52 protein-coding genes and 1 pseudogene (1 of these 53 running past the window's edge) are annotated in these 57,671 nt (G+C 55.6%); 37 read left to right on the forward strand and 16 right to left on the reverse strand.

The window, feature by feature from the left end:
- Positions 1 to 50: 50 nt before the first annotated feature.
- Positions 51 to 878 carry a glyoxylate bypass operon transcriptional repressor IclR gene (iclR, locus tag CKK19_RS06525; RefSeq protein ID WP_022646720.1) on the reverse strand — a complete coding sequence of 276 codons (828 nt, stop codon included), beginning with the start codon at positions 876 to 878 and terminating at the stop codon, positions 51 to 53.
- A 193-nt stretch (positions 879 to 1,071) separates the two neighbouring features.
- Between iclR and metH the strand changes: the two genes are divergently transcribed.
- From metH to rluF, 5 genes and pseudogenes are all read left to right on the forward strand, one after another.
- A complete protein-coding gene (gene metH, locus CKK19_RS06530; RefSeq protein WP_022646721.1) occupies positions 1,072 to 4,755 on the forward strand; it encodes a methionine synthase in 3,684 nt (1,227 codons plus the stop codon).
- Positions 4,756 to 4,871: 116 nt separating this feature from the next.
- A complete protein-coding gene (locus tag CKK19_RS06535; protein WP_022646722.1) occupies positions 4,872 to 6,503 on the forward strand; it encodes a Na/Pi cotransporter family protein in 1,632 nt (543 codons plus the stop codon).
- Positions 6,504 to 6,598: 95 nt separating this feature from the next.
- Positions 6,599 to 6,893, forward strand: a pseudogene (locus tag CKK19_RS06540) (type II toxin-antitoxin system CcdA family antitoxin).
- The gene (locus tag CKK19_RS06545; RefSeq protein ID WP_022646724.1) at positions 6,893 to 7,066 is read left to right on the forward strand and encodes a CcdB family protein; all 174 of its coding nucleotides are present in this window, start codon (positions 6,893 to 6,895) and stop codon (positions 7,064 to 7,066) included. The pseudogene CKK19_RS06540 and the gene CKK19_RS06545 overlap by 1 nt, the downstream one beginning before the upstream one ends.
- Before the next feature lie 54 nt (positions 7,067 to 7,120).
- A complete protein-coding gene (rluF, locus tag CKK19_RS06550) occupies positions 7,121 to 7,993 on the forward strand; it encodes a 23S rRNA pseudouridine(2604) synthase RluF (protein ID WP_022646725.1) in 873 nt (290 codons plus the stop codon).
- Here the strand turns inward: rluF and CKK19_RS06555 are convergent, their stop codons facing one another.
- The 3 genes from CKK19_RS06555 to lysC all read right to left on the reverse strand — a co-directional run bounded on the left by CKK19_RS06555 (position 7,994) and on the right by lysC (position 10,704).
- The gene (locus CKK19_RS06555) at positions 7,994 to 8,266 is read right to left on the reverse strand and encodes a DUF3811 domain-containing protein (protein WP_017382612.1); all 273 of its coding nucleotides are present in this window, start codon (positions 8,264 to 8,266) and stop codon (positions 7,994 to 7,996) included. It lies immediately after the preceding gene.
- 50 nt (positions 8,267 to 8,316) lie between these two features.
- Positions 8,317 to 9,261, reverse strand: coding sequence for a ketopantoate/pantoate/pantothenate transporter PanS (gene panS / locus CKK19_RS06560; RefSeq protein WP_023295757.1), 945 nt, complete (start codon positions 9,259 to 9,261; stop codon positions 8,317 to 8,319).
- Positions 9,262 to 9,354: 93 nt separating this feature from the next.
- Positions 9,355 to 10,704: a lysine-sensitive aspartokinase 3 gene (gene lysC, locus CKK19_RS06565; RefSeq protein WP_022646727.1), complete on the reverse strand. Its 1,350-nt coding sequence runs from the start codon at positions 10,702 to 10,704 to the stop codon at positions 9,355 to 9,357.
- 374 nt (positions 10,705 to 11,078) lie between these two features.
- Between lysC and pgi the strand changes: the two genes are divergently transcribed.
- The 6 genes from pgi to psiE all read left to right on the forward strand — a co-directional run bounded on the left by pgi (position 11,079) and on the right by psiE (position 17,458).
- Positions 11,079 to 12,728 (forward strand): glucose-6-phosphate isomerase, encoded by a 1,650-nt coding sequence (gene pgi / locus CKK19_RS06570; protein WP_022646728.1) that lies wholly within the window; start codon positions 11,079 to 11,081, stop codon positions 12,726 to 12,728.
- A 366-nt stretch (positions 12,729 to 13,094) separates the two neighbouring features.
- Positions 13,095 to 13,337, forward strand: coding sequence for an exopolysaccharide production protein YjbE (yjbE, locus tag CKK19_RS06575; protein ID WP_003860341.1), 243 nt, complete (start codon positions 13,095 to 13,097; stop codon positions 13,335 to 13,337).
- 63 nt (positions 13,338 to 13,400) lie between these two features.
- Positions 13,401 to 14,039 carry a YjbF family lipoprotein gene (locus CKK19_RS06580; protein WP_003860339.1) on the forward strand — a complete coding sequence of 213 codons (639 nt, stop codon included), beginning with the start codon at positions 13,401 to 13,403 and terminating at the stop codon, positions 14,037 to 14,039.
- The gene (locus tag CKK19_RS06585) at positions 14,036 to 14,773 is read left to right on the forward strand and encodes a capsule biosynthesis GfcC D2 domain-containing protein (RefSeq protein WP_063854122.1); all 738 of its coding nucleotides are present in this window, start codon (positions 14,036 to 14,038) and stop codon (positions 14,771 to 14,773) included. Before CKK19_RS06580 ends, CKK19_RS06585 begins: the two co-directional genes overlap by 4 nt.
- On the forward strand, positions 14,773 to 16,869 hold the full coding sequence (locus CKK19_RS06590; RefSeq protein WP_063854123.1) for a YjbH domain-containing protein: 2,097 nt from the start codon (positions 14,773 to 14,775) through the stop codon (positions 16,867 to 16,869). The genes CKK19_RS06585 and CKK19_RS06590 overlap by 1 nt, the downstream gene beginning before the upstream one ends.
- 178 nt (positions 16,870 to 17,047) lie before the next feature.
- Positions 17,048 to 17,458 carry a phosphate-starvation-inducible protein PsiE gene (gene psiE, locus CKK19_RS06595; RefSeq protein WP_000202963.1) on the forward strand — a complete coding sequence of 137 codons (411 nt, stop codon included), beginning with the start codon at positions 17,048 to 17,050 and terminating at the stop codon, positions 17,456 to 17,458.
- A 96-nt stretch (positions 17,459 to 17,554) separates the two neighbouring features.
- Here psiE and malG read toward each other — a convergent pair whose 3' ends face one another.
- The 3 genes from malG to malE form a co-directional block, all read right to left on the reverse strand.
- Complete coding sequence (gene malG / locus CKK19_RS06600; protein WP_003860332.1) at positions 17,555 to 18,445, reverse strand: maltose ABC transporter permease MalG; 891 nt, start codon at positions 18,443 to 18,445, stop codon at positions 17,555 to 17,557.
- Positions 18,446 to 18,459: 14 nt separating this feature from the next.
- Positions 18,460 to 20,004 (reverse strand): maltose ABC transporter permease MalF, encoded by a 1,545-nt coding sequence (gene malF, locus CKK19_RS06605; protein WP_023299085.1) that lies wholly within the window; start codon positions 20,002 to 20,004, stop codon positions 18,460 to 18,462.
- Positions 20,005 to 20,125: 121 nt separating this feature from the next.
- Entirely contained in the window at positions 20,126 to 21,316 is a 1,191-nt protein-coding gene (malE, locus tag CKK19_RS06610; protein ID WP_022646733.1) for a maltose/maltodextrin ABC transporter substrate-binding protein MalE, read from the reverse strand.
- Positions 21,317 to 21,687: 371 nt separating this feature from the next.
- On the opposite strand from malE, the gene malK reads away from it, so the two are divergent.
- From malK to ubiA, 5 genes are all read left to right on the forward strand, one after another.
- A complete protein-coding gene (gene malK / locus CKK19_RS06615; RefSeq protein ID WP_063854125.1) occupies positions 21,688 to 22,797 on the forward strand; it encodes a maltose/maltodextrin ABC transporter ATP-binding protein MalK in 1,110 nt (369 codons plus the stop codon).
- 42 nt (positions 22,798 to 22,839) lie between these two features.
- Entirely contained in the window at positions 22,840 to 24,207 is a 1,368-nt protein-coding gene (locus CKK19_RS06620) for a maltoporin (RefSeq protein WP_032621777.1), read from the forward strand.
- Between the two features lie 111 nt (positions 24,208 to 24,318).
- Entirely contained in the window at positions 24,319 to 25,257 is a 939-nt protein-coding gene (gene malM / locus CKK19_RS06625) for a maltose operon protein MalM (protein WP_058677315.1), read from the forward strand.
- Positions 25,258 to 25,429: 172 nt separating this feature from the next.
- Positions 25,430 to 25,927, forward strand: coding sequence for a chorismate lyase (ubiC, locus tag CKK19_RS06630; protein WP_022646736.1), 498 nt, complete (start codon positions 25,430 to 25,432; stop codon positions 25,925 to 25,927).
- A 12-nt stretch (positions 25,928 to 25,939) separates the two neighbouring features.
- On the forward strand, positions 25,940 to 26,809 hold the full coding sequence (ubiA, locus tag CKK19_RS06635; RefSeq protein WP_022646737.1) for a 4-hydroxybenzoate octaprenyltransferase: 870 nt from the start codon (positions 25,940 to 25,942) through the stop codon (positions 26,807 to 26,809).
- A gap of 89 nt (positions 26,810 to 26,898) precedes the next feature.
- Here ubiA and plsB read toward each other — a convergent pair whose 3' ends face one another.
- Positions 26,899 to 29,319, reverse strand: a complete 2,421-nt coding sequence (gene plsB / locus CKK19_RS06640) for a glycerol-3-phosphate 1-O-acyltransferase PlsB (protein WP_063854126.1) — start codon at positions 29,317 to 29,319, stop codon at positions 26,899 to 26,901.
- Between the two features lie 154 nt (positions 29,320 to 29,473).
- Between plsB and CKK19_RS06645 the strand changes: the two genes are divergently transcribed.
- The 4 genes from CKK19_RS06645 to CKK19_RS06660 all read left to right on the forward strand — a co-directional run bounded on the left by CKK19_RS06645 (position 29,474) and on the right by CKK19_RS06660 (position 32,289).
- Entirely contained in the window at positions 29,474 to 29,842 is a 369-nt protein-coding gene (locus CKK19_RS06645; protein ID WP_006810487.1) for a diacylglycerol kinase, read from the forward strand.
- Between the two features lie 108 nt (positions 29,843 to 29,950).
- Positions 29,951 to 30,559: a transcriptional repressor LexA gene (gene lexA / locus CKK19_RS06650; RefSeq protein ID WP_003860318.1), complete on the forward strand. Its 609-nt coding sequence runs from the start codon at positions 29,951 to 29,953 to the stop codon at positions 30,557 to 30,559.
- Positions 30,560 to 30,622: 63 nt separating this feature from the next.
- On the forward strand, positions 30,623 to 31,960 hold the full coding sequence (gene dinF / locus CKK19_RS06655) for an MATE family efflux transporter DinF (protein ID WP_046618218.1): 1,338 nt from the start codon (positions 30,623 to 30,625) through the stop codon (positions 31,958 to 31,960).
- 119 nt (positions 31,961 to 32,079) lie between these two features.
- Positions 32,080 to 32,289 carry a CsbD family protein gene (locus tag CKK19_RS06660; protein ID WP_003860314.1) on the forward strand — a complete coding sequence of 70 codons (210 nt, stop codon included), beginning with the start codon at positions 32,080 to 32,082 and terminating at the stop codon, positions 32,287 to 32,289.
- Between the two features lie 47 nt (positions 32,290 to 32,336).
- On the opposite strand, the gene zur is transcribed toward CKK19_RS06660, so the two are convergent.
- On the reverse strand, positions 32,337 to 32,849 hold the full coding sequence (gene zur / locus CKK19_RS06665) for a zinc uptake transcriptional repressor Zur (protein ID WP_006810484.1): 513 nt from the start codon (positions 32,847 to 32,849) through the stop codon (positions 32,337 to 32,339).
- 117 nt (positions 32,850 to 32,966) lie between these two features.
- Between zur and CKK19_RS06670 the strand changes: the two genes are divergently transcribed.
- Entirely contained in the window at positions 32,967 to 33,455 is a 489-nt protein-coding gene (locus CKK19_RS06670) for a cupin domain-containing protein (RefSeq protein ID WP_022646741.1), read from the forward strand.
- A 192-nt stretch (positions 33,456 to 33,647) separates the two neighbouring features.
- Complete coding sequence (gene traF / locus CKK19_RS06675; RefSeq protein WP_152811457.1) at positions 33,648 to 34,934, forward strand: conjugal transfer protein TraF; 1,287 nt, start codon at positions 33,648 to 33,650, stop codon at positions 34,932 to 34,934.
- Positions 34,935 to 34,966: 32 nt separating this feature from the next.
- On the opposite strand, the gene CKK19_RS06680 is transcribed toward traF, so the two are convergent.
- Together CKK19_RS06680 and CKK19_RS06685 are read right to left on the reverse strand one after the other, a co-directional pair.
- Entirely contained in the window at positions 34,967 to 35,302 is a 336-nt protein-coding gene (locus CKK19_RS06680) for a type II toxin-antitoxin system HicB family antitoxin (protein WP_202816193.1), read from the reverse strand.
- Positions 35,299 to 35,493: a type II toxin-antitoxin system HicA family toxin gene (locus tag CKK19_RS06685; RefSeq protein WP_225455082.1), complete on the reverse strand. Its 195-nt coding sequence runs from the start codon at positions 35,491 to 35,493 to the stop codon at positions 35,299 to 35,301. Before CKK19_RS06685 ends, CKK19_RS06680 begins: the two co-directional genes overlap by 4 nt.
- A gap of 205 nt (positions 35,494 to 35,698) precedes the next feature.
- On the opposite strand from CKK19_RS06685, the gene dusA reads away from it, so the two are divergent.
- Positions 35,699 to 36,694, forward strand: a complete 996-nt coding sequence (gene dusA, locus CKK19_RS06690; RefSeq protein WP_003860304.1) for a tRNA dihydrouridine(20/20a) synthase DusA — start codon at positions 35,699 to 35,701, stop codon at positions 36,692 to 36,694.
- A gap of 136 nt (positions 36,695 to 36,830) precedes the next feature.
- Positions 36,831 to 37,073: an envelope stress response protein PspG gene (gene pspG / locus CKK19_RS06695; protein WP_017382623.1), complete on the forward strand. Its 243-nt coding sequence runs from the start codon at positions 36,831 to 36,833 to the stop codon at positions 37,071 to 37,073.
- Positions 37,074 to 37,257: 184 nt separating this feature from the next.
- Here pspG and CKK19_RS06700 read toward each other — a convergent pair whose 3' ends face one another.
- Complete coding sequence (locus tag CKK19_RS06700) at positions 37,258 to 38,241, reverse strand: quinone oxidoreductase (RefSeq protein ID WP_063854127.1); 984 nt, start codon at positions 38,239 to 38,241, stop codon at positions 37,258 to 37,260.
- Positions 38,242 to 38,301: 60 nt separating this feature from the next.
- Between CKK19_RS06700 and dnaB the strand changes: the two genes are divergently transcribed.
- The 6 genes from dnaB (at position 38,302) to CKK19_RS06730 (ending at position 43,979) form a co-directional block, all read left to right on the forward strand.
- Entirely contained in the window at positions 38,302 to 39,714 is a 1,413-nt protein-coding gene (dnaB, locus tag CKK19_RS06705) for a replicative DNA helicase (protein WP_003860298.1), read from the forward strand.
- Between the two features lie 16 nt (positions 39,715 to 39,730).
- Entirely contained in the window at positions 39,731 to 40,810 is a 1,080-nt protein-coding gene (gene alr, locus CKK19_RS06710; protein ID WP_063854128.1) for an alanine racemase, read from the forward strand.
- 109 nt (positions 40,811 to 40,919) lie between these two features.
- Entirely contained in the window at positions 40,920 to 42,113 is a 1,194-nt protein-coding gene (gene tyrB / locus CKK19_RS06715) for an aromatic amino acid transaminase (protein ID WP_023305262.1), read from the forward strand.
- Positions 42,114 to 42,381: 268 nt separating this feature from the next.
- A complete protein-coding gene (gene aphA / locus CKK19_RS06720) occupies positions 42,382 to 43,095 on the forward strand; it encodes an acid phosphatase AphA (protein ID WP_003860292.1) in 714 nt (237 codons plus the stop codon).
- Between the two features lie 111 nt (positions 43,096 to 43,206).
- Positions 43,207 to 43,623 (forward strand): secondary thiamine-phosphate synthase enzyme YjbQ, encoded by a 417-nt coding sequence (locus tag CKK19_RS06725; RefSeq protein ID WP_023305263.1) that lies wholly within the window; start codon positions 43,207 to 43,209, stop codon positions 43,621 to 43,623.
- A gap of 2 nt (positions 43,624 to 43,625) precedes the next feature.
- Positions 43,626 to 43,979: an MmcQ/YjbR family DNA-binding protein gene (locus CKK19_RS06730; RefSeq protein WP_006810472.1), complete on the forward strand. Its 354-nt coding sequence runs from the start codon at positions 43,626 to 43,628 to the stop codon at positions 43,977 to 43,979.
- A gap of 3 nt (positions 43,980 to 43,982) precedes the next feature.
- Here the strand turns inward: CKK19_RS06730 and uvrA are convergent, their stop codons facing one another.
- Positions 43,983 to 46,805 carry an excinuclease ABC subunit UvrA gene (uvrA, locus tag CKK19_RS06735; RefSeq protein WP_003860287.1) on the reverse strand — a complete coding sequence of 941 codons (2,823 nt, stop codon included), beginning with the start codon at positions 46,803 to 46,805 and terminating at the stop codon, positions 43,983 to 43,985.
- A gap of 251 nt (positions 46,806 to 47,056) precedes the next feature.
- Between uvrA and ssb1 the strand changes: the two genes are divergently transcribed.
- Positions 47,057 to 47,581, forward strand: a complete 525-nt coding sequence (gene ssb1, locus CKK19_RS06740; RefSeq protein ID WP_045620928.1) for a single-stranded DNA-binding protein SSB1 — start codon at positions 47,057 to 47,059, stop codon at positions 47,579 to 47,581.
- Between the two features lie 61 nt (positions 47,582 to 47,642).
- Here the strand turns inward: ssb1 and CKK19_RS06745 are convergent, their stop codons facing one another.
- A complete protein-coding gene (locus CKK19_RS06745) occupies positions 47,643 to 47,924 on the reverse strand; it encodes a YjcB family protein (RefSeq protein ID WP_022646751.1) in 282 nt (93 codons plus the stop codon).
- 440 nt (positions 47,925 to 48,364) lie between these two features.
- Between CKK19_RS06745 and CKK19_RS06750 the strand changes: the two genes are divergently transcribed.
- Positions 48,365 to 49,765, forward strand: a complete 1,401-nt coding sequence (locus CKK19_RS06750) for a sensor domain-containing diguanylate cyclase (protein ID WP_063854130.1) — start codon at positions 48,365 to 48,367, stop codon at positions 49,763 to 49,765.
- A gap of 265 nt (positions 49,766 to 50,030) precedes the next feature.
- Positions 50,031 to 51,596, forward strand: a complete 1,566-nt coding sequence (locus CKK19_RS06755) for an EAL domain-containing protein (RefSeq protein ID WP_225455079.1) — start codon at positions 50,031 to 50,033, stop codon at positions 51,594 to 51,596.
- Positions 51,597 to 51,602: 6 nt separating this feature from the next.
- Here CKK19_RS06755 and soxS read toward each other — a convergent pair whose 3' ends face one another.
- Positions 51,603 to 51,929 carry a superoxide response transcriptional regulator SoxS gene (soxS, locus tag CKK19_RS06760; protein WP_003860277.1) on the reverse strand — a complete coding sequence of 109 codons (327 nt, stop codon included), beginning with the start codon at positions 51,927 to 51,929 and terminating at the stop codon, positions 51,603 to 51,605.
- Positions 51,930 to 52,027: 98 nt separating this feature from the next.
- Between soxS and soxR the strand changes: the two genes are divergently transcribed.
- From soxR to CKK19_RS06780, 4 genes are all read left to right on the forward strand, one after another.
- Positions 52,028 to 52,486 carry a redox-sensitive transcriptional activator SoxR gene (soxR, locus tag CKK19_RS06765; protein WP_003860275.1) on the forward strand — a complete coding sequence of 153 codons (459 nt, stop codon included), beginning with the start codon at positions 52,028 to 52,030 and terminating at the stop codon, positions 52,484 to 52,486.
- 310 nt (positions 52,487 to 52,796) lie between these two features.
- A complete protein-coding gene (locus CKK19_RS06770; RefSeq protein WP_022646756.1) occupies positions 52,797 to 53,468 on the forward strand; it encodes a glutathione S-transferase family protein in 672 nt (223 codons plus the stop codon).
- A gap of 297 nt (positions 53,469 to 53,765) precedes the next feature.
- A complete protein-coding gene (gene ghxP / locus CKK19_RS06775; RefSeq protein WP_022646757.1) occupies positions 53,766 to 55,115 on the forward strand; it encodes a guanine/hypoxanthine transporter GhxP in 1,350 nt (449 codons plus the stop codon).
- A 153-nt stretch (positions 55,116 to 55,268) separates the two neighbouring features.
- On the forward strand, positions 55,269 to 56,915 hold the full coding sequence (locus CKK19_RS06780; protein WP_022646758.1) for a Na+/H+ antiporter: 1,647 nt from the start codon (positions 55,269 to 55,271) through the stop codon (positions 56,913 to 56,915).
- 345 nt (positions 56,916 to 57,260) lie between these two features.
- Here CKK19_RS06780 and CKK19_RS06785 read toward each other — a convergent pair whose 3' ends face one another.
- Positions 57,261 to 57,671, reverse strand: partial view of a LysR family transcriptional regulator gene (locus CKK19_RS06785; protein ID WP_225455080.1) — the end only. Its footprint extends 471 nt past the window's final position; 411 of the gene's 882 nt are visible here — the last part of the coding sequence; the start codon falls outside the window, past its right edge — the gene reads right to left on this strand; it ends in the stop codon at positions 57,261 to 57,263.

Genomic DNA, 57,671 nt, shown 5'->3' on the forward strand with positions numbered 1-57,671 from the left:
TCAGCCCACAGGGAGAGGGCCGGGGTGAGGGCACCAGACCGCCCTCAATCCTAGCGAATCCCACCATACGCCAGCGTCACCTCTTTCGCGGCCTTAATCACCAGCGCACCCAGCTCGGTGACGCGGTCGTCGGTCATACGTGAAATCGGCCCGGAGATGGAGATGGCGGCAAACGGCTCGCGGTGTTCGTCGAAAATACAGGACGCGAGGCAGCGCAGCCCGAGGGCATGTTCTTCGTCATCAAACGAATAGCCGCGCTTGCGGGTCAGAGCCAGATCTTCTTTCAGATGCACCGGCGACACCAGGGTGGCGTGGGTGTAGGCGTGCAGACCTTTACGGTGCAGCAGACCCGTCACCTGCTCTTCGCTAAGCTGCGAGAGAAACGCTTTCCCTGCGCCAGAGGCATGCATCGGCAGCTTGCCGCCAATCGGTGCAGACATGCGCATCAGCTGCGTACACTGCACCTGGTCGATGATAATCGCCTGATGATCGCTCTGATCCAGCACGGCCAGGTTTACCGTCTCGCCGGACTCCTCCATCAGCTTGCGCAGAATCGGGTGGACAATCGCCAGCAGGTTGCGGCTTTGCAGGAAGCTGCTGCCGACGATAAAGGCATGCGCGCCAACCGCCCAGTGACCCAGCTCGCCCACCTGACGCACGAAGCCCAGCTGCTGCATGGTGGTTAACAGGCGGTGAGTGGTGGAGTTCGGCAGTCCCGCCTGCTGCGCCAGCTCCGTCAGGGCCACGCTACCATGCGATTCGGCTATCCATTCCAGCAGCTTCAGGCCGCGCGTCAGGGATTGAACCTGTCCGCCAGGTTGTGCAGCGGTGGTTGCAGCAGGTTTTCTGCCGCGTTTAGCGGGAACGGTCGTAACCATGACGAACTCCTTTTTCTGTATCGTGGAAATCATTTTCGTTTTATTTGGTGGTTTTGCAACCGCTTTCCTGACTGATCGGAGGAGTGATAGTGAACATGTCTCATGTTACCGCTGTGTGACTTTTCGACCCTTAGAGATTATGCCAGTATGGAACGCAGCCTTTTGGCCATGTTGAACGTTGTCGGGAGCAAGTGTGAGCAGCAAAGTAGAGCAACTGCGTGCGCAGTTAAATGAACGAATTCTGGTGCTGGACGGCGGCATGGGCACCATGATCCAGGGCTATCGTCTGAGTGAAGACGATTTCCGTGGAGAGCGCTTTGCCGACTGGCCTTGTGACCTGAAAGGAAACAATGACCTGCTGGTGTTGAGCAAACCCTCTGTCATCAGGGATATCCACAACGCCTACTTCGAAGCGGGTGCGGATATTGTAGAAACCAACACCTTCAACTCGACAACCATCGCCATGGCGGATTACCAGATGGAATCCCTGTCGGCGGAGATCAACTTTGAAGCGGCGAAACTCGCCCGCGCCTGCGCCGACGAGTGGACGGCCCGCACGCCGGACAAGCCGCGCTATGTTGCCGGGGTGCTGGGCCCGACCAACCGCACCGCGTCGATTTCTCCGGACGTGAACGATCCAGCCTTCCGCAATATCACCTTTGACCAACTGGTGGCCGCGTATCGTGAGTCCACTAAAGCGCTGGTGGAAGGCGGTTCCGACCTGATCCTGATTGAAACCGTATTCGACACCCTCAACGCCAAAGCCGCAATTTACGCGGTGAAAGAGGAGTTCGAGGCGCTGGGCGTTGACCTGCCGATCATGATTTCCGGCACCATCACCGATGCCTCGGGGCGCACGCTTTCCGGCCAGACAACCGAAGCGTTTTATAACTCTCTGCGCCATGCCGAAGCGCTCTCCTTCGGCCTGAACTGCGCGCTGGGGCCGGACGAGCTGCGCCAGTACGTGCAGGAGCTTTCGCGCATCGCAGAGTGCTACGTCACCGCCCACCCGAACGCCGGTCTGCCGAACGCGTTCGGTGAGTATGATCTGGATGCCGATACCATGGCGGCGCAAATCCGCGAGTGGGCCGAATCTGGCTTCCTCAACATCGTCGGCGGCTGCTGCGGCACCACGCCAGAGCACATCGCCGCCATGAGCCGCGCCGTCGCCGGGCTTGCACCGCGCAAGTTACCCGAGCTTCCGGTAGCCTGCCGTCTGTCCGGCCTTGAGCCGTTGACCATCGGTGACGACAGCCTGTTTGTGAACGTGGGTGAACGTACCAACGTCACCGGTTCTGCGAAGTTCAAGCGCCTGATCAAAGAAGAGAAGTACAGCGAAGCGCTGGACGTTGCCCGCCAGCAGGTGGAGAGCGGCGCGCAGATTATCGATATCAACATGGACGAGGGGATGCTCGACGCCGAAGCGGCGATGGTGCGTTTCCTCAACCTGATTGCCGGTGAGCCGGATATCGCCCGCGTGCCGATCATGATTGACTCTTCCAAATGGGACGTCATCGAAAAGGGGCTGAAGTGCATTCAGGGCAAAGGCATCGTTAACTCCATCTCAATGAAAGAGGGCGTCGATACCTTTATCCACCACGCGAAGCTGGTGCGTCGCTACGGGGCCGCCGTGGTGGTGATGGCCTTCGATGAAGTGGGCCAGGCCGATACCCGCGAGCGCAAAATTGAGATTTGCCGCCGGGCGTACAAAATTTTGACCGAAGAGGTGGGCTTCCCGCCGGAAGACATTATTTTCGACCCGAACATCTTTGCTGTCGCAACCGGCATTGAAGAGCACAACAACTACGCCCAGGACTTTATCGGCGCGTGTGAAGACATCAAACGCGAGCTACCGCATGCGCTAATTTCCGGCGGCGTGTCGAACGTCTCGTTCTCGTTCCGCGGTAACGACCCGGTGCGTGAGGCCATCCACGCCGTGTTCCTCTACTATGCCATCCGCAACGGGATGGACATGGGGATCGTTAACGCCGGACAGCTGGCGATTTACGACGACCTGCCCGCAGAACTACGCGACGCAGTAGAAGATGTGATCCTCAACCGTCGCGACGACGCCACCGAACGCATGCTGGATCTGGCGGAAAAATACCGCGGCAGTAAAGCTGACGAATCAGCCAACGTTCAGCAGGCCGAATGGCGTTCCTGGGATGTGAGAAAGCGTCTGGAATACTCGCTGGTAAAAGGCATTACTGAGTTCATTGAGCAGGATACCGAGGAAGCGCGTCAGCAGGCAGCCCGTCCGATTGAAGTGATCGAAGGGCCGCTGATGGACGGCATGAACGTGGTCGGCGATCTGTTCGGCGAGGGCAAAATGTTCCTGCCGCAGGTGGTGAAATCCGCCCGCGTCATGAAGCAGGCCGTGGCTTATCTTGAGCCGTTTATCGAAGCCAGCAAAGAGAAGGGCTCCAGTAACGGTAAGATGGTCATTGCCACCGTGAAGGGCGACGTGCACGACATCGGCAAAAACATTGTCGGCGTGGTACTGCAATGCAATAACTACGAAATTATCGATCTTGGCGTGATGGTCCCGGCGGATAAAATCCTCAGGACCGCTCGCGAAGTGAATGCGGATCTGATTGGTCTTTCCGGGCTGATTACGCCGTCGCTGGACGAAATGGTCAACGTGGCAAAAGAGATGGAGCGCCAGGGCTTCACTATTCCGCTGCTGATTGGCGGGGCAACCACCTCGAAAGCCCACACCGCAGTGAAAATCGAGCAGAACTACAGTGGGCCGACGGTGTATGTCCAAAACGCCTCGCGCACCGTGGGCGTGGTCTCCGCGCTGCTGTCTGACACCCAGCGCGATGACTTTGTCGCCCGCACCCGCAAAGAGTATGAAACCGTCCGCATTCAGCATGGACGTAAGAAACCGCGCACGCCGCCGGTTTCGCTTCAGGCGGCGCGCGATAACGATCTGGCGTTCGACTGGTCCAGCTATACGCCGCCGGTCGCGCACCGTCTGGGCGTGCAGGACGTGACGGCCAGCATCGAAACGCTGCGTAACTACATCGACTGGACGCCGTTCTTCATGACCTGGTCGCTGGCGGGCAAATATCCGCGCATTCTTGAAGATGAGGTAGTAGGCGAAGAGGCGAAACGCCTGTTTAAAGATGCCAACGATATGCTCGACAGACTGAGCGCAGAGAAAGCCCTCAACCCGCGCGGCGTGGTGGGGCTGTTCCCGGCGAACCGCGTGGGCGACGACATAGAAATCTACCGCGATGAAACCCGCACCCATGTGCTGGCCGTGAGCCACCATCTGCGCCAGCAAACCGAGAAAGTGGGCTTTGCCAACTACTGCCTGGCGGATTTCGTCGCACCGAAACTCTCCGGTAAAGCCGACTATATCGGCGCCTTTGCCGTAACCGGTGGTCTGGAAGAAGACGCGCTGGCGGACGCGTACGACGCACAGCACGATGATTACAACAAAATCATGGTGAAAGCGATCGCCGATCGCCTGGCGGAAGCCTTTGCTGAGTACCTCCACGAGCGCGTACGTAAGGTGCACTGGGGCTACGCGGCGAATGAGAATCTCAGCAACGAGGAGCTGATCCGCGAAAACTACCAGGGCATTCGTCCGGCGCCGGGGTATCCGGCCTGCCCGGAACACACCGAGAAGGGCACTATCTGGAAACTGCTCGACGTGGAAGCGCATACCGGCATGAAACTTACCGAGTCGTTCGCCATGTGGCCGGGCGCGTCCGTTTCCGGCTGGTATTTCAGCCACCCGGACAGCAAGTATTTCGCCGTGGCACAGCTTCAGCGGGATCAGATTGAAGACTACGCCCTGCGAAAAGGCATGAGCGTGTCTGAGGTGGAACGCTGGCTGGCGCCGAATTTAGGCTACGACGCAGACTAACGTCACTTTTCCTTACAACAAACAGGGCACCGCTATGGTGCCTTGTCTCTTTCTTACGTTTAAACCCTTATACTGAACCTAAGGAAAATGAATAACGATAAGGAGGAAAACCCACTGTGTTGACGTTGTTACACCTGCTCTCCGCAGTCGCACTGCTGGTATGGGGCACCCATATCGTTCGTACCGGCGTGATGCGCGTGTTTGGCGCACGTTTACGTACCGTTCTCAGCGGCAGCGTTGAGAAGAAGCCGCTCGCCTTCTGTGCGGGTATTGGCGTCACGGCGCTGGTGCAAAGCAGCAACGCCACCACTATGCTCGTCACCTCGTTCGTGGCGCAGGATCTAGTGGCGCTCGCCCCGGCGCTGGTGATTGTCCTTGGCGCCGACGTCGGTACCGCGCTGATGGCACGTATCCTGACCTTCGATCTCTCCTGGCTGTCGCCGCTGCTGATTTTTATTGGCGTCATTTTCTTCCTCGGCCGTAAGCAAAGCCGTGCCGGGCAGCTTGGCCGCGTCGGTATTGGCCTCGGGCTGATCCTGCTAGCGCTGGAGCTGATTGTGCAGGCAGTTACGCCGATTACCCAGGCCAACGGTGTGCAGGTCATTTTCGCCTCGTTAACCGGCGATATTATGCTGGATGCGCTGATCGGCGCGGTGTTTGCCATTGTCAGCTACTCCAGCCTGGCGGCCGTGTTGCTGACGGCCACGCTAACCGCTGCGGGCGCGATCTCTTTCCCGGTGGCGCTATGCCTGGTCATCGGTGCGAATCTTGGCTCTGGCCTGCTGGCGATGCTTAACAACAGCGCAGCCAATGCTGCCGCCCGCCGGGTGGCGCTGGGGAGTTTGCTCTTCAAGCTGGTGGGTAGCCTGATCATTCTGCCGTTTGTGCACCCGCTGGCGAACCTGATGGACAACCTCTCTCTGCCGAAAGCGGAGCTGGTGATCTACTTCCACGTCTTCTACAACCTGGTACGCTGTCTGGCGATGGTACCGTTTGCCGCGCCGATGGCCCGCTTCTGCGAGCGGCTTATTCGTGATGAACCGGAGCTGGACGCGCGCCTTAAACCGAAGCATCTGGACACCTCGGTGCTGGACACGCCCGCGCTGGCTATCGCCAATGCCGCCCGCGAAACGCTGCGCATGGGTGACGCGATGGAAACCATGCTGGAAGGGTTGCAAAAGGTGATGCACGGCGAGCCGCGCGAAGAAAAAGAGCTGCGCAGGCTGGCGGACGATATCAACGTGCTGTATACCGCCATCAAGCTCTATCTGGCGCGGATCCCACAGGACGAGCTGGCGGAAGAGGAGTCGCGCCGCTGGGCGGAAATTATTGAGATGTCGCTTAACCTGGAGCAGGCTTCGGATATTGTCGAGCGTATGGGCAGTGAAATCGCAGACAAATCCCTGGCCGCACGTCGGGCGTTTTCTGTCGAAGGGCTGAAGGAGCTGGAAGCGCTGCACGAACAGCTGGTCAGCAACCTGAAGCTGGCGATGTCGGTCTTCTTCTCCAGCGACGTGCCGAGCGCGCGCCGCCTGCGCCGCAACAAGCACCGTTTCCGCATCCTCAACCGGCGCTACTCGCACGCCCACGTTGAGCGTCTGCACCAGCAGAACGTGCAGAGTATCGAAACCAGCTCGCTCCACCTGGGGCTGCTGGGAGATATGAAGCGTCTTAACTCGTTGTTCTGTGCGGTGGCATACAGCGTGATGGAGCAGCCGGATGAAGATGACGAGCGGGATGAGTATTAATCTCTGAAAGCGCCTCGCAAAACGGTTTTGTGAGGCGTGACTTCCCATAAAGAGCAATTTATTCTTCAACCCTTACCTTTTTAAGGGAATAGGAGATGCTCAATTATTACGCTACACTTCGCCAGTTCATGCGCATTCCAATGGGGGTTCTCATGCGCGGTGCTAATAGCATTAAAAAAATCAGTGAATGTTTCCCTGTCGCCGGACATCCTTGAAGAGGCGCGAAGGCTTAAACTTAACCTTTCTGCCGTGCTAACGGCGGCTTTGCAGGAGCAATTTCGTGAACATCGGCGCGCAGAGTGGCTTGAAGAAAATAAAGCTTCTATTGACGCCATTAACCAGTGGGTTGATGAAAACGGCTCCTTTAGTGACTTTCAGAGGTCGTTCTGATGAAGCATGTACTGGTCGCTCCCGCCGTTGAGGTCGCGGGAAAACCCTGCGTGGTGATGATGCACATGATGGCAGGCATATCGCTAAAAGAGTTAGGTGAACGCGTTGCCGATCTTACTAACAGCAGTGCTTCATTGCGGGATGCACTCGATTTTCTGATCAGCGGTTACTAGGACTTTTTTGTCAGGCGCAAGGTAAGGTATATTTCGCCCTTCACAGGAGAAACTATGCTGCCAACTCAATCAACCCGATTAAACAAATACATTAGCGAGAGCGGGATCTGCTCACGTCGCGAGGCTGACCGTTACATTGAACAGGGTAACGTGTTTCTTAACGGCAAACGCGCCACCATTGGCGATCAGGTGGTACCTGGCGATGTGGTGAAAGTGAATGGTCAGGTCATCGAACCGCGTGATGCCGAAGACCTGGTGTTTATCGCGTTGAACAAACCGGTTGGGATTGTCAGCACCACGGAAGATGGCGAGCGGGACAACATTGTTGATTTCGTGAACCACAGCAGCCGCATTTTCCCGATTGGCCGTCTGGATAAAGACTCTCAGGGGCTGATTTTCCTCACCAACCACGGCGATCTGGTCAACAAAATTCTGCGTGCCGGTAACGACCACGAGAAAGAGTACATCGTGACGGTGAACAAGCCGGTGACGGACGAGTTTATCCGCGGAATGGGCGCTGGCGTGCCGATTCTGGGCACCGTGACGAAGAAGTGTAAAGTCAAAAAAGAAGCACCGTTCGCGTTCCGCATCACGCTGGTTCAGGGCCTGAACCGCCAGATCCGCCGCATGTGCGAGTACTTCGGTTATGAAGTGACGAAGCTGGAACGCACGCGCATCATGAACGTCAGCCTGTCTGGCATCCCGCTGGGCGAGTGGCGTGACTTAACGGATGACGAGCTGATCGAGCTGTTCAAACTTATCGAGAACTCCTCGTCCGAAGCGAAGCCGAAAGCTAAAGCCAAACCGAAAACGCAGGCGATTAAGCGTCCGGTGGTGAAGGCACCGCAGGCGGAAGAGAAAGGGCGAGGCAAGCCGGGCAACGGAAAACGCTTTACCCAGCCGGGGCGCAAAAAGAAAGGGCGCTGATTAGCGCCTTCCACGGGTTGATGTGCTGGCGGACCAGGAAAAAGTCGCCTCTGCATCGGGTTTATAAGCCTGCTCTTTTTTCAGCTTGCGGGCTTTTTTCGCCGCGGCATCACGTTGCGCCATCAGTTTATCGATGTACTCTTTTTTAACCTGATTGGTTTCGGCGTTCGTCAGCGTGCGGCCATGCGCGATGCGGGCGCGGTCGAGAAGCGTTTTAAGTTCGCGCTGCTCGGCTTCGGTCATGTCTTTCTGGGTCAAACGTGGTGTAGCCATTGCTGAAGCCTCCTGATGGGGAGGCTTCAGTGTAAAGCAAGCCGGCTCAATTAACCCTGTTTCACCGCATCTTTTTTCGGTTGGTCATCAATCGGCTTACCGGACCAGTACCCTGCTAACAGCGAACCGGACAGGTTGTGCCAGACGGAGAACAGCGCTCCCGGTAGCGCCGCCAGCGGTGAGAAGTAAATTTTACCCAGCGCCGCCGCCAGGCCAGAGTTCTGCATCCCCACTTCGATCGCCAGCGTGCGGCAGGTGGATTCGTCGAAACCAAACAGCTTTCCGCCCCAGTATCCGCCCAGCAGACCAATGGTGTTATGCAGCACAACCGCGACGATCACTACAAAGCCCACCGAAGCAATGTGCGATGCGGAACCGGCTACCACGGCGCTGATAATGGCAAGTATGCAGACCATCGAAAACGCGGGCAGATACGGCTCAACCGCTTTCACCACCCGCGGGAAGAGATGGTGGATCACCAGTCCCAGCGCAATCGGGATCACCACGATTTGCAGAATGCTGAGCAGCATGCCCATCACATCCACCTGGATATGCGCGTCCACGTACAGGCGGGTTAACAGCGGCGTGGCAATCACGCCCACCAGCGTGGAAACGGACGAGATGGTGACGGAGAGCGCCACGTCGCCTTTCGCCAGATAGATCATGACGTTAGATGCCGTGCCGCTGGCGACGCTCCCCACCAGCACCATCCCGGCGGAAAGGTCGGGCGGCATCTTAAAGGCCATCGCCAGCAGCCAGGCCGCGAGCGGCATCACCAGGTAGTGCAGGAAAATCCCTGCGGCAACCGGTGCCGGGCGAGACAGCACGCGTTTGAAATCGTCAATTTTTAGATGCACGCCCATGCCGAACATAATCAGCATCAGTAGCGTGGTGACCCACGGACCAATGCCCGTGAACGTGGTGGGAGTGTAATACGCGAGTACGGAGAGCAGCAGCGCCCATAACGGGAACAGCCGGGTGATAGCGGAGAGCATAGTGAATTCCTTGCAGTATTGTCGTGTTGTTTTGTTATAAAAAAGCCGGGTCTGTGCCCGGCTTATGGATAATGTTTATCGTGCTAACGAATTTTATTCAAATAAATTCTGATGAAGTTTCTGCACAACCTGCTCGGCCTGATCGGCAGGGACCAGGAAGCAGAGGTTGTAGCTGGAGGCGCCGTAGCAAATCATGCGGATGCTGAACGGGTCGAGCACGCCGAACACCTCTTTGCCCACGCCGCACGCGCGCGACAGCTTATTACCGATGATGGCAACCAGCGCCAGATCTTCTTCCACCTCCACGCGGCACAGCTCGGAAAGCTCAATCAGCAGCGACTGCGTCAGCAGGGTGTCGCCGGTAGAGGTGGAGCCGGTGGTGTCGAGCGTCAGCGCAATGCTGACTTCTGACGTGGTGATCAGGTCCACGGAGATATTGTGGCGTGCCAGGATGCCAAACACTTCCGCCAGGAATCCGCGGGAGTGCAGCATATTATGGCTGTGCAGGGTAACCAGCGTCTGCTTACGACGCAGGGCCAGCGCGCGGAACAGCGGCGGGTTCTCGGTTTTCTTGCAGACCAGCGTCCCGCCCGCCTTTGGATCTTTACTGGAGCCAACGAAGACCGGAATGTCGCTGCGCACGGCGGGCAGCAGCGTGGCCGGATGCAGCACTTTCGCGCCGAAGGTGGCCATTTCAGCCGCTTCTTCAAAGGCGATCACGTCAATGCGTTTTGCCGCAGAGACCACGCGCGGGTCGGTGGTGTAAATACCCGGCACGTCCGTCCAGATATCCACGCGGGTGGCATGCAGGGCTTCACCCAGCAGGGCGGCGGTATAGTCGCTGCCGCCACGGCCCAGCGTGGTTGTGCGCCCTTTGGCTTCGCTGCCGATAAAGCCCTGGGTGATCACTATGCCTTCATCCAGACGCGGGGCAAGCTGCTGGTTGGTCAGCTCGGCCAGCGCTTCCACGTCCGGCTCGGCGCGGCCAAAGCGGTCGCTGGTGCGCATTACTTTACGCACGTCGAACCACTGCGCCTGAATATTGCGCTCGCGCATGATCTCAACGAACAGCAGGGTGGACATCAGTTCGCCGTGGCTGACCAGTTCGTCGGTTAGGGCGGTAGAGGTTGCCAGTGAAGCGGCTTCTGCCAGGGTAGTGATATTTTCCAGCAGGCGTTCCACTTCCTCACGAATGACGTTCGGGTTTTGCAGACGCTCAAGGATGTCGAACTGAATTTTGCGCAGTGCATCCAGCTTCACGAAACGCTCGGTCGCTTCCAGTCCTTCAGACAAAGAAACCAGCAGGTTCGTCACGCCGGCTGAGGCGGAGAGCACCACCAGGCGGGTATTCGGATCGGCCAGCACCACATCGGCGCTGCGGTTCATGGCAGCGTAGTCTGCCACACTGGTGCCGCCAAACTTGGCGACCACAAAACTCGTCATAACAACCTCGTGTCAGGGAATGAATAGAGCGACCTTGGCACAAGAATGAAGCGAGAACAGGTGCAGGCGCAAAATACGGCCCTATAAATAAAATGCGGGGGAGGTCCTGTCAATGCTGGGATTATGCGGATTTTTCATGGGGGGGTACCCCTCAGAAACAGGACTTATAACAGGCCCATATTTTATGCTCCTTTTTACCCCTTTTTGACCAACATTTCGCCACGCCGGAAGGGCGCGACAGCAGCTATACTTTTCGGGTCTTTTCACCTGCGTTTGATGCAGACTAGGGCAATGGCATAAAAACCATCACAATTTTTATTTGCAGGCGCTACAATCGACCGCAGTCACAATTCTCAAATCAGAAGAGTATTGCTATGAAAAACATCAACCCAACGCAGACCGCTGCATGGCAGGCACTACAGAAACATTTTGATGAAATGAAAGACGTCACTATCGCGGATCTGTTCGCGAAAGATGCCGATCGTTTCAGCAAGTTTTCCGCCACCTTCGATGACCTGATGCTGGTGGATTTCTCCAAGAACCGTATCACCGAAGAGACGCTGGCGAAGCTGCAAGATCTGGCGAAAGAGACTGAGCTGGCAGATGCCATCAAATCCATGTTCTCCGGTGAGAAGATCAACCGCACCGAAGACCGTGCCGTGCTGCACGTGGCGCTGCGCAACCGTAGCAATACTCCAATTATCGTTGACGGCAAAGATGTGATGCCGGAAGTGAACGCGGTGCTGGAAAAGATGAAAACCTTCTCTGAAGCGATCATCTCAGGTCAGTGGAAAGGCTACACCGGGAAAGCGATCACCGACGTCGTAAACATCGGTATCGGCGGCTCTGACCTCGGCCCGTTCATGGTGACCGAGGCGCTGCGCCCGTACAAAAACCATCTCAACATGCACTTCGTGTCCAACGTCGATGGGACTCACATCGCTGAAGTGCTGAAAAAGGTGAACCCGGAAACCACGCTGTTCCTGGTGGCGTCTAAAACCTTCACCACTCAGGAAACCATGACCAACGCCCACAGCGCGCGCGACTGGTTCCTGAAAACCGCGGGCGACGAAAAGCACGTGGCGAAACACTTCGCGGCGCTGTCCACCAACGGTAAAGCGGTGGGTGAGTTCGGTATTGATACCGCGAACATGTTTGAATTCTGGGACTGGGTGGGTGGCCGCTACTCACTGTGGTCTGCGATCGGTCTGTCCATCATCCTGTCCGTCGGCTTCGACAACTTCGTTGAGCTGCTCTCCGGCGCGCACGCGATGGACAAACACTTCTCCACCACCGCGCCTGAGAAAAACCTGCCGGTGCTGCTGGCGCTGATCGGGATCTGGTACAACAACTTCTTCGGCGCTGAAACCGAAGCGATTCTGCCGTACGACCAGTATATGCACCGCTTTGCGGCCTACTTCCAGCAGGGCAACATGGAATCCAACGGCAAGTACGTTGACCGTAACGGTAACGCGGTGGATTATCAGACTGGCCCAATCATCTGGGGCGAGCCGGGCACCAACGGTCAGCACGCGTTCTACCAGCTGATCCATCAGGGCACCAAAATGGTACCGTGCGATTTCATCGCCCCGGCGATTACGCACAACCCGCTTTCCGACCACCATCCGAAGCTGCTGTCTAACTTCTTCGCCCAGACCGAAGCGCTGGCGTTCGGTAAATCCCGCGAGGTGGTTGAGCAGGAGTACCGTGACCAGGGTAAAGATCCGGCTACGCTGGAACACGTTGTGCCGTTCAAAGTGTTCGAAGGCAACCGTCCAACTAACTCCATTCTGCTGCGTGAAATTACGCCGTTCAGCCTGGGCGCGCTGATTGCCCTCTACGAGCACAAGATCTTCACTCAGGGCGCTATTCTGAACATCTTCACCTTTGACCAGTGGGGCGTTGAGCTGGGCAAACAGCTGGCAAACCGCATTCTGCCAGAGCTGGGTGACGATAAAGCAATCGACAGCCACGACAGCTCCACCAATGGTCTGATTAACCGTTATAAAGCATGGCGTGCGTAATAAATATGTCATGAACAATGCCGGCGATATGCCGGCATTTTTTTATCGGATAATTCCTGATGTCTGTTAGTTATCTCAAATTCTGAATCTGAGTTTAATCCGAAAAACACGGTTACCCCGTTAATTGCTGAGGGTTATTTTAAGAAAATACGGAGTGATACTTTAATGGGTTTATATTATAACTGTTTGATAATGAATGGTTATCTATTTCAATAATTCTTTTTTCTTTTCATTTTTAACCATTAGTCTGAAAACCTCATCCCTATTTACCCCCACGGTAAACCCACTGCTTTAGTTGTGTATACTCGAATCCGCCTGAATTTCTTTTCGGGCAAATCTCCATTCATTCATTGAAGGGAAATTGTTATGAAGAAAGTACTGTATGGCATTTTTGCCATATCTGCGCTTGCGGCGACGTCTGTCTATGCAGCTCCGGTCCAGGTCGGGGAAGCAGCAGGGTCGGCAGCGACGTCTGCGTCTGCGGGGAGTTCTACCGCAGCCAGCACCAGCGCCGTAAGTTCAGCCGTGGGTGTCGCGCTGGCGGCAACCGGTGGCGGTGATGGCTCCAATACCGGAACCACGACCACTACGACGACCAGCACCCAGTAATACCGGGTGTTTTAATCATAACCACACTTCGGTGTGGTTATTTCGCCCCTTCGGAGAAGAGTCGTGAAGCGACCTGCAATCATCCTGATTTGCCTGCTGTTGCAGGCGTGCTCAGCTACCACCAAAGGGCTGGGCCACTCACTGTGGGACAGCATGTTCGGCACGCCGGGCGTGCATCTGACCGATGACGAACTTCAGAACATGCCGTATGCCAGCCAGTACATGCAGCTAAACGATGGTCCGCAACTGTTTGTGGTGCTCGCTTTCGATGAAAACGGGCAGCAGAAATGGGTGACGCAGGATCAGGCCACCATCGTGACTCAGCATTCCCGAATCGTGAAAACGTTGCTTGGCGGCGACAACCTGCTTGAGGTAAACAACCTGGCTGAAGATCCGCTCATCAAGCCGAATCAGATCGTCGATGGCGCAAGCTGGACGCGCACAATGGGCTGGACCGAGCACAAACAGGTGCGCTACGCCACGGCCCGCTCTACCTTCCGCTGGGATGGTACGGACAGCGTCAAAGTGGGCAGCGACGAAACGCAGGTGCGCGTGCTGGATGAAGAGGTGACAACCGATCAGGCCACCTGGCATAACCGCTTCTGGGTGGACGAAGAGGGGCAAATCCGCCAGTCCTTACAGTATCTCGGTGCCGGTTTCTTCCCGGTGAAGACCACCCTGATCAAGGCGGCGAAATCATGAAAATGTTCATTCACGTTGCGCTTCTCGCCAGCCTGGCCTCGCCGCTGGCGTGGTCTGCGGGAACGGTACAGGTCTACACCCCGGACAGCGAAAAACCTAAAACCTTAACCAACGCCGGGCATCTGCTCGATCTGGTGGGGCAGCCGAGGCTGGCGAAAAGCTGGTGGACCGGGGCGGTTATCAGCGAGCGTCAGGCGACGATTGTAGCGGAACAAAAACATCAGGCGCTGCTCGCCCGACTGAGCGGGCTGGCACAACAGGAAGATGCTGACGATGCCGCGGCCATTACTAGCCTGCGTCAGCAGCTTCAGGCGGTTAAGGTGACGGGTCGCCAGAAGGTGAATCTCGATCCGGATGAGGTGCGCGTCGCCGAAAACGGCAATCCGTCGCTGGAAGGGGACTATACCCTGTGGCTGCCGGCTCAGCCTTCCACCGTCACCGTGATGGGGCTTATCAGCAGCCCTGGCAAAAAGTCGTTTACGCCGGGCTGGGACGTCGTGAGCTATCTCGACGAGCAAAGCTTGCTCAGCGGTGCGGATAACAGCTATGCCTGGGTGGTCTATCCGGACGGGCATACGCAAAAAGCGCCGGTGGCTTACTGGAATAAACGCCATATCGAACCTATGCCAGGCAGCATCATTTTTGTCGGTTTTGCCGACCATTTCTGGACGAAAGCGTATGACGGGCTTAATGCCGATATCCTTCGCTCCCTGATACAGCGGATACCGGAATAATGAAAAAAACCTATCTCTACAGCATGCTTGCACTGTGCGTGAGTGCCGCCTGTCATGCAGAAACGTATCCGGCACCCATCGGCCCGTCGCAGTCCGATTTTGGCGGCGTGGGCTTACTGCAAACCCCGACCGCGCGTATGGCCCGCGAGGGGGAAATCAGCCTTAACTATCGCGATAACGATCAGTACCGTTACTACTCTGCGTCCGTGCAGCTGTTCCCCTGGCTGGAGACCACGCTGCGCTACACCGACGTGCGTACAAAACAGTACAGCAGCGTGGACGCCTTCTCCGGCGATCAGACCTATAAAGACAAAGCCTTCGACGTGAAGCTGCGCCTGTGGGAAGAGAGCTACTGGATGCCGCAGGTCTCCGTCGGGGCGAAAGACATTGGCGGAACCGGCCTGTTTGATGCGGAATACATCGTTGCCAGCAAAGCCTGGGGACCGTTTGATTTCTCGCTGGGTCTTGGCTGGGGTTACCTCGGCACCAGCGGCAACGTAACCAACCCGTTCTGTACCTACAGCGACAAATACTGCTACCGCGATAACAGCTACAAAAAAGCGGGTTCCATCAACGGCGACCAGATGTTCCACGGCCCGGCCTCGCTGTTTGGAGGCGTAGAGTATCAAACGCCATGGCAGCCGCTGCGCCTGAAGCTGGAGTACGAAGGCAATAACTACCGCGAAGATTTTGCCGGCAAGATTGAGCAGAAGAGCAAGTTTAACGTCGGCGCCATTTACCGCGTCACCGACTGGGCCGACGTTAACCTCAGCTATGAGCGCGGTAATACCCTGATGTTTGGCTTTACGCTGCGCACCAACTTTAACGACATGCGGCCGCGCTACAATGATAACCCGCGGCCCAAATACCAGCCGGAGCCGCAGGATGCGATCATTCAGCACTCCGTGGTAGCGAACCAGCTGACGCTGCTGAAATATAACGCAGGCCTGGCGGATCCGAAGATCCAGACCAAAGGCGATACGCTGTACATCACCGGCGAGCAGGTAAAATACCGCGACTCCCGCGAAGGGATCGAGCGCGCCAACCGGATCGTCATGAACGATCTGCCGGAGGGGATCCGCACGATCCGCGTGACGGAGAACCGTCTCAACCTGCCGCAGGTCACCACTGAAACCGATGTTGCCAGCCTTAAGCGTCATCTTGAAGGCGAACCGCTGGGACATGAAACCGAGCTGGTGCAAAAACGCGTTGAGCCGGTGGTGCCAGAGAGCACCGAGCAGGGCTGGTATATCGATAAATCCCGCTTCGATTTCCATATCGATCCGGTGCTGAACCAGTCCGTGGGTGGGCCGGAAAACTTCTACATGTATCAGCTGGGCGCGATGGCGACGGCGGATCTGTGGGTGACCGACCACCTGTTGACCACCGGTAGCCTGTTCGGCAACATTGCCAACAACTACGACAAATTTAACTACACCAACCCGCCGAACGATTCAAAACTGCCGCGCGTGCGTACCCGCGTTCGCGAATATGTGCAGAACGATATCTACGTGAATAACCTCCAGGCCAACTACTTCCAGTACTTCGGCAACGGCTTCTACGGCCAGGTTTACGGTGGCTATCTGGAAACCATGTTCGGCGGCGCCGGGGCAGAAGTGCTTTATCGTCCCGTCGACAGCAACTGGGCGTTTGGGATTGATGCCAACTACGTGAAACAGCGTGACTGGCGCAGCGCGCAGGACATGATGAAGTTCACCGACTACAGCGTCAAAACCGGCCACCTGACCGCCTACTGGACGCCGTCGTTCGCGCAGGACGTGCTGGTGAAAGCCAGCGTCGGCCAGTATCTGGCGGGTGATAAGGGCGGCACGCTGGATATCTCCAAACACTTCGACAGCGGCGTCGTGGTGGGCGGCTATGCCACCATCACCAACGTTTCGCCAGACGAGTACGGGGAAGGGGACTTCACCAAAGGGGTGTACGTGTCGATTCCGCTGGATCTGTTCTCATCAGGCCCAACCCGCAGCCGTGCGGCAGTGGGCTGGACGCCGCTGACGCGCGACGGCGGTCAGCAGCTTGGACGTAAGTTCCAGCTGTATGATATGACCAGCGATAAGAACATTAACTTCCGCTGATGCTTATTTGCCCGCTGGCGCTGCGCTTACCGGGCCTACGAGAGTGTTTTTGTAGGCCGGGCAAACGCAGTGCCGCCCGGCAGGAATGTTCATCTGGACAAAACATAAACAAAAAATATAGATCCCCGTCACATTTTTGCGTTATACAGGAACCTCGCCCTGGAGAATGAGGTGCTGTATGACATCCCTGACTCGTCCGCGCGTTGAGTTTATCTCAACGATACTCCAGACCGTGCTGAACCTCGGTCTGCTGAGCCTTGGCCTGATCCTGGTCGTGTTTCTGGGTAAAGAGACGGTGCATCTGGCGGATGTGCTGTTCGCCCCTGAGCAAACCAGCAAATACGCGCTGGTGGAAGGCCTGGTGGTCTACTTTCTCTACTTTGAATTTATCGCCCTGATTGTGAAGTACTTTCAGTCCGGCTTTCACTTCCCGCTGCGCTATTTTGTCTACATTGGCATCACCGCCATTGTGCGGCTGATCATCGTCGATCATAAATCCCCGCTCGACGTGCTGATCTACTCGGCAGCGATCCTGCTGCTGGTGATCACCCTCTGGCTGTGCAACTCAAAGCGGCTGAAACGCGAATAAAAAAAGGGCGCTCCGAAGAGCGCCTAACAACAGTCACAAGTTGGTTCAATACAATACGTCTAAAGTTGAGGGTTGCAGTGGCATAACAGATGAAACTTAACCTTTCACACCGCCCGCCGTCAGGCCGTTGACCAGCCAGCGCTGGGCCAGCAGGAACACCACGGTAATCGGGATGGCAGAGAGTACGGCCGCCGCGGCAAAGTCGCCCCACAGGTAGTTTTGCGGGTTGAGGTATTGCTGCATACCGACGGCCAGGGTGTAGCTGTTCACATCGCGCAGTAACAGAGAGGCGACCGGTACTTCGGTGATCGCCGCGATAAACGACAGGATGAACACCACCGCCAGAATCGGTACCGACAGCGGCAGCAGCACCAGACGGAACGCCTGCCACGGGGTGGCGCCATCCAGCGCGGCGGCTTCTTCCAGTGAACCATCGATGGTTTCGAAATAGCCCTTGATGGTCCACACATGCAGGGCGATGCCGCCAAGATAGGCGAAGATCACGCCGCCGTGGGTGTTCAGGCCGATAAACGGCACGTACTGGCCCAGACGATCAAACAGGGCATACAACGCCACCAGTGACAGCACCGCCGGGAACATCTGGAAAATCAGCATCCCTTTCAGCAGCGTCGCTTTGCCCGGGAAACGCATACGGGCGAAGGCGTAAGCACAGGTGGTGGAGAGCGTCACGATGCCGATGGCAGTAATGGTCGCCACTTTTACCGAGTTCCACAACCACAGCAGCACCGGGAACGGCGGCGGAGTGACTCGGCCATCCGCGTGTTCCACACTGAAGCCCAGCGCGAGTTTCCAGTGCTCCCAGGAGATTTCATCCGGGATCAGGCTCCCGGTGGCGAAGTTCCCCGAACGCAGGGAGATGGCGATTACCATCAGCAGCGGGAACATGATCGCCGCGATGAAAATCAGCAGGCCTAAGTGCGTCGCGAGGAGGCGCAGTTTCTGAGATTTGGGTTGTACCATTGCCATGTTCAGTGCCCTCCTTAGTCAAATTTCATACGTGTAGCTTTCAGGTTCACGATCGCCAGGGCGCCCACCAGCAGGAAGATCAGGGTGGCAATCGCCGCCGCCAGACCGAAGTCCTGACCGCCGCCGCCTTCGAAGGCGATACGGTAGGTGTAGCTCACGAGCAGGTCGGTATAGCCTGCCGGCGTGGTGGTGCCGAGACGGTCCGGTCCACCGTTGGTCAACAGCTGAATCAGCACAAAGTTGTTAAAGTTAAAGGCGAAGCTGGCAATCATCAGCGGCGTCAGCGGCTTAATGAGCAGCGGCAGGGTAATTTTGAAGAAGTTCTGGAACGGACCCGCGCCGTCCATCGCCGAGGCTTCGTACAGGTCGTCCGGGATGGCCTTCAGCAGCCCCATGCACAGGATCATCATGTACGGATAACCGAGCCAGGTGTTCACGATGATAATCATCGAGCGAGCGGTGGTCGGGTCGCTGAACCAGGCCGGTTTGATGCCGAACAGCGCGCTCAGCATCATGTTGATTTCACCGAAGCTCTGGTTAAACAACCCTTTGAAAATCAGAATCGAGATGAACGACGGCACGGCGTACGGCAGAATCAGCAGCACGCGGTAAATCGCTTTGCCCTTCAGGGATTCCCACTGGACCAGACAGGCCAGCACCATGCCCACGGCCACGGTCAGGATCACGGTCAGGATGGAGAAGACTACCGTCCAGACGAAGATGGCGAAGAACGGTTTCTGGATGCCTTCGTCGGTAAACACGCGGGTAAAGTTATCCCAGCCGATGGTAACGGTATAGCCCGGGCTGAGCTTGTCGTCGCCCCAGCTGCCGTCGGCATTCACCGACTGATAGAAACCGATATCGTTGTTCGGGCGGTATTTTACGCCGCTCTGGTTGTTGGTCAGCGTGCCGTCATCCGCCAGAGTATAAAGCGGCTGCGTGCCGGAAAACTGGCGCAGCGAGCTCATGGTTACTTTGCTGTCATCGGGCAGCACAGCGGTGAGCTGGGTCAGCGCCTGGCGATTTTGAGTGATGATACGCAGGTTGGCACGTTCACCTTCTGGCAAGGCCGCGGCCTCTTTTAAGACCAGCTTCTGCTCGCCGCCAAATTTGAACGCGTCGGAAAGATAGTTTTTGCCGCTCTCACCGTCAGTGAGCGCTAACTTCCACTCATCTCCCGCAGGATACAGGCCGAAGTTAAAGGTTTTACCCGCCTGATAAGAACGATCCAGAAGCACCTGAGTGGCACGCTCCTGCGCGAGCTGGTTGGTGCTGCTGTAGTTAGTAAAGGCAATCGCGATGGTGCAGATCAGCGGAAAGAGGACAAACAGCCCCATCCCGGCAACACCGGGGTAGACATAGCGCCAGGCATACGCTTTACGGTTGGCGAAAATATACAGGCCAACCGAGCTTAAAATCAGCGTCATGATGGCAAAAAGGTATTCCCCTTGCACGTACATTAAAACAACAAGGTAACCCACCAGCAGGCACAGCAGACCTATCACTGACCACTTCAGTGCGTCGCTTTGCCACCAGCGTTTCTTTTTAATGACATCCATGGGGTTCTTCCTCTACAACGGTGGAAACTTATCGTCAGGTGGCGCTGCGCTTACCTGACCTACGGATCGTGCCGTAGTCGTAGGGCGGGTAAGCGCACGCGCCACCCGCCGTTTTTCAGACTTACTTAGTAATACGACCCTGAGCATCTTTCAGCGCGGCATCAACAGTCTGGCGACCGCTTGCAGCGTTGATGACGGCGGTACGGGTGGCGTACCAGAACGCAGCCATCTGTGGGATGTTCGGCATGATTTCGCCTTTCTGGGCGTTATCCATGGTGGCCGCAATGCGTGGATCTTTCGCTAACTGATCCTGGAAGGATTTCAGCGCAACGGCGCCCAGCGGTTTGTCCTTGTTCACTTCATCCAGACCCTGATCGGTCAGCAGGTAGTTTTCGAGGAACTCTTTCGCCAGCTCTTTGTTCGGGCTGGCGGCGTTGATACCCGCGCTCAGCACGCCAACAAACGGTTTAGACGGCTTGCCGTTGAAGGTTGGCAGCAGGGTCACGCCGTAGTTGACTTTGCTCTTGTCGATGTTGGTCCAGGCCCACGGACCGTTGATGGTCATCGCGGTTTCGCCTTTGTTGAACGCCGCTTCCGCGATGGAGTAGTCGGTATCCGCGTTCATGTGTTTGTTCTTAATCAGGTCAACCAGGAAGGTCAGGCCTTTTTTCGCGCCCGCGTTGTCCACGCCCACGTCTTTCACGTCATATTTGCCGTTTTCAAACTTGAACGCGTAGCCGCCGTCGGCAGCAATCAGCGGCCAGGTGAAGTACGGCTCTTGCAGGTTGAACATCAGAGCGGATTTACCTTTCGCCTTCAGCTCTTTATCCAGAGCAGGGATCTCTTCCCAGGTTTTCGGTGGATTTGGCACCAGGTCTTTGTTGTAAATCAGTGACAGGGCTTCAACCGCGATTGGGTAAGCGATCAGCTTGCCGTTATAGCGAACGGCGTCCCAGGTGAACGGGAACAGTTTGTCCTGGAAGGCTTTGTCTGGCGTAACTTCTGCCAGCAGGCCAGACTGCGCGTAGCCCCCGAAACGGTCATGCGCCCAGAAGATAATGTCCGGACCATCGCCAGTTGCCGCAACCTGCGGGAACTTCTCTTCCAGTTTATCCGGGTGTTCTACGGTGACTTTGATACCGGTGTCTTTCTCGAATTTTTTGCCCACTTCGGCCAGACCGTTATAGCCCTTGTCGCCGTTAATCCAGATAACCAGCTTACCCTCTTCAATTTTGGCGAGAGCCGGTGCGGAAATCATCATTGCTGCGAGGGCGGACAATGCGAAAACGCGTGCGCCAGTCTTGATCTTCATATCTGCCATCCTTTATTGGTGATGTGCTCGTGGATACATAAGGTGGTTCAACGTGACTCAGTCTCCTTATTTGACATCCTCTTTCCATCCTCCCAGTCCCTACGCCCCACCCCCTGTTTGTGTGATCCCTGTAACATAAATTTAAGTTATGAGTGCTGGCGCACATAAAAACCCACTGAATTTTGCAGGCCGCTTCACGATTTTCGCCTCAGCCCCTCCGCTGCGGTCGCAGAGCCTGCTCTCTCATCCTCCCGCCTCCTCCCCCATAAAAAAGCCGGGGGGTGGAGGATTCACGAAAGTAATGGAACACGCATAGTGAACTTATCTTGAATGTTTCTGTCGGTGACAGGTTGTAACGAAGGGAGAAGGGCATGGCGAGCGTACAGCTGCGTAATGTAACGAAAGCCTGGGGCGACGTTGTGGTGTCAAAAGACATCAATCTGGACATCCACGAAGGTGAGTTTGTGGTGTTCGTTGGTCCATCAGGCTGTGGTAAATCTACTCTGCTGCGTATGATTGCCGGTCTTGAAACCATCACCAGTGGCGATTTATTTATTGGTGATACCCGAATGAACGACATCCCGCCAGCTGAACGCGGCGTGGGCATGGTGTTCCAGTCTTATGCGCTTTATCCGCATCTTTCCGTTGCCGAGAACATGTCCTTTGGCCTGAAGCTGGCCGGCGCGAAAAAAGAGACCATTAACCAGCGCGTCACCCAGGTGGCGGAAGTGCTCCAGCTGGCACATCTGCTGGAGCGTAAACCGAAGGCGCTCTCCGGTGGTCAGCGTCAGCGTGTGGCGATCGGCCGTACGCTGGTGGCCGAGCCGCGCGTGTTCCTGCTCGATGAACCTCTCTCTAACCTGGATGCCGCCCTGCGCGTCCAGATGCGTATCGAAATCTCCCGTCTGCACAAGCGCCTGGGGCGCACGATGATTTACGTCACCCACGATCAGGTCGAAGCGATGACGCTGGCCGACAAAATCGTGGTACTGGACGCCGGTCGCGTGGCGCAGGTGGGCAAACCGCTGGAGCTGTATCACTACCCGGCAGACCGCTTTGTTGCGGGCTTCATTGGCTCGCCAAAGATGAACTTCCTGCCCGTAAAAGTGACCGCGACGGCAATCGAACAGGTACAGGTGGAGCTGCCAAACCGTCAGCAAGTCTGGCTGCCGGTCAACAGCGCCAACGTACAGGTGGGGGCCAATATGTCCCTCGGTATCCGCCCTGAGCATTTACTGCCGAGCCACATCGCTGATGTGACGCTGGAAGGTGAAGTTCAGGTCGTCGAACAGCTTGGTCACGAAACACAGATTCATATCCAGATCCCCGCCATCCGTCAGAACCTGGTCTACCGCCAGAATGACGTGGTGTTGGTAGAAGAGGGTGCCACATTCGCTATCGGTTTGCCGCCAGAGCGTTGCCATCTGTTCCGTGAGGATGGCACTGCATGTCGTCGGTTGCACAAAGAGCCAGGCGTTTAAGCATTCCAATTACAAAGAAAAGCAATGATCTCAGGAGATAGAATAATGATTACTCTGCGCAAACTTCCTTTGGCAGTTGCCGTCGCAGCGGGCGTAATGTCTGCTCAGGCACTGGCAGTGGATTTCCATGGTTATGCTCGTTCTGGTATCGGCTGGACGGGTAGTGGCGGTGAACAACAATGTTTCCAGGCAACAGGCGCACAAAGTAAATACCGTCTTGGTAACGAATGTGAAACCTACGCCGAACTGAAACTGGGCCAGGAAGTGTGGAAAGAAGGCGACAAGAGCTTCTATTTCGACACCAACGTAGCGTACTCCGTGGCACAGCAGAATGACTGGGAAGGTACCGATCCGGCGTTCCGTGAAGCTAACGTGCAGGGTAAAAACCTGATTGAATGGCTGCCTGGCTCTACCATCTGGGCCGGTAAGCGCTTCTATCAGCGTCATGACGTACACATGATCGACTTCTACTACTGGGATATCTCTGGTCCTGGTGCCGGTATTGAAAACATCGATCTGGGCTTCGGTAAACTGTCTCTGGCAGCGACGCGTTCCCAGGAAGCTGGCGGTTCTTATGCCTTCAGCAGCCAGAACATCTATGACCGTACCAAAGATACCGCGAACGACGTATTTGACGTGCGTTTAGCGGGCCTGGAAACTAACCCGGACGGCGTGCTGGAACTGGGTGTGGATTATGGCCGCGCGAACACGACCGACGGCTATGATCTTGCCGACGGCGCGTCGAAAGATGGCTGGATGTTCACCGCTGAACATACCCAGAGCATGCTGAAAGGCTATAACAAGTTTGTGCTGCAGTATGCGATGGACTCAATGACCACGCAGGGTAAAGGTCTGAGCCAGGGTTCCTATGGTTCTTCCAGCTTTACCATCACGAATCCTGATGGCACGACGACCAACTACGCCAACGATGTGATTAATAACAACGGCAGCCTCTGGCGCATTCTGGACCACGGTGCAATCACCCTGGCCGACAAGTGGGACCTGATGTATGTCGGTATGTACCAGAAACTCGACATGGATGATAACCAGGGGAGTGACTGGTGGACCGTGGGTGTACGTCCGATGTACAAATGGACGCCAATCATGAGCACCCTGCTGGAAGTGGGCTACGACAACGTCAAATCCCAGGAAACCGGCGATCGCAACAGCCAGTACAAAATCACCCTGGCGCAACAGTGGCAGGCTGGCGACAGCATCTGGTCTCGTCCGGCCATCCGTGTCTTCGCAACCTACGCGAAGTGGGATGAGAAATGGGGCTACGCGAAGAACGGTAACGGCGATGCCACCCGTTACGCGATCTCTGACTCCACCGGTAACGGTCGATTCTCTACCAGCCGCGGCGATGACGATGAGTTCTCCTTCGGCGCCCAGATGGAAATCTGGTGGTAATCGCATCCTGATCTGACGATGTAATCTGGGGGGCGAAAGCCCCTCAATTCCTGAGGTACTGCGCGCTATTGCCTGGCCACCGCAGTGCTTACGCTTTCTGAGGTGATAACAATGAAAATGAAGAAAAATCTCGTCGCGCTGTGCCTGTCAGCGGGTCTGCTGGCCTGTGTGCCTGGCGTCACGCTCGCTGACGTCAATTATGTCCCGCAGAATACCAGCGCAGCGCCTGCCATTCCGACAGCCGCTCTACAGCAATTAACCTGGACGCCGGTGGATCAGTCCAAAACGCAGAACACACAGCTTGCGACGGGTGGCCAACAGCTCAATGTGGCTGGCATTACCGGGCCGGTAGCCGCCTATAGCGTACCGGCTAATATCGGTGAGCTAACGTTGACTTTATCCAGTGAAGTTAACAAACAGACCAGCGTTTTTGCGCCGAACGTTCTGATCCTCGATCAGAACATGACGCCTTCCGCCTATTTCCCTAGCAGCTATTTTACCTATCAAGAGCCGGGTGTAATGAGCGCGGACCGCCTGGAAGGGGTAATGCGTCTGACCCCGGCGCTCGGGCAGCAAAAGCTCTACGTACTGGTCTTCACCACTGAAAAAGATTTGCAGCAAACCACCACTCTGCTCGATCCGGCAAAAGCCTATGCCAAAGGGGTTGGTAACGCCATTCCCGATATTCCCGATCCGATTGCGCGCCATACCACCGACGGCCTGCTTAAGCTGAAGGTGAAAACCAACAGCAGCTCCAGCGTACTCGTAGGCCCACTGTTTGGCTCATCTGGCCCGGGTCCGGTAACGGTGGGTAATACTGCCGCGCCTGTGTATGCCGCGCCAGCCGCAGCACCAGCCGCAGCCCCGGCCCCGGCGAAAAAAGCCGAGCCGGTGCTTAACGATACTGAAACTTACTTTAACAACGCCATCAAGCAGGCAGTTAAAAACGGCGATGTCGATAAAGCGCTGAAACTGCTTGATGAAGCCGAGCGTTTAGGTTCAACCACTGCCCGTTCCACCTTTATCAGCAGTGTAAAAGGCAAGGGGTAACCGTCTCCCCACAGTGCTGATTTTGTTAGTCGTTTGGTGCGCCTTCGCGGGCGCACTTTTTTTGGCTAAGTTGCACCTTTGTTGCGATAGTGATCGTTAAATTCTGTTTGTCCGTCCTCATTTTGCCAATCTGCGATACAATGCTTTTACGTTATGTATCGGAGAGTCTGGCATGTCACACCCCGCGCTAACGCAGCTGCGTGCGCTACGCTATTTCGACCACATCCCTGCGCTTGACCCGGAACAGCTGGACTGGCTGCTGCTGGAAGATTCCATGACAAAACGTTTTGAGCAACAGGGTAAAACGGTCACGGTGACGATGATTCAGGAAGGGTTTGTCTCGCCTGCGGAGATTGCCAGCGAGCTGCCGCTGCTGCCGCAGGAAGAACGCTACTGGCTGCGTGAAATTTTACTCTGTGCGGATGGCGAGCCGTGGCTTGCCGGGCGAACGGTGGTTCCTGAGTCTACACTTTCCGGGCCGGAGCTGGCACTGCAACGCCTCGGCAAAACGCCGCTGGGGCGCTATCTGTTCACCTCGTCTGAACTGACCCGTGATTTTATTGAAATTGGTTGCGATGCCGATTTGTGGGGGCGCCGTTCCCGCCTTCGTTTGAGTGGCAAGCCGTTAATACTGACGGAACTCTTTTTGCCTGCATCGCCGTTGTACTAAGAGGGAGAAAAAATGGAGTGGAGTCTGACGCAGAATAAGCTGCTGGCCTATCACCGCCTGATGCGTACTGATAAACCCATTGGCGCGCTGCTGCTGCTGTGGCCGACCTTATGGGCGCTGTGGGTTGCCACGCCGGGCGTACCGCCGCTGTGGATCCTGGCGGTGTTTGTGGCGGGTGTCTGGCTGATGCGCGCTGCGGGCTGTGTGGTCAACGACTATGCTGACCGGAAATTTGATGGACATGTTAAGCGCACCGCGAATCGTCCTTTGCCGAGCGGTCAGGTGACCGGGAAAGAGGCGCGCATCCTGTTTGTGGTGCTGGTGCTTCTCTCTTTCATGCTGGTGTTAACCCTTAACACCATGACCATTCTGCTGTCCGTCGCTGCTCTGGCGCTGGCCTGGGTCTACCCATTTATGAAGCGATACACCCATCTGCCGCAGGTGGTATTGGGTGCGGCATTTGGCTGGTCGATTCCCATGGCGTTTGCCGCGGTCAGCGAGTCCGTTCCGCTCAGCTGCTGGCTGATGTTCCTGGCGAATATTCTCTGGGCCGTTGCGTACGATACCCAATACGCGATGGTCGATCGCGATGACGATCTCAAGATTGGCATCAAATCGACGGCGATCCTGTTTGGCCGTCACGACAAACTGATCATCGGCATATTGCAGGTGGCGGTGCTGGCGTTGATGGTGGCGATTGGTCGCCTGAACGGGCTGAACTGGGAGTTTTACTGGTCCGTGCTGGTGGCGGGTCTGCTGTTTGCGTATCAGCAGAAGCTGATCGTGAAGCGCGAGCGTGAAGCCTGCTTTAAAGCGTTTCTGAATAATAACTACGTCGGGCTGGTGCTGTTTATGGGACTGGCGATGAGTTACTGGTCATAAAAAAACCGGGTGGCGGCTTCGCCTTACCCGGCCTACGATTTAGCAGAACATGTAGGCCGGGTAAGCGTTAGCGCCACCCGGCTTTAACATCACTCGCCCTGCGTCGAACTCTCAATCGTTAAACGCACATCCGCGGTAATCAGCTCTGCCAGCATCTGGTAAACCTTCATCGTCTCTTCCGGCTCAGCATCGCCCGTATCGCTAATGTAACCTTCGTCGCGCAGCGTCAGCACCAGGGAGCTGAATACCGCTTTGTCGAAGAATTCCGGGGCGTTAATGCCATGCAGAACGGACAGGCGCTGGGCCAGCGTCCGACTCTCTTTTTCCAGCGTACCGCGGTTGATTGACGGGTTAGCACTCAATAACCAGAAGGTAATGGCGTAGCGCTGCAACGTCTCACGCGCACCGGAAGCCAGGAGCTGCAAGGTTCGGGAACGTGACGGATTGATATGCAGTTCGTCATCACTGATGGTAATCAGCCCCTGACGACGCATCTCTGCGGACATTTTATCGAGCTCTGCCGCCAGCTCATCGTTACTCCAGCGCAGGAACAGCTCCGCTTTCAGCATCGGATAGATGGCCTGAATATGGCGCAGCAGCTCCTGACGCGAAATACGGCGGTGCTGGGTAATAATGGCAGCCATCAGTGACGGCAGCATCAGCATGTGAGTGATGTTATTACGGTAGTAGGTCATCAGCACGGCCTGCTCGCGCGGCAGAATGATGATGTCACCAATCGTATCTTTCTCGACTTCGAACTTGTTCATCTGCAACGCGTGATCGATCAATTCGCTGGCGGTGGCAGACGGCACGGTCGAATCCACGGAATACGGCACGTTGCGCATGATATCCAGATAGCAATCAATCTGCTCGGTCAGCTGTTCACGGGTCAGTGAACGCTGGCGAGAGGCCAGAAGCGCGGTACAACACAGGTTCATGGCGTTTGCCGCACCAGCATTGTTGATGCGTACCATCAGCTCGGATGCAATGCCGTTGACCGTTGGCGTCAGCCAGGCCGGACGTACCGCTTCGATAGGATCAATAGACTCGCGCCACTCCGGAACATGATGGTTCAGATACGTCATCAGCGGCAGGGGCTCGCCAAAGTTCACGTAGCCCTGGCCGAGATTGCGCAATTTACTCAGACCACGCAGCATCTGCGGCAGACTCTCTTTCTCTTTGGTCGCACCGCGCAGCTCTTTCGCGTAGGTGCCCACTTCCATCACGTGTTCATAACCGATGTAAATAGGCACCAGCGTAATAGGACGCGTACCGCCACGCAGCATGGCCTGAATAGTCATCGACAGCGTGCCGGTCTTCGGATCGAGCAGACGACCGGTACGGGAGCGACCGCCTTCAACAAAGTACTCCACGGAATAGCCGCGGCTGAACAGCTCGCCCAGATACTCCCTGAAAACGGTGGAGTAGAGCTTGTTACCCTTGAAGGTACGACGAATGAAGAACGCACCCAGACGGCGGAAAATCGGACCAGCTGGCCAGAAGTTCAGGTTGATACCGGCAGCAATATGCGGCGGCACCAGGCCCTGGTGATAGAGCACGTAAGAGAGCAGCAGGTAGTCCATGTGGCTGCGGTGGCAGGGCACATAGACAATCTCGTGGCCGTCATGCGCTAACTGACGCACGCGCTCGGCGTTGTGGACGTTAATCCCCTGATAGAGGCGGTTCCACGTGAAACCGAGGATACGGTCAGAGAGACGAATCATCTCGTAGGAGAAGTTCGCGGCGATCTCTTCCATCAGCGCGATTGCGTTCTGCTGCGCTTTCTCGTGCGAAATCTTCTTGCTGCGCGCTTCGTCTTCTACGGCACGGGCAATCGCTTTGGAAGCCAGCAGCTTGTTAAACAGATCCTGATGCGCCGGGAGACGTGGCCCAACGGCCGCCAGACGCTGACGTGCAAAGTGCATACGCGCAACGCGCGCCAGCTTTTGCGCAATGATTTTGTCAGTACCGTGTTCATCCGCCATGCGGCGCAGTGAAACGGAAGGCGAGAAGCGAACAAAGCTGTCGCGTCCCAGCCATGAGACGGCGAAGAATTTCTGAATGCCGTTGAGCATACGCAGCGGCGGGTTCTCTTCCCCTTTTTCACGCCCCGGACGACGGCCAAACATCACCGACACCGGCACCATCTGCACGTCCAGATCGGGGTTGCTGCGGTGCAGATCGAGGTAATCATGGAACAGCTTAATGGACTCTTCTTTCGGCGTGTAATAGGTGAACACGCGCGGTCCGCCATGGATGAACACGTAGCGCGGCAGCAGCGTACCGTCGACTTCCAGCGGTTCAAGCGGGTCAGGTAAATCGTGCGCCAGACATTGAGCGCGAAGCGTTAGCAGGTCTGCCTTCGAGTTATAAGGCAAAACGTACATAATAGGGCGCGACGTATCGAGCCCTAATTCCAGCGCAGGTTCTGCTGGGATAGACTTACTTTTTACCAGTACGCTTAATGGTAAATTAAGTAATTTGTAGTAAATTCGTGGCCAGCCGGACATAAACGATGTAAAGCCTCTGGTTAATAATGCAATTGCGGCGCAAGGATAACAGAAAGCGCGCAAAATTTCTGTTGTTACCCGTCATACTTCAGGTCGCAGCAAAACGCGCTGCGGCTTTAATTACTGACGCTATTTATCATAAAAGGTTCTTTTAATGGCCAATAATACCACTGGGTTAACTCGAATCATTAAAGCTGCCGGTTATTCATGGAAAGGTTTCCGCGCCGCATGGGTTAATGAAGCCGCTTTCCGCCAGGAAGCGGTTGCCGCAATCGTTGCCGTTGTCATCGCCTGCTTCCTTGATGTTGATGCTATCACCCGCGTACTGCTCATCGGATCTGTCCTTCTGGTGATGATAGTGGAAATTCTGAATAGCGCTATTGAGGCCGTTGTTGACCGAATCGGGTCGGAATTCCATGAACTGTCTGGCCGGGCGAAAGACATGGGTTCCGCTGCCGTACTGCTGTCGATTATCACGGCGGCGATCACCTGGGTCACGCTACTTTGGTCGCATTTCCGATGAGCCTCGAGGAATAATTAAGTCCCTGGTTTTTTGTGCAGTTTTTGGTTCCAAAATCGCCTTTGACTGTATATACTCACAGCATAACTGTATATACACCCAGGGGGCGGTATGAAAGCGTTAACGACCAGGCAGCAAGAGGTGTTTGATCTCATTCGGGATCATATCGGCCAGACGGGTATGCCACCCACGCGTGCAGAAATTGCGCAGCGTCTGGGCTTCCGTTCTCCTAATGCTGCCGAAGAGCACCTTAAGGCGCTTGCGCGTAAGGGCGTGATTGAGATTGTTTCCGGCGCCTCACGCGGCATCCGTCTGCTGGTGGAAGAAGAGAGCGGTATTCCGCTGGTGGGTCGCGTAGCCGCAGGCGAACCTCTGCTGGCGCAGCAGCACATCGAAGGGCACTATCAGGTTGACCCAGGCATGTTCAAGCCGAGCGCCGATTTCCTGCTGCGCGTTAGCGGAATGTCCATGAAAGATATCGGTATTCTGGATGGCGATCTGCTGGCGGTACACAAAACGCAGGACGTGCGTAACGGGCAAGTCGTGGTGGCGCGCATTGATGATGAAGTGACGGTTAAGCGCCTGAAAAAACAAGGCAATACCGTGCAGCTTCTGCCTGAAAACAATGAATTCTCCCCGATTGTGGTGGATCTCCGCGAGCAGAGCTTCTCTATTGAAGGGCTGGCGGTCGGCGTTATCCGCAACGGTGAATGGCTGTAATCTCTTCCTGACAGGCTGTAGTTCCTCTACAGCCTGGCCTGTTTTCTGATTCCGGTAATTTCCATGGCATTGCTAACTTCTGCCGATAAGGCGTTGTGGCGTCTTGCGCTACCGATGATTTTTTCCAATATTACCGTTCCTCTGCTGGGGCTGGTGGATACGGCGGTAATCGGGCATCTGGATTCGCCGATTTACCTGGGCGGCGTCGCGATCGGCGCAACGGCTACCAGCTTCCTCTTTATGCTGCTACTTTTTCTGCGCATGAGTACGACAGGCCTTACGGCCCAGGCGTATGGTGCAAAAGATCCCCTGCGTCTGGCGCGTGCGCTGGTTCAGCCGCTCATTCTGGCGTTCGGTGCTGGCGCGTTAATCGTTCTGTTGCGTACGCCGCTGATTGATCTTGCGCTCCATATTGTAGGCGGCAGCGATGCCGTACTGGAACAAGCCCGGCGGTTCCTCGAAATTCGCTGGCTCAGCGCGCCCGCTTCACTGGCAAACCTGGTCCTTCTGGGCTGGCTGCTGGGCGTGCAGTACGCCCGCGCGCCAGTGATCCTGCTGGTGGTGGGCAACCTGCTTAACATTGTGCTCGATCTCTGGCTGGTGATGGGACTGCACATGAACGTCCGGGGCGCGGCGCTGGCTACGGCAATTGCCGAGTACGGGACGCTGCTGATCGGTTTGGGGATGGTCTGGCGCGTGCTGGCGATGCGCGGTATCACCCTGGATCTGCTGAAATCGGCCTGGCGCGGCAATATGCGTAAGCTGCTGGCGCTTAATCGCGACATCATGCTCCGTTCGCTCCTGCTGCAACTCTGCTTCGGCGCATTAACCGTTTTTGGTGCGCGTCTTGGGCCTGAGATCGTCGCCGTCAACGCAGTGCTCATGACGTTACTGACCTTTACCGCTTACGCGCTGGATGGTTTTGCTTACGCCGTCGAGGCGCATTCCGGGCAGGCTTATGGCGCGCGTGAAAGCGGCCAATTACGCGAAGTCTGGCGTGCTGCCTGTCGTCAGGCGGGTCTGGTGGCGCTGGTCTTTGCTCTGGTTTACGCCTGTTTTGGTGGGCATATTGTCGCGCTTCTCACCTCGTTGCCCGCGCTACGTGAGCTGGCCGATCGCTACATCCTCTGGCAGGTAGTATTACCGGTGGTGGGCGTGTGGTGCTATTTGCTGGACGGCATGTTTATTGGTGCGACGCGAGGGGCGGAGATGCGCAACAGTATGGCCGTCGCTGCGGCGGGGTTCGGCCTGACGCTGCTGACCTTGCCGTATCTCGGCAATCATGGTCTGTGGCTCGCGCTGGCGGTGTTTCTCTCACTGCGTGGCCTTTCGCTGGCCGTTATCTGGCGTCGTCACTGGCGAAACAAGACCTGGTTTCCAGCCCCGCACGATATATCGTAACGGTTAAAGATTCCGAATATAAAAATAAATGCCGAATCCTTAACTACAATAATAATCACGTCCAGCAGAAAAGAACGAAGCGGACGACACTCATAGACGCTTAACACGAGGACACGATTATGAATAAAGACGAAATCGGCGGCAACTGGAAGCAATTCAAAGGTAAAGCGAAAGAACAGTGGGGTAAGCTGACAGATGACGATATGACCGTCATTGAAGGTAAGCGCGATCAGCTGGTAGGTAAAATCCAGGAGCGCTACGGTTATGAAAAAGATCAGGCGGAAAACGAAGTCAAAGACTGGGAAACCCGTAACGACTACCGCTGGTAACCGGCACTATCCCCAAAGGCGGCTCTGAGCCGCCTTTTTCTTTGGCCTTAACGCGGCTTTTTCTTCACCAGGATAGAGTGATCGTGCTGACAGGCATCCTGATGACGGCATGACTCCACCTCCACGCAGGCAGAACATAAGCCGTGGGCTTCGATCACGTTATGACGCAGCGCAAAGCCCATTCTGGCTGCCAGCGTATGCATAATATCTTCCACACCTTCCGCACACTCTTCCTTCACCACGCCACAGCGATCGCAGATAAACATGGCGGACGTGTGAGTAGGCTGGTCAAAAAGATGGCACAGCACATAGCTGTTTGTTGATTCCACTTTATGCACAAACCCTTGCTCCAGCAGAAAATCCAGCGCCCGATAGACGGTCGGCGGTTTTGCCTGCGGCTCGCTTTCACGCAGCAGGTCGAGCAGATCGTAAGCGCTGATGGCACCCTGTTGCAGGCTCATCAGACGCAGTACCTCAAGGCGCTGCGGGGTCAGGCGCACATTGCGTTGCGCACAGAGCTTTTCAGCTTGCGCTAACAGCTCTTTTGTGGACTTGTCCATCGGGCACCTCGGATGTGGTAAGGGGTGAAAACCCTCACTTTATCATGTTCTGCTAAAAACACCGAGATCCGCCGGGCTGTGCTATACCTGACGCATCGCAAATCGGGAGATCGCATGATGAAAAGACCTGACTGTATTCGGCACTGGCGGGACGTGGAAGGCGCCGATGACGCAACGTATCCGGACAGCAATGAACGGTTTTCTATTGGCGCGCCGCTGGCCCGCAAGCTGGGTCTCGGCCGCATTGGTATTCACCATGAACGGCTGCCGCCCGGACGCCGTACTTCTTATCCGCATGCGGAAAGCGACGAAGAGGAGTTTGTTTACGTTCTGGAGGGTTACCCTGAGGCCTGGATCAATGGTTATCTGTGGAAGCTTGAACCCGGAGACAGCGTGGGATTTCCTGCCGGCACGGGGGTGTGCCATACCTTTATCAACAACACCGATGAAGAGGTGCGCTTACTGGTGGTGGGTGAGGCTAATAAAAAACATAACCGCATCTACTATCCCCTCAATCCGGTGTATGCCGTGACGCGCGAAGACCACTGGGTAGACCATCCGCCTCAGTTTTTTGGCCCGCACGATGGAAAACCTGGGCGAAAATAATTTCCTCTTCTATAAATATTGATGGTCGTCACACATTAGAACAGGCCGGGATGGAATTTAACTTAGGGAAATAGCGGGTCTTTTTGTACTTATTCACAGCAATAGTTCGTTCCTGTTTGGGTGATAACAGACAGGGTTAACTAATAACAAACTATTTACGAGCACACTGTGAAAAAACATTTTAAATTTTCGATGGTTAGCATTGCTGTCTCCTTTTTTATGGCAAATCAGGCGGGAGCAGCCAATACCTGGACGGAAGCGCGTAGCGACGCAATGGGCGGAACGGGTGTCGCGGCAGGGAGCTATGGCAGCGGGGCGTTAATCAACCCCGCGTTACTGGCAAAATCTAAGCCCGAGGATGATGTGACGGTCATTTTGCCGTCCGTTGGCGTGCAGGTGACCGATGAAGACAATCTTCAGGACGAGATTGATACCATTAACGATAAAATCAATCATTACAAGGACGTGGTTGATAGTCTGACCCCCATTGATATCATCACGGATCCATTAGGTTCGATCAATCAGTTCCAGGGCGCAGCGAAAGATCTCGCTGATGAGCTGGACTACCTGAAAGGCAAAACCGCACACGCCACCGCAGGGGCGGGGATTGCCGTCAGTATCCCTAACGATGTCCTTTCCGTGGCCTTTATGGCCAAAGGCTATGCACATGGCCGCGTCAGCTCTTCAATCGATCAGCAGGACATTGATTATCTGCGCGGCATACAACGAAGCGATGCGGTGGCTGCCGGTGTGGCGCTGGATGCCGCGCTAAACGGTTCCGATCAGATCACCAAAAACCTTAACTCTACGGCGTCTGGCCGGGCGGCGATTGTGTCCGACTACGGTATTGCGGTAGCCCGTCAGTTCGATCTTGGCGGCGTTCCGGTTTCCGTTGGCGTCACGCCGAAGCTGCAAAAAACCTGGCTCTATAACTACACTACCTCAATCTACGATTACGACAGTAATAAGTGGAACGACAGCCGCTACCGTACCGACGACACTGGCTTCAACGTCGATGCCGGTATTGCTGCTGATTTCGGTGAAAACTGGACGGTCGGCGTGAGCGGGCAAAACCTGATGTCGCGCGATATCGATACCAAAGATATCCGCATTCGCAACGGGCGCACAGGAGAGGTGGTGAGTTATAAAGACACCTATCAGATCCGTCCGCTGGTCACTGCCGGGGCCGCCTGGCACAACGATCTGGTAACGCTGACCGCAGATGGCGATCTGACCGAAACCAAGGGCTTTAAAAGCGAAGACACCTCCCAGTACGTTGGCGTCGGTGCCGAAGTCACGCCGCTGAGCTGGCTGGCAGTACGCGCCGGTTATCGTGCGGATATGAAAGGGAACGACAGCAACGTCTTTACCGGCGGTGTCGGTTTTGCGCCGTTCAACTCCGTCCATGTTGACCTGATGGGGCTTTATGGCGAAGACGAGACCTGGGGCGCAGGGGCACAGTTGAGCATGACGTTCTAAATAAAAAGGGCACCATTAATGGTGCCCTTAGCTTATCCGTGTGCCGCTTTGGTCAGCGTATCGCTGATCCATTGATTTACGCTTTTACCTGAAACTTCGGCTGCGATATTAATTGCGGAATGTATCTCGGGCGCGATGCGCAGGCTGATTTTCCCGCTTGCCGGACGCAGAGGTTCTCGACCTTGTTCTGTGCAGTAGGCAAGATAATCATCGACCGCTTCTTCAAACGCTTTACGGAGGTCTGCGACGTTATCTGCATGAAAACCGATAACATCTCTTATGCCAGCAACATGCCCAACGAAGCATAGATCTTCGTCGCTGTAATCAATTTTTGCGGCATAGCCTTTATAAGTCATGGTGTTAATCATGGAGAAACCCCTGTTGCGATGAGAAAAGCCATTGCGTCGTGAACCTGATAAACCTTCGCTTCTTTATCCGGATGAGGACGATGAAACGAGGCCACAACCCCATTGATTTCAAATCTTACCCTTGAGCCGTTACCTTCTGAGGCCTTCGCGCCTAATGCGATAAAAAGCGCTTCAATCTTGCGCCATTCCAGAGAACATGGAGAAAATCAACTGCAATGTTTTTTGGTGGCGGGCGTTCAATATTTTCATTTTTAATCGATTCCATTTTGATTTTTTCTCTCCGCCAAGTAGAAATAAATGCTATCACTTTTTGATATCATATCAAGCCGGATCGTATCCTTTTTGAGCCTGTGCTATAGTAGCGCCCCTTTTCCACCAGATGCTTAAAAGTTCGCCATGTCGTCAGAATTCCAGACCGCTTTCCCTGCACACCGTTTTTCCATTGCGCCAATGCTCGACTGGACGGACAGACATTGCCGCTATTTCCTGCGTCAGCTCTCCCGCCATACGCTGCTATACACCGAAATGGTCACTACCGGCGCTATTATTCACGGCAAAGGCGACTATCTGGCGTACAGCGAAGAGGAGCATCCGGTTGCGCTGCAACTCGGTGGCAGCGATCCGGCTGCGCTGGCGCAGTGCGCGAAGCTGGCCGAAGAACGCGGCTATGACGAGATTAACCTCAACGTCGGTTGTCCGTCCGACCGTGTGCAAAACGGCATGTTCGGCGCGTGTCTGATGGGAAATGCGCACCTGGTGGCGGACTGCATCAAAGCGATGCGCGACGTCGTCTCTATCCCGGTCACGGTCAAAACCCGTATCGGCATAGACGACCAGGACAGCTATGAGTTTCTGTGTGATTTCATCAACACGGTATCAGGGAAGGGTGAATGCGAGATGTTTATCATCCACGCCCGTAAAGCCTGGCTCTCAGGCCTCAGCCCGAAAGAAAACCGCGAGATCCCGCCGCTGGACTACCCGCGCGTGTACCAGCTGAAACGCGACTTCCCACACCTGACCATGTCGATCAATGGCGGTATTAAGTCGCTGGACGAGGCCAAAGCGCACCTCGAACATATGGATGGCGTGATGGTCGGACGCGAGGCGTATCAGAATCCGGGCATTCTGGCGACGGTTGACCGGGAAATCTTTGGCGTTGAGGGTGCTGACACCGATCCCGTGGCCGTAGTGCGCGCCATGTATCCGTACATTGAGCGCGAGCTGAGTCATGGTACGTATCTGGGCCACATTACCCGCCATATGCTTGGCCTGTTCCAGGGCATTCCTGGCGCGCGCCAGTGGCGTCGTTATCTCAGCGAGAACGCGCATAAAGCCGGTGCGGATATTGAGGTACTGGAACACGCGCTGCGTCTGGTTGCGGATAAACGTTAAATTTCGCTAAAAGATGGTCAAATACGCCACGCCCTGCAATACATTGCGGGGCGTTTTGCTTTCAGAACAACAACTTATTTTTGGCATGATTCTTGTAATGATCGCAGCATCATTCGGGAACTCGTGGGAGAGCACCATGCTGGAACTACTTTTTGTGATTGGCTTCTTTATCATGCTGATGGTCACGGGCGTGTCGCTGCTCGGTATTCTGGCCGCGCTCGTTGTGGCCACGGTGGTGATGTTTGTCGGCGGTTTATTTGCCCTGACGATTAAACTCTTGCCGTGGTTACTTCTGGCGATTGCGGTGGTATGGGCCATACGGGCGATTAAATCACCAAAACTGCCGACTTATCAGCGTAATAACCGCTTCCGTTACTAAGGTATTGAGGGGTACGTCACATACCTGCAACTTTTCCGGCAGCAATCTTTAGAACAGAATAGGATTTACTTATCGAATCTGTCACTATGGCTGCCGCTAAAGAATTCATCGAGCTGTACCCTACATACAGCCGAACTAAAAAAAGAAAGGGCTTCCCATGGGAAGCCCAATTTCTTTTTATGGCTCAGGGAATTAACAGACTTGAGCCCTGGGTTGCCCGGCTCTCCAGCACCTCATGCGCACGTTGCGCATCGTTCAGCGGATATTTCTGCGCTTCTGCCACATCCACTTTGATCACCCCGCTGGCGATCAGCGAGAACAGCTCGTTGCTGGCTTCCTCAAGTTCTTCCCGATTAGTGATGTAACCTTGCAGGGAAGGGCGGGTGACATACAGCGACCCTTTCTGATTCAGAATGCCCAGGTTCACGCCGGTGACAGCCCCGGAGGCGTTACCGAAGCTCACCATCAGCCCGCGACGTTGCAGGCAGTCCAGCGAAGATTCCCAGGTGTCTTTCCCCACCGAGTCATACACCACGCGTACCTTTTTGCCACCAGTGATCTCTTTCAGCCGCTCAACGATGCTCTCTTCCCGGTAGTTGATCACCTGCCATGCGCCCGCGTCCAGCGCGCGCTGCGCTTTTTGCGCGCTGCCTGTGGTGCCGATCAGCTTCGCCCCCAGGGCTTTCGCCCACTGGCAGGCAATCAGCCCTACGCCACCTGCGGCTGCGTGAAACAGGAATTGCTCGTCAGGCTTAATTTCGTAGGTTTTGCGCAGCAGATAATAGACCGTCAGCCCTTTCAGGAATGAGGCGGCAGCCTGCTCGAAGCCGATCGCATTTGGCAGAAGCGCCGCTTTCTCGGCCGGAACGTTATGGATGGAGCTGTAAGCGCCCAGCGCCGACTGCGCGTACACCACGCGATCGCCTTCCTTAATGTGCTTAACCGCGCTGCCCACTTTGCTGACGATACCGGCCGCCTCGGTGCCCAGTCCGCTCGGCATCGACGGAGGCGGATAGAGGCCGCCGCGAATATAGGTATCGATGTAGTTAATGCCGATCGCTTTGTTTTCCACCTGGATTTCGTTCTCGCCAGGCGCAGCGGGGGTAAATTCCACCGCTTTGAGTACGTCAGGGCCACCATGCTTGTGAAATTCAATACGTGTTGCCATGCTTCCTCCAGAATGTGGTAATCTTTCGACCCACTCTTTATCTCGGTAACTCCATTCACTATGGCAGGAAACAAACCCTTCAACAAACAGACTGAACCTCGTGAGCGTGATTATCAGGTCGCCGGGTTAAAAGTCCCGCCGCACTCGATTGAAGCGGAACAGTCGGTGTTGGGCGGTTTAATGCTGGATAACGAACGCTGGGACGACGTCGCCGAGCGCGTTGTCGCGGAAGACTTCTATACCCGCCCCCACCGCCACATCTTTACGGAAATGGCGCGGTTGCAGGAGTCGGGCAGCCCGATTGACCTGATTACACTCGCAGAATCGCTGGAGCGTCTGGGACAGCTCGACAGTGTCGGCGGGTTTGCCTATCTGGCAGAACTGTCTAAAAACACGCCAAGTGCCGCGAATATCAGCGCTTACGCTGATATCGTCCGTGAACGTGCCGTTGTCCGCGAGATGATCTCGGTGGCGAATGAGATCGCCGAGGCCGGTTTCGATCCCCAGGGGCGCACCAGCGAAGATCTACTTGATCTTGCCGAGTCCCGCGTCTTTAAAATCGCCGAAAGCCGTGCGAACAAAGACGAAGGCCCGAAAAACATCGCCGATGTGCTCGACGCCACCGTTGCGCGTATTGAGCAGCTTTTCCAGCAGCCGCACGATGGCGTGACGGGGGTGAACACCGGTTATGACGATCTCAACAAGAAAACGGCAGGTCTTCAGCCATCGGATTTGATTATCGTCGCGGCGCGTCCGTCGATGGGTAAAACGACATTTGCGATGAACCTCGTCGAAAACGCGGCGATGTTGCAGGATAAACCGGTTCTTATCTTCAGTCTTGAGATGCCCTCAGAACAGATCATGATGCGTTCTCTGGCATCCCTGTCGCGTGTGGATCAGACCCGCATCCGTACCGGTCAGCTCGACGATGAGGACTGGGCGCGGATCTCCGGCACCATGGGGATTTTGCTGGAAAAACGGAACATCTATATTGATGACTCCTCCGGCCTGACGCCGACGGAAGTGCGCTCCCGCGCGCGCCGTATCGCCCGTGAACACGGTGGTATCGGTCTCATTATGATCGACTACCTTCAGCTGATGCGCGTTCCGTCGCTTTCCGACAACCGTACGCTGGAGATTGCCGAAATTTCCCGCTCGCTCAAAGCGTTAGCCAAAGAGCTGCACGTGCCGGTGGTGGCGCTGTCGCAGCTAAACCGTTCTCTGGAACAACGTGCAGACAAGCGCCCGGTCAACTCCGACCTGCGTGAATCCGGCTCCATCGAGCAGGATGCCGACTTAATCATGTTCATCTACCGTGATGAGGTTTATCACGAGAACAGCGATCTGAAAGGGATCGCCGAAATTATTATTGGTAAGCAACGTAACGGCCCCATCGGTACGGTACGTCTGACCTTTAACGGTCAGTGGTCGCGTTTCGACAACTATGCCGGTCCTCAATATGATGATGAGTAATTTCTAAGGAATTCAAATGCAAGCGGCAACTGTTGTGATTAACCGCCGCGCTCTGCGACACAACCTGCAACGTCTGCGAGAACTGGCGCCCGCCAGTAAGCTCGTTGCAGTCGTGAAAGCGAACGCTTACGGACACGGTCTTCTTGAGACCGCGCGAACGCTCCCCGATGCCGACGCTTTTGGCGTCGCCCGTCTCGAAGAAGCTCTCCGCCTGCGCGCAGGTGGAATTACGCAACCGATTCTGCTCCTCGAAGGCTTTTTTGAAGCCTCGGACCTGCCGACCATTGCCGATCAGCACCTGCACACGGCGGTGCATAACGAAGAACAGCTGGCCGCGCTGGAAACGGCCGAACTGAGCGAGCCGGTCACCGTGTGGATGAAGCTCGACACGGGCATGCACCGCCTGGGCGTGCGCCCGGAGAATGCCGAAGCGTTTTATCAGCGGCTGTGCCAGTGCCAGAACGTGCGTCAGCCGGTGAATATCGTCAGCCACTTTGCCCGCGCCGATGAGCCTGAATGCGGCGCAACGGAACAGCAGCTTGATATCTTCACCACCTTCTGCGAAGGCAAACCGGGGATGCGCTCCATTGCGGCGTCCGGCGGCCTTCTGCTGTGGCCGCAGTCGCACTTCGACTGGGCGCGTCCGGGGATTATCCTGTATGGCGTTTCCCCGCTTGAGAACAAACCCTGGGGACCGGACTTCGGCTTTAAGCCGGTGATGTCGCTGGTTTCAAAGCTGATTGCCGTGCGTGAGCACAAAGCAGGCGAGCCGGTAGGTTACGGCGGCACCTGGACGAGTGAGTGCGACACGCGGCTTGGCGTGGTAGCGATGGGCTACGGCGACGGCTATCCACGCGCCGCGCCAACGGGTACGCCGGTACTGGTCAATGGTCGCGAAGTGAAGATTGTCGGCCGTGTGGCGATGGACATGATTTGTGTCGATCTGGGACCCGACGCGCAGGATAAAGCGGGGGACGATGCGGTGATGTGGGGCGAAGGCCTGCCGGTAGAGCGTATTGCTGAAATAACAAAAGTGAGTGCTTACGAACTTATTACGCGCCTTACCTCAAGGGTCGCGATGAAATACGTCGACTAAGCAGAAGCGGGATGCGGTGCATCCCGCTTCTGTTAACATCCCCTCGATCTTCTTCCGCTTCCGGTTTATTGTTGAATTCCCTGCCTCATAATAATCCGGAGAACATCGCGTGTTTCAGAAAGTAGACGCCTACGCCGGCGACCCTATCCTCTCCTTGATGGAGCGTTTCAAAGAAGATCCTCGCAGCGACAAAGTGAACCTCAGCATTGGTCTTTACTACAACGAAGACGGCATCATTCCTCAGTTGAAAGCCGTTGCCGAAGCTGAAGCGCGTCTTAACGCAACCCCGCACGGTGCTTCGCTTTATCTGCCGATGGAAGGATTAAACACCTACCGCAACACTATCGCGCCGCTGCTGTTTGGTGCGGACCACGCGGTGCTCGCGCAAAAGCGCGTGGCGACTATCCAGACGCTGGGTGGCTCGGGTGCGCTGAAGGTAGGCGCAGATTTCCTGAAAAAGTACTTCCCGGATTCCGGCGTGTGGGTCAGCGACCCGACGTGGGAAAACCACGTGGCCATCTTTGAAGGCGCGGGCTTTAAGGTTGCGACCTATCCATGGTTCGACAGCGAAACCAACGGCGTACGCGTTGATGCGCTGCTGGAAAAACTGAACACCCTGCCGGAGCGCAGTATCGTATTGCTGCATCCGTGCTGCCATAACCCGACCGGTGCGGACCTCACCAATGCCCAGTGGGATGCGGTGATCGAGGTACTGAAGGCGCGTAACCTGATCCCGTTCCTCGACATCGCCTATCAGGGCTTTGGGGCGGGCATGGAGGAGGACGCCTACGCCATTCGCGCGATTGCCAGCGCGGGTCTGCCTGCGCTGGTCAGCAACTCTTTCTCAAAAATCTTCTCCCTCTACGGCGAGCGCGTCGGCGGTCTGTCCGTGGTGTGTGAAGACGCCGAAGCCGCGGGACGCGTACTCGGTCAGCTGAAAGCGACGGTCCGCCGTATTTACTCCAGCCCGCCGAACTTTGGTGCGCAGGTGGTCGCGACCGTACTGGGCGATGATCAGCTGAAAGCCACCTGGCTTGCGGAAGTGGAAGGCATGCGTAAGCGCATCCTGTCGATGCGTCAGGAGCTGGTTAACGTTCTGAAAGAAGCCGTGCCTGGACATAACTTTGATTATCTTCTCAAGCAGCGCGGGATGTTCAGCTATACCGGACTGAGCGCGGCGCAGGTCGATCGCCTGCGGGAAGAGTTCGGCGTCTACCTGATCGCCAGCGGCCGTATGTGCGTGGCGGGGCTGAATGCTGGCAACGTCCAGCGCGTGGCGCAGGCGTTTGCATCCGTAATGTAAGTATTCACTTACTTGCATGCTATATGTAGGCCGGGTAAGGCGCAGCCGCCACCCGGCTTTTTTTGTTCGCGCCGGTGCCAGTCATTGCCCGGCGGCGCTTCGCTTACCGGGTCTACACGTTTCTTCTGCGCTTTGTGATCGTCTTCTTTTTATTCAGCTTCATAAGTAAAAACTCCTTTTCTTCCCCTCCCGCTGGGGTTATGGTCGGATAGTTTTTGACCATTCGCTCAAAATAAAAAGATAACAAACTGAATATTCAGGGGAAAACATGCGCAAGATCACACTGGCGCTCAGCGCCGCCTGCTTATTGTTCTCGCTTAATAGTACCGTTGTTGCGCGGGCTTCTGCACCCACGCCGCTTTATACCGGCACCACCGCCGCCATTCTTGCCGAACAGGCCCCCATTCACTGGGTTTCAGTGGCACAAATCGAAAACAGCCTGACGGGTCGCCCGCCGATGGCCGTGGGCTTCGATATTGACGATACCGTTCTCTTCTCCAGCCCCGGTTTCTGGCGCGGCAAAAAAACGTACTCCCCGGACAGCGAAGCCTATCTGAAAAACCCGGAATTCTGGGAAAAGATGAACAACGGCTGGGATGAGTTCAGTATCCCGAAAGAGGTTGCCCGCGCGCTGATCGCCATGCACGTAAAGCGCGGCGACAGCATTTACTTCGTGACCGGACGTAGCCAGACCAAAACCGAAACCGTCTCGAAAACGCTACAGGATGATTTTCTGATCCCGGCTGCCAGCATGAATCCGGTCATTTTTGCCGGGGACCAGGAAGGGCAAAACACCAAAACCCAGTGGCTGGAAAAGAAAAATATCAAGGTGTTCTACGGTGATTCAGATAACGACATCACCGCGGCGCACGACGTGGGAGCAAGAGGCATCCGGGTGTTACGTGCCTCGAACTCCACCTACCGACCGCTGCCAATGGCCGGTAAATTTGGTGAAGAGGTGATCGTTAACTCCGAATACTGATGCATTAACGCGGGGTGAATGCTTTTTTAAGCAAATCTCGCCGCGCGGGTTTTACCTTTCGCTTTCTTGCTGCACACTTAGAAAGATTCATCTTTCAACACGGAGCAGCACATGTGGTATCAACAGACCCTGACCTTAAGCGCAAAACCCCGCGGATTTCACCTGGTGACGGACGAAGTCATCGGGCAAATCCGCGACCTGTCGCGCGTCAAAACGGGTTTGCTGCATCTGCTGCTTCAGCACACGTCTGCTTCTCTCACGCTCAATGAAAATTGCGATCCCACCGTCCGGTCTGACATGGAGCGGCATTTTCTGAAAACCGTCCCGGATAACGCCCCGTATGACCATGATTACGAGGGGGCGGATGATATGCCTTCGCACATCAAATCCTCTTTGCTGGGGGTCTCGTTGATGCTGCCGGTCCACAACGGACGGCTGCTGCTGGGAACGTGGCAGGGGATCTGGCTGGGAGAACATCGCATTCACGGTGGTTCGCGTAAAATTATCGCAACGCTACAAGGGGAATAAAGATGACAATTTCGGAGATACTTCAGTACTGCATGAGCAAGCCGGGCGCAGAACAGAGCGTTCACAGCGACTGGAAAGCCACGCAGATCAAAGTGGGTGATGTGTTGTTCGCGATGGTAAAAGAGGTTGAGGGACGTCCTGCGGCATCGCTGAAAACCAGTCCTGAACTGGCCGACTTACTGCGCCAGCAGCACGATGATGTCAGGCCAAGCAAGCATCTGAATAAAGCACACTGGAGTACGGTGTTTCTCGACGGCTCGCTGCCAGATTCGCAAATTTACTACCTGGTAGATGCGTCGTATCAACAGGCGGTAGAACTGCTGCCGGAAACGATCCGACAGCAGCTCTCCGTGTAACGATTACAGCAACGGTTTGAGGAAGCGCGCGGTGTGCGAGGCTTCGCACTCTGCAACGGTCTCTGGCGTACCGGAGACGAGGATTTCACCGCCGCCGCTGCCGCCTTCCGGGCCGAGATCGACAATCCAGTCCGCGGTTTTAATCACGTCCAGGTTGTGCTCAATCACCACGATGGTGTTGCCCTGATCGCGCAGCTGGTGCAGCACGTCCAGCAGCTGCTGGATATCCGCAAAATGCAGGCCGGTGGTCGGCTCGTCCAGAATGTACAGCGTCTGACCGGTACCGCGTTTGGACAGCTCACGCGCCAGCTTCACGCGCTGCGCTTCACCGCCGGACAGCGTTGTCGCTGACTGCCCCAGACGAATATAGGTCAGACCCACATCCATCAGGGTTTGCAGCTTACGCGCCAGCGCAGGGACGGCGTCAAAGAACTCGCGCGCCTCTTCGATAGTCATATCCAGCACTTCGTGGATGGTCTTGCCTTTGTACTTAATCTCCAGCGTTTCGCGGTTATAGCGCTTGCCTTTGCACTGGTCGCACGGCACGTAGATATCCGGCAGGAAGTGCATCTCAACCTTGATTACGCCGTCGCCCTGGCACGCTTCACAGCGGCCGCCGCGCACGTTAAAGCTGAAACGTCCTGGCGTGTAGCCGCGCGAACGCGCTTCCGGTACACCCGCGAAGAGTTCACGGACGGGCGTAAAGACGCCAGTATAGGTCGCCGGGTTGGAGCGCGGGGTGCGGCCAATCGGGCTCTGATCGATATCGATAACCTTGTCGAAATGCTCCAGCCCCTGAATGTCGCGGTACGGTGCAGGCTCGGCCAGCGTCGCGCCGTTCAGCGCCGTCTGCGCAATCGGGAACAGCGTATCGTTGATCAGCGTCGATTTACCGGAACCGGACACGCCGGTGATGCAGGTAAACAGCCCGACAGGCAGCGTCAGGGTCACGTCTTTCAGGTTGTTGCCACGCGCCCCGGTTAGCTTCAGCACTTTTTCCGGGTTCGCCGCCACGCGCTGTTTTGGCACTTCAATTTTGCGCTTGCCGCTCATGTACTGGCCGGTCAGCGACTCGGGCACCGCCATAATGTCTTTCAGCGTCCCTTCTGCCACCACCTGTCCGCCGTGCACGCCAGCGCCCGGGCCGATGTCGATCACGTGGTCTGCGGCGCGAATGGCGTCTTCGTCGTGCTCAACCACAATCACCGTGTTGCCAAGGTTACGCAGGTGAACCAGCGTGCCGAGCAGGCGTTCGTTGTCGCGCTGGTGCAGGCCGATAGACGGCTCATCCAGCACGTACATCACGCCGACTAAGCCCGCGCCAATCTGGCTCGCCAGGCGGATACGCTGGGCTTCACCGCCGGAGAGCGTTTCAGCCGATCGGGAAAGCGTCAGGTAGTTCAGGCCGACGTTCACGAGGAACTTGAGGCGATCGCCGATCTCTTTCAGCACTTTTTCGGCGATTTTCGCGCGCTGGCCGGAGAGCTTCAGGTTGTTGAAGAAGTCCATCGCGTGGCCGATGCTCATGTCTGAGATGGTCGGCAGCGCCGTGTTTTCGACAAACACGTGACGCGCTTCGCGACGCAGACGTGTACCCTCGCAGGTGGCGCAGGAGCGGTTGCTGATGAACTTCGCCAGCTCCTCGCGCACCGCGCTGGATTCGGTCTCTTTGTAGCGGCGCTCCATGTTGTGCAACACCCCTTCGAACGGGTGGCGACGCACGGAAGTGTCACCGCGATCGTTCATGTACTTGAACTCAATATTCTCTTTGCCGGAACCGAACAGGATCACTTTATGTACGTTCGCGCTCAGGCTGGCCCACGGGGCTTCAACGTCGAACTTATAGTGCTCAGCCAGCGATTTCAGCATCTGGAAGTAGTAAAAATTACGCTTATCCCAGCCGCGAATAGCGCCACCCGCCAGCGACAGTTCCGGGTTTTGGATCACACGGTCCGGGTCGAAATACTGCTGAACGCCCAGGCCGTCACAGGTCGGGCACGCGCCCGCCGGGTTGTTGAACGAGAACAGGCGCGGTTCCAGCTCGCGCATGCTGTAGCCGCAAATCGGGCAGGCGAAGTTGGCGGAGAAGAGCAGCTCTTCCGCTTTCGCATCGTCCATGTCTGACACCACCGCCGTGCCGCCCGACAGTTCCAGCGCCGTTTCAAAGGATTCCGCCAGACGCGTCGCCAGATCTTCACGTACCTTAAAGCGGTCAATCACCACTTCGATGGTGTGTTTCTTTTGCAGCTCCAGCTTTGGCGGATCGGACAGGTCACACACTTCGCCATCGATACGGGCGCGGATATAGCCCTGGCTTGCCAGGTTTTCCAGCGTTTTGGTGTGTTCACCCTTACGCTCTTTAATGATTGGCGCCAGCAGCATCAGGCGTTTGCCTTCCGGCTGAGACAGCACGTTATCCACCATCTGGCTGACGGTCTGGGCCGCCAGCGGAACGTCATGATCCGGACAACGCGGCTCGCCCACGCGCGCATACAGCAGACGCAGGTAGTCATGGATTTCGGTAATGGTACCGACCGTAGAACGCGGGTTATGCGATGTGGATTTCTGCTCAATGGAGATAGCAGGAGACAACCCTTCAATGTGGTCGACATCCGGTTTTTCCATCAGCGACAGGAACTGACGCGCGTACGCCGAGAGCGATTCAACGTAACGACGCTGTCCTTCGGCATACAAAGTGTCGAAAGCCAGTGAGGATTTGCCAGACCCCGAAAGCCCGGTCACGACGATGAGTTTGTCGCGAGGGATTATGAGGTTGATATTCTTGAGATTGTGGGTGCGGGCGCCCCGAACTTCGATCTTATCCATTCACCTTTCCCGGTTGGAACACGGATTGCCTGATTTGTTTGAAGGACAAACGGCTGTCAGAAACGGCTAATTATGACACAAAATGACCTGTTTGAATATACAGTATTGGAATGCATTTTCTGATTCACTGTGTAACAATGTCGAGTCCGCGAGAGAACTCTGGAACATGCTACGCAACTATCAAAGTGTCGCATGGAAATGGTACACTCGCGCGTTTACACTATTAAGAAACGTATTCAGGAGACACGAACATGGCCAGCAGAGGCGTAAACAAGGTGATTCTCGTCGGTAATCTGGGCCAGGACCCGGAAGTACGCTACATGCCGAGTGGTGGCGCAGTTGCCAACATTACGCTGGCTACTTCCGAATCCTGGCGTGATAAAGCGACCGGTGAAATGAAAGAGCAGACCGAATGGCACCGCGTTGTGCTGTTTGGCAAACTGGCTGAAGTGGCCGGTGAGTATCTGCGTAAGGGTTCTCAGGTCTATATCGAAGGCCAGCTGCGTACCCGCAAATGGACCGATCAATCCGGTCAGGAAAAATACACCACGGAAGTGGTGGTCAACGTAGGCGGCACCATGCAGATGCTGGGTGGTCGTCAGGGCAGTGGCGCACCGGCAGGTGGCGGCCAGCAGCAGGGCGGTTGGGGTCAGCCTCAACAGCCTCAGGGCGGCAATCAGTTCAGCGGCGGCGCGCAGTCTCGTCCTCAGCAGCAGTCTGCTCCGGCACCGTCTAACGAACCGCCAATGGACTTCGACGACGATATCCCGTTCTGATATCCAGACGCGTGAAACACAAAAAACCCAGACAATGTCTGGGTTTTTTTATAACAGGCTATCAGGTAATCACCATCGGCCAGTCTGGCGGAGTGTGGCTCATGGCTTCAACCATCACCACTTTAATGTTTTCCCAGACGGCGGCCATATCCACCAGCGTAATGCCGAGCAAACCTGTCGCGAACCAGCATGCGGCACCCAACCCTAACAGGGTGCTAATCACAGCAAGACCTGCGTAGTCGGACTTTCGGAACTGAATGTTTAACGTGCTGGCCAGGAACATCAAAACCGCGCTCAACAACGGCCAGCGCAGGAGCACCATGCTGGTGGTAATGGTTGCCATAAAACCCATCCTCGACAAAACAGACGAACTGGAATGAAACAATGTTTCTCGTTACATAAGATGTGTGAACTATATCACATTTGCTGTTTTATTCGCCAGTATCGTATGAGGTAAAAGTGGGTTTATAACCGGGTAAAATATATCGTACTCGCTCAGATCGGCGCTTAGCCGGAATTTTTATTTTTAATTCATTCAGATAGCGAAACCTTTGCAAAACACCCTCGGCTGTATAGCGTTTACAGCAGTATGTCTATGGATTATGCTTGTGTGGAACAATAAATGTACCCGCAAAAATAATTCATCACATTGAATTATTTGGTTTTTTTGGATTTTTATTCTTTTTTAACCCTCAGCATACTCTTTGATTTCGTGGTCTTATTCTTTTATTCAGATATGAGTTATTGCGGTTGCTCTCTCGATTAATGACCTGCGAAAAGATAATGAAAGAAAAAAGACGCGAGATTATTAACGACAGCATACAGGCTCTGCACGCCCTGGCGAAGCTGATGCCACAACTCAACGCGCAGTGTTCGCCGGTTGAAATGCTGGAAATCATCAACAGCGCACTGGGGGCAAATCTCTCGTGGGTCAGTGTCGAATCCGCAGACGGGCCGCGCGTGGTTTGTGCCGGCGACGTGACGTGTCACGCCTTCAACGTGGCGGATTTTCTTGCCAGCACCCTGTTGCAGCGGCATCACCGCGCCTGGCGCGTTATCTACTGGAAAGAGCATATTGGCCGGGCGGTATTTTCCCCTCAGCACCCGGGCTATGCGCGGCTGCAAAGCGGCGTGCTGTGTAAACTCTCAGCGCATGGCAGACAGTGCAGTGGTTATTTCTTTTTGGCTTTTAATGAAAAACTGACCTCGTTACCGATATTGAAAAATATCGTGGTGGTATTGGTCGAGAAGCTAAAAGATTATTTTGATGACATTATCGTGCGGGAAAAAACAGCGCAAGAGATGCAGCGCGTCGTCACGCAATATAAAACTTTATTTGAACGTGCTCCGGTATTGATGAACGCCTTTGACAGACATAACCGGTGTGTATTGTGGAACGCCGAATGCGAAAAAGTCTTTGGCTGGAGTATGACTGAAATCGGCGAGCACCCCGATCCGCTGGCCCTGTTTTACCCGGATCCCGAGGAGCGACAGCGCGTGCAGGAGTCGGTTCGTTTCGCACCACTTAAGGATATGTACGAATGGCACCCGGTGCGTAAAGACGGGACGCCGTTAACCATCCTCTGGTCAAACATCCTTTTACCGGATAACTCCATTCTCAATATTGGCCTCGATATCACCGAACGTAAAAAAGCAGAACAGCAGCTGACCGTCAAAGCCACCACGGACGATCTGACGGGCTGTCTGAATCGCTCGACAATTTTACAGCGGCTCAAAATGGCGCTGGCAGCCAGTTCGCCGCAGGATGTCAGTAGCCACTTCTGTCTCCTGATGTTCGATCTCGATTATTTCAAGCAGATCAACGATCGGTGGGGACATCAGGTTGGCGATGCGGCATTGATTCACTTTTGCGACCGTATTCGCGAAGTGAGCCCGGCCGGGTCGGCACTGGGACGGGTAGGAGGCGAAGAGTTTGTTCTTCTGCTGGCGCGTACGGATGGTATGGCCGCTACGTTGCTCTCTTCCCGGCTGCGTGCCGCGCTGATCTCAAAACCGCTGCATGTGGGCGATAAAACGCTGGTACTCTCTTTCAGCGCCGGGGTGGTTGAAGTCTGTCAGGGGCAACGGGATACTTCTGCCATACTGATGCGTGCCGATCAGGCATTATATGACGCCAAGCGTACGGGAAGAGGAAAAACGGTTCTGGCGTCTGATTATTTATAAATCAGCATAAGAACAAAGAGCAGGCTATTTCAGCCAACAAATTTTCCACACCTGTCGCGGGTAATTATTATCCTTATCAGAAACGAAATGAATACTTTTAGTTTGGCTTACGGGAAAATATTATCGGCATCACGAATTTTAGGATTTTTAATACCAAAAGTCAGTTGCTAACTTCCCATGATTCATGCAACGTAATCACCTGTTTATCAAAGCAGCCGGTCTTCATTGCTACAGGCGTACAACATGCAGGGATACAGAGCGGGAAATGAATCGTAGCGCGCGGCGCAAAATGCTCAAAGCGGTCGGGATTATCATGGTAGTTATGCTGCCGGTGATGCTTGCGCTATGGTTTGCCCAGCTTAGAGCTGTGTCGGAAATCAGCGCTCAGCTGCGCACGTTTGCTGAACTTGCTTTAAACAAAACTGAACGGGTTATTCAACAGGTTGATATGGCCCGGGAAGACGCAGAAAAATATCAGGGTAAAGTGTGTACGCCGGAGCATCGTCAATATATGTTGAACGTTTCCCGCGGTCGCCTTTTTGTTGCCGATTTAATTTATGCTGAAGGCCAGGACTTTCTCTGCTCGACCCTTTTTACGCCGGATCATCCTTACATCATCCCCGCTGCCAATTACACACGTAAACCCGACGTTGCTATCTATTATTTTCGCGATACACCATTTTTTAATGGTTATAAAATGATATATATGCAGCGCGGAAATTATGTCGCAGTGGTCAACCCGCTTTCGTACAGTGAGGTGATGTCAGACGATCGTTCCCTGTCGTGGGGAGTGTATGACACCGTCAGCAATGCATTCTTTTCTGTGAGTCAGAAAGCCAATATTTCTTTATTGCATTCGATGCTCCGACATCAGGAAACGACTTTTCAGAAAGATGACCGTTTTTATACGATTGTAAAATCAGAGCAGAGGCCCATTGCGGCCATCGTTTCAACCTCCAATGCCCGTTTTTATAAAACGCTTTATCATCAGGCTACTCTGACGCTACCGCTGGGGATGATTTGCAGCATTATTATTTTGCTGGTGTGGTCGCGAACACACCGTGAATTCAATTCGCCTGGCCGACTTCTGCACCGGGCGTTGAATAAACGCCAGCTGTGCGTCCATTATCAGCCCATTATTGATATAAAAAATAACCAGTGCGTGGGAGCAGAGGCGTTGTTGCGCTGGCCAGGATTCAACGGTCAGGTTATGAGCCCGGCGGAATTTATTCCCCTGGCCGAAAAAGAGGGGATGATTGAGCGCATTACGGATTACGTCGTGGAGGAGGTGTTCACCGATCTGGGCCATTTTCTTGCCGCTCACCCCGATCTGTATGTCTCGATTAACCTGTCGGCGTCGGATTTTCACTCTTCGCGTCTTATCGCCCTGATCTCCGACAAAGCCCGCTTTTACTCGGTTCGCGCGCAGCAAATAAAAATTGAGGTGGCGGAGCGGGGGTTTATTGACGTGCCGAAAACCACGCCGGTCATTCAGGCGTTTCGCCAGGCGGGGTATGAAGTGGCGATTGATGATTTCGGAACCGGCTACTCTAACCTGCATAACCTCTATTCGCTGAACGTCGATATCCTGAAAATCGACAAATCTTTTATCGATACCTTAACCACCAACAGCACCAGCCACCTGATTGCCGAGCACATCATTGAGATGGCGCAAAGCCTGCGGCTGAAAACCATTGCGGAAGGGGTCGAGACGGGGGAGCAGGTGAGCTGGCTGCTGAAGCGTGGCGTGCAGTATTGTCAGGGATGGCACTTCGCGAAAGCGATGCCGCCCCAGGCATTTATGGCCTGGCAGCAGCAACCCTTGCGTTAACACGCATTAATTGAGCTGATGGCGGTAGTCGCTCGGCGTACGGTCAAACTCGCGGCGGAAGACGCGGGAAAAGGTCTGCTGCGACACATAGCCCAGATCCATTGCGATATCAAAAATGGGCCGCTGCGTTGAGCGTAACGCCTGCGCCGCCAGCAGGAGCCTGCGCTGGCGAATGTAGTCACCCAGCGTTTGATGCATTACGGTGCGGAACATTCTCTGTAAATACCATTTCGAATAGCCCGACTTCTTAGCGACCACATCAATGTTCAACGGCTGGTCGATATGTTCATCAATCCATTCAATAAGCGTCTGAATAATTTGCTGATGCGACATAAGGTTACCCCTCTGTGGAGACATCTGTCCTGGTTGATTCGTCGTTTTCTCTGCGGGGGAGTATAATTCCTCAAGTTAACTTGAGGTAAAGAGGTTTTATGGAAAAGAGATTACCGCGCATCAAAGCGCTGTTAACCCCCGGTGAAGTGGCGAAACGAAGCGGCGTGGCGGTGTCGGCGCTCCACTTCTATGAAAGCAAAGGGTTAATAAAAAGTATCCGTAACGCCGGAAACCAGCGGCGCTATACCCGCGATGTGCTCCGCTACGTGGCGATTATCAAAATTGCGCAACGTATCGGCATCCCCCTGGCTACCATCGGCGACGCGTTCGGCGTATTGCCGGAAGGACACTCGCTGAGCGCGAAAGAGTGGAAGCAGCTGTCGTCCCAGTGGCGAGAAGAACTGGATCGTCGTATTCACACGCTGGTGGCCCTGCGCGATGAACTGGATGGCTGTATTGGTTGCGGGTGTTTATCACGTAGTGATTGTCCGCTGCGTAACCCGGGTGACAGGCTGGGCGAGCAGGGAACAGGGGCGCGGTTGCTGGAGGAGGATTGAGAGGTGTGTGCCGGGTAAGGCGCAGCCGCCACCCGGCAACAAGCATAAAGAACTAAAGCGCCACTAAGGGCGCTTTAGTTTTTTCCGGTCTTTGTCTTTCTCTCTATCCCGCTGGCTCACGGGAGGGTTTCCCCCGACATCAGTACTCCTCGTGTCGAGCTTGTGGAGGAGGTTCCGGTTTGTACTGACACTTTAATTCTATGCCCGGCCGCCGTTTTTGCCACCGGAGATGATGAGATTTTAGCCGAATTTTTTTCGTGAAGTTGTTCAGTTTTCTATAGTTAAAAAGTATGAATCACCGGAGAACATCATGCTAACGGTCCACCACCTTAACCAGTCTCGTTCCCATCGCGTCCTCTGGGCGCTGGAAGAGCTGGGTCTGACATATGAGATTGTGCGCTACCAGCGCGAAAAAACCATGCTCGCACCAGACGCGCTCAAAAAAGTGCATCCGCTGGGAAAATCCCCGGTATTGGAAGATAACGGACTGGTTCTGGCTGAATCAGGCGCGATTCTGGAATATCTTCAGGAAACGTACGATTCGGCGTCACGATTCAAACCGTTAGATCCCGCCCATAAAGTGCAGTATCGCTTCTGGCTGCATTACGCCGAAGGGTCCTTGATGCCGCTGCTGTTAATGAAGCTGGTATTTAACAGCCTCGGCAAACCCCCCGTCCCGTTTGGCCTGCGCACGCTGGGTAAGGCGCTGGGGCAGGGGGTGCAAAAAGCGTATCTCAACCGCCAGCTGGAAACGCATGCGCGCTTTATTAACGATCATCTTGCCGAAAACAGCTGGTTTGCCGGCGACACGCTGACCATGGCGGACATCCAGATGAGTTTTCCCCTCTTCGCCCTGCTGGCGAGAGGCGGCATCGACAATCTCGACCACATAGCGGCGTGGAAACAGAGAGTGGAGGCACGTCCGGGCTGGCAGACAACGCTTGCGAAAGGCGGCCCGCTGACGATACCCGGCGGGGGATGAAATGTAACGAAATTGCGCATGGACGATAACGTTTGCGCATCCTCTGCTTAATTCTTCATCGTCATGAGGCAATTTTAGCGAAAAACGAGAAAGTTCAGTTGAAAAGGGCGGGTATTAGGCTAGATAATCGTTTGCCTACATTTGACCACCCGTTTTGTAAGCGCGGAGCTAAACGTTTGCTTTTTTTGTGACGCCCCTTTCGTCGCAAACGCAGCACAAGGATTTGACGTTTCGCTGGCAGTGGAGTCTCCACCACGCTTACGGACTTTCAATAAAAATTTTCAGGGGATGTTTTCTATGTCTACGCCATCTGCGCGTACCGGCGGTTCACTTGACGCCATGTTTAAAATTTCTGCTCGCGGCAGCACCGTGCGCCAGGAAGTTGTTGCCGGTCTGACGACGTTTCTGGCGATGGTGTACTCCGTCATCGTGGTGCCGGGCATGCTCGGCAAAGCCGGTTTCCCACCAGCGGCGGTCTTCGTTGCCACCTGCCTGGTTGCGGGTGTGGGTTCGATTGTGATGGGCCTGTGGGCGAACCTGCCGCTGGCGATCGGGTGCGCCATCTCCCTGACCGCGTTTACCGCCTTCAGCCTGGTGCTGGGCCAGCATATCAGCGTCCCGGTAGCGCTCGGCGCGGTGTTCCTGATGGGTGTACTGTTCACCGTGATCTCTGCTACCGGCATCCGTAGCTGGATTTTGCGCAACCTGCCGCAGGGCGTGGCGCACGGCACCGGTATCGGCATCGGCCTGTTCCTGCTGCTGATTGCCGCCAACGGCGTGGGTCTGGTCATCAAGAACCCGCTGGATGGCCTGCCGGTTGCGCTGGGTAACTTCGCGAGCTTCCCGGTGATCATGTCGTTGGTGGGGCTGGCGGTGATCATTGGCCTGGAAAAATTGAAAGTGCCGGGCGGCATTCTGCTGACCATTATCGGCGTGTCCATCGTCGGTCTGATCTTCGACCCGTCCGTTCATTTCTCCGGGATTTTCGCCATGCCGTCGCTGAGCGATGACAACGGTAACTCCCTGATTGGCAGCCTGGATATTGTGGGCGCGCTGAATCCGGTGATCCTGCCAAGCGTGCTGGCGCTGGTAATGACCGCGGTGTTTGACGCCACCGGGACCATCCGCGCGGTGGCCGGTCAGGCTAACCTGCTGGACAAAGACGGCCAGATCATTGACGGCGGCAAAGCGCTGACCACCGACTCCCTGAGCAGCGTTTTCTCTGGTCTGGTGGGTGCAGCGCCAGCGGCAGTGTACATTGAGTCCGCAGCGGGTACGGCGGCAGGCGGCAAAACCGGCCTGACGGCTATTACCGTTGGCGTACTGTTCCTGCTGATCCTGTTCCTCTCTCCGCTCTCTTATCTGGTGCCAGCTTACGCGACCGCACCTGCGCTGATGTACGTCGGCCTGCTGATGCTGAGCAACGTGGCGAAAATCGACTTTGCTGACTTTGTTGATGCCATGTCCGGCCTGATCACCGCGGTCTTTATCGTGCTGACCTGTAACATCGTGACCGGCATTATGATCGGTTTCGCCTCGCTGGTGATTGGGCGTCTGGTCTCCGGTGAGTGGCGCAAGCTGAACATCGGTACCGTTGTCATCGCCGTTGCGCTGGTGGCGTTCTACGCGGGCGGCTGGGCAATTTAAGTTATCCATTGATGCGAAAACGGGTGGCTCAGGCCGCCCGTTTTTATTTTCAGGACTCATCCCGTTGTCTTTTACGTTACTCTGGAGAGGATAGAATAAGAGGCACGACGCCTCAGATTTGGCTTAAAAAGAAACACAGCAAACAGGGAACGCATGGAAATTTTCTTCACAATACTCATCATGACCCTTGTGGTCTCATTATCCGGGGTGGTTACACGCGTACTGCCCTTCCAGGTCCCCCTGCCTTTAATGCAAATAGCTATCGGCGCGCTGCTGGCGTGGCCGACGTTCGGTCTGCACGTGGAGTTCGATCCGGAACTGTTCCTCGTGCTGTTTATCCCGCCGCTGCTGTTTGCCGATGGCTGGAAAACGCCGACGCGCGAATTTCTTGAGCACGGGCGAGAGATCTTCGGTCTGGCGCTGGCGCTGGTGGTCGTTACCGTGGTCGGGATTGGTTTCCTGATCTACTGGGCCGTACCGGGGATCCCGCTTATACCCGCCTTTGCGCTGGCTGCCGTGCTGTCGCCGACCGACGCCGTGGCGCTGTCCGGCATTGTGGGAGAAGGGCGCATTCCTAAGAAAATCATGGGCATTTTGCAGGGCGAGGCGCTGATGAACGACGCTTCCGGCCTGGTCGCCCTGAAGTTTGCCGTGGCGGTAGCCATGGGCACCATGGTCTTTACCGTCGGCGGTGCAACCCTCGAATTCTTCAAGGTGGCGATTGGCGGTATCCTCGCAGGCTTTGTTGTAAGCTGGCTGTACGGTCGTTCGCTGCGCTTCCTTAGCCGCTGGGGCGGCGATGAACCGGCGACGCAGATCGTCCTGCTGTTCCTGCTGCCGTTCGCCTCTTACCTGATTGCCGAACATATCGGCGTGTCGGGCATTCTGGCGGCGGTAGCTGCGGGGATGACCATCACCCGCTCCGGCGTGATGCGCCGGGCGCCACTGGCGATGCGTCTGCGCGCGAACAGTACCTGGGCGATGCTCGAGTTTGTCTTTAACGGCATGGTGTTCCTGCTGTTGGGCCTGCAACTGCCGGGCATTATGGAATCTTCGCTGATCGCGGCCGAAGCGGATCCAAACGTTGAAGTCTGGATGCTGTTTACCGATATCGTACTCATCTACCTTTCGCTGATGCTGGTGCGTTTCGGCTGGCTGTGGACGATGAAGAAGTTCAGCGTTCGCTTCCTGACCAAAAAGCCGATGGAGTTCGGCTCCTGGACCACGCGCGAGCTGCTGATTGCCTCTTTCGCGGGCGTTCGCGGGGCGATCACCCTTGCTGGTGTGCTCTCCATTCCTCTGCTTCTGCCGACGGGCGACGTCTTCCCGGCGCGCTACGAGCTGGTGTTCCTGGCGGCGGGCGTGATCCTCTTCTCCCTGTTTGTCGGCGTAATTATGCTGCCGATTCTGCTGCAGCATATTGATGCGGGTGACACCTCGCAGCAGCATAAGGAAGAGCGGATTGCCCGTGCGGCGACGGCGGAAGTAGCGATTGTCGCCATCGAGAAGATGGAGGAGCGTCTGGCCGCCGATGCCGAAGAGAACATTGATAACCAGCTGCTGAAGGAAGTCAGTTCACGCGTGATCGGTAATTTGCGTCGCCGTGCTGACGGACGTAACGACGTGGAAAGTTCGTTGCAGGAAGAGAACCTCGAGCGCCGTTTCCGCCTGGCGGCGCTGCGCTCCGAGCGTGCCGAGCTGTATCACCTGCGCGCGACGCGGCAGATCAGCAACGAGACGCTGCAAAAGCTGCTGCACGATCTGGATCTGCTGGAAGCGTTGTTGATAGAGAATCAGTAGCGCTGTAATTGCCCGGTGGCGCTGCGCTTACCGGGCCTACGTGCTCGATCGGTTCCCTCTCCCTATGGGCTGAGGGATCCCCAGTAATTTTTTTATGCAGAAGCAATAAAGTTGCTTTCTAAATGACTGAGGGCTGTCAGCGATGCCCTGGTCCGGCTGTAAATCGCTGAGGCGTTTCCTGCAGGCCGGGGCGAGGCGCAGGGATGCGCCGAGAGGGCGGCTTTACAGGGACGTTGCCTCCGCCCGTACCCGATAAGCCGGAAGGAATAAGCCGAGGGCACCGCGAAGCGGCGATTTACCGCCGGGAGCCCGGGTCGCNNCTCAGCCCACAGGGAGAGGGTTAGGTTAGGGTACCCAAAACCCCTCACAGCATTGCAACCACGCCTGTGTGCTGTGCGACAGATACACCCCTTCACGCCAGATCATCCCTAACTGCCAGTGCAGATCGCTCTCCAGCGGGATCCAGCGCAGCGTGTTTTTATCCAGCCGCTCGCAGATCGGCTGCGGCAGAATGGCTATCCCCACGCCCGCCTGTACCATCGCTGCCAGAAAATCCCACTGGCCGCTGCGCACCGCAATGCGCGGCTTTACGTTGTGCTGGTTGAACAGCGCCATCAGCTGGCGGCTTAAGGCGAAATCTTCGTTGTAAATCAGCAGCGGGTGTTCGCCGAGCAGCTCGGGTTTTACTGATTCAATCTTCAGCCAGTCGCCGGAGCGCGGCACCAGCACGCACAGCGGGTGGCTGAACAGCGGCAG

The sequence above is a fragment of the Enterobacter sp. CCUG 70166 genome (assembly GCF_020224095.1).
GTDB classification, from domain to species: Bacteria; Pseudomonadota; Gammaproteobacteria; order Enterobacterales; family Enterobacteriaceae; genus Enterobacter; species Enterobacter intestinihominis.

Coding starts and splice junctions, on each gene's coding strand:
- dnaB (WP_003860298.1), top strand. CDS start 38,302: ATGGCAGGAAACAAACCCTTCAACAAACAGACTGAACCTCGTGAGCGT.
- CKK19_RS06590 (WP_063854123.1), top strand. CDS start 14,773: ATGAAAAAAACCTATCTCTACAGCATGCTTGCACTGTGCGTGAGTGCC.
- malG (WP_003860332.1), bottom strand. CDS start 18,445: ATGGCAATGGTACAACCCAAATCTCAGAAACTGCGCCTCCTCGCGACG.
- CKK19_RS06780 (WP_022646758.1), top strand. CDS start 55,269: ATGGAAATTTTCTTCACAATACTCATCATGACCCTTGTGGTCTCATTA.
- CKK19_RS06545 (WP_022646724.1), top strand. CDS start 6,893: ATGAAGCATGTACTGGTCGCTCCCGCCGTTGAGGTCGCGGGAAAACCC.
- malF (WP_023299085.1), bottom strand. CDS start 20,004: ATGGATGTCATTAAAAAGAAACGCTGGTGGCAAAGCGACGCACTGAAG.
- ssb1 (WP_045620928.1), top strand. CDS start 47,057: ATGGCCAGCAGAGGCGTAAACAAGGTGATTCTCGTCGGTAATCTGGGC.
- plsB (WP_063854126.1), bottom strand. CDS start 29,319: ATGTCCGGCTGGCCACGAATTTACTACAAATTACTTAATTTACCATTA.
- CKK19_RS06745 (WP_022646751.1), bottom strand. CDS start 47,924: ATGGCAACCATTACCACCAGCATGGTGCTCCTGCGCTGGCCGTTGTTG.
- CKK19_RS06770 (WP_022646756.1), top strand. CDS start 52,797: ATGCTAACGGTCCACCACCTTAACCAGTCTCGTTCCCATCGCGTCCTC.
- rluF (WP_022646725.1), top strand. CDS start 7,121: ATGCTGCCAACTCAATCAACCCGATTAAACAAATACATTAGCGAGAGC.
- CKK19_RS06645 (WP_006810487.1), top strand. CDS start 29,474: ATGGCCAATAATACCACTGGGTTAACTCGAATCATTAAAGCTGCCGGT.
- malM (WP_058677315.1), top strand. CDS start 24,319: ATGAAAATGAAGAAAAATCTCGTCGCGCTGTGCCTGTCAGCGGGTCTG.
- CKK19_RS06555 (WP_017382612.1), bottom strand. CDS start 8,266: ATGGCTACACCACGTTTGACCCAGAAAGACATGACCGAAGCCGAGCAG.
- CKK19_RS06680 (WP_202816193.1), bottom strand. CDS start 35,302: ATGATTAACACCATGACTTATAAAGGCTATGCCGCAAAAATTGATTAC.
- CKK19_RS06585 (WP_063854122.1), top strand. CDS start 14,036: ATGAAAATGTTCATTCACGTTGCGCTTCTCGCCAGCCTGGCCTCGCCG.
- ubiC (WP_022646736.1), top strand. CDS start 25,430: ATGTCACACCCCGCGCTAACGCAGCTGCGTGCGCTACGCTATTTCGAC.
- aphA (WP_003860292.1), top strand. CDS start 42,382: ATGCGCAAGATCACACTGGCGCTCAGCGCCGCCTGCTTATTGTTCTCG.
- CKK19_RS06730 (WP_006810472.1), top strand. CDS start 43,626: ATGACAATTTCGGAGATACTTCAGTACTGCATGAGCAAGCCGGGCGCA.
- pspG (WP_017382623.1), top strand. CDS start 36,831: ATGCTGGAACTACTTTTTGTGATTGGCTTCTTTATCATGCTGATGGTC.
- zur (WP_006810484.1), bottom strand. CDS start 32,849: ATGGACAAGTCCACAAAAGAGCTGTTAGCGCAAGCTGAAAAGCTCTGT.
- psiE (WP_000202963.1), top strand. CDS start 17,048: ATGACATCCCTGACTCGTCCGCGCGTTGAGTTTATCTCAACGATACTC.
- dusA (WP_003860304.1), top strand. CDS start 35,699: ATGTCGTCAGAATTCCAGACCGCTTTCCCTGCACACCGTTTTTCCATT.
- soxS (WP_003860277.1), bottom strand. CDS start 51,929: ATGTCGCATCAGCAAATTATTCAGACGCTTATTGAATGGATTGATGAA.
- CKK19_RS06755 (WP_225455079.1), top strand. CDS start 50,031: ATGAATCGTAGCGCGCGGCGCAAAATGCTCAAAGCGGTCGGGATTATC.
- malE (WP_022646733.1), bottom strand. CDS start 21,316: ATGAAGATCAAGACTGGCGCACGCGTTTTCGCATTGTCCGCCCTCGCA.
- malK (WP_063854125.1), top strand. CDS start 21,688: ATGGCGAGCGTACAGCTGCGTAATGTAACGAAAGCCTGGGGCGACGTT.
- lexA (WP_003860318.1), top strand. CDS start 29,951: ATGAAAGCGTTAACGACCAGGCAGCAAGAGGTGTTTGATCTCATTCGG.
- ghxP (WP_022646757.1), top strand. CDS start 53,766: ATGTCTACGCCATCTGCGCGTACCGGCGGTTCACTTGACGCCATGTTT.
- CKK19_RS06725 (WP_023305263.1), top strand. CDS start 43,207: ATGTGGTATCAACAGACCCTGACCTTAAGCGCAAAACCCCGCGGATTT.
- soxR (WP_003860275.1), top strand. CDS start 52,028: ATGGAAAAGAGATTACCGCGCATCAAAGCGCTGTTAACCCCCGGTGAA.
- CKK19_RS06750 (WP_063854130.1), top strand. CDS start 48,365: ATGAAAGAAAAAAGACGCGAGATTATTAACGACAGCATACAGGCTCTG.
- pgi (WP_022646728.1), top strand. CDS start 11,079: ATGAAAAACATCAACCCAACGCAGACCGCTGCATGGCAGGCACTACAG.
- CKK19_RS06670 (WP_022646741.1), top strand. CDS start 32,967: ATGAAAAGACCTGACTGTATTCGGCACTGGCGGGACGTGGAAGGCGCC.
- lysC (WP_022646727.1), bottom strand. CDS start 10,704: ATGACGAGTTTTGTGGTCGCCAAGTTTGGCGGCACCAGTGTGGCAGAC.
- ubiA (WP_022646737.1), top strand. CDS start 25,940: ATGGAGTGGAGTCTGACGCAGAATAAGCTGCTGGCCTATCACCGCCTG.
- CKK19_RS06700 (WP_063854127.1), bottom strand. CDS start 38,241: ATGGCAACACGTATTGAATTTCACAAGCATGGTGGCCCTGACGTACTC.
- alr (WP_063854128.1), top strand. CDS start 39,731: ATGCAAGCGGCAACTGTTGTGATTAACCGCCGCGCTCTGCGACACAAC.
- uvrA (WP_003860287.1), bottom strand. CDS start 46,805: ATGGATAAGATCGAAGTTCGGGGCGCCCGCACCCACAATCTCAAGAAT.
- panS (WP_023295757.1), bottom strand. CDS start 9,261: ATGCTCTCCGCTATCACCCGGCTGTTCCCGTTATGGGCGCTGCTGCTC.
- CKK19_RS06660 (WP_003860314.1), top strand. CDS start 32,080: ATGAATAAAGACGAAATCGGCGGCAACTGGAAGCAATTCAAAGGTAAA.
- iclR (WP_022646720.1), bottom strand. CDS start 878: ATGGTTACGACCGTTCCCGCTAAACGCGGCAGAAAACCTGCTGCAACC.
- yjbE (WP_003860341.1), top strand. CDS start 13,095: ATGAAGAAAGTACTGTATGGCATTTTTGCCATATCTGCGCTTGCGGCG.
- dinF (WP_046618218.1), top strand. CDS start 30,623: ATGGCATTGCTAACTTCTGCCGATAAGGCGTTGTGGCGTCTTGCGCTA.
- traF (WP_152811457.1), top strand. CDS start 33,648: ATGGTTAGCATTGCTGTCTCCTTTTTTATGGCAAATCAGGCGGGAGCA.